40 protein-coding genes and 2 pseudogenes (2 of these 42 only partly in view) are annotated in these 57,671 nt (G+C 59.0%); 13 read left to right on the top strand and 29 right to left on the bottom strand.

What is annotated here, in order from left to right:
• The 11 genes from AC0J5Z_RS07720 to AC0J5Z_RS07670 form a co-directional block, all read right to left on the bottom strand.
• A protein-coding gene (locus AC0J5Z_RS07720; RefSeq protein WP_475038552.1) for a S8 family serine peptidase crosses the window boundary here: on the bottom strand, nucleotides 1-868 show its 5' end (the start). 1,949 nt of this gene lie to the left of the window's left edge; only the first 868 of its 2,817 coding nucleotides appear in the window; its start codon is at nucleotides 866-868; its stop codon lies beyond the left edge, outside the window.
• A gap of 204 nt (nucleotides 869-1,072) precedes the next feature.
• Nucleotides 1,073-2,290: an MFS transporter gene (locus tag AC0J5Z_RS07715; RefSeq protein ID WP_475038551.1), complete on the bottom strand. Its 1,218-nt coding sequence runs from the start codon at nucleotides 2,288-2,290 to the stop codon at nucleotides 1,073-1,075.
• A 132-nt stretch (nucleotides 2,291-2,422) separates the two neighbouring features.
• Nucleotides 2,423-4,288 (bottom strand): cell wall anchor protein, encoded by a 1,866-nt coding sequence (locus tag AC0J5Z_RS07710; protein ID WP_475038550.1) that lies wholly within the window; start codon nucleotides 4,286-4,288, stop codon nucleotides 2,423-2,425.
• Nucleotides 4,289-4,386: 98 nt separating this feature from the next.
• Entirely contained in the window at nucleotides 4,387-5,544 is a 1,158-nt protein-coding gene (locus AC0J5Z_RS07705; RefSeq protein WP_475038549.1) for a hypothetical protein, read from the bottom strand.
• Between the two features lie 72 nt (nucleotides 5,545-5,616).
• Entirely contained in the window at nucleotides 5,617-6,489 is an 873-nt protein-coding gene (locus AC0J5Z_RS07700) for an MBL fold metallo-hydrolase (RefSeq protein ID WP_475038548.1), read from the bottom strand.
• 94 nt (nucleotides 6,490-6,583) lie between these two features.
• Nucleotides 6,584-7,246: a hypothetical protein gene (locus AC0J5Z_RS07695; RefSeq protein ID WP_475038547.1), complete on the bottom strand. Its 663-nt coding sequence runs from the start codon at nucleotides 7,244-7,246 to the stop codon at nucleotides 6,584-6,586.
• A gap of 42 nt (nucleotides 7,247-7,288) precedes the next feature.
• Nucleotides 7,289-8,845 (bottom strand): polysaccharide pyruvyl transferase family protein, encoded by a 1,557-nt coding sequence (locus AC0J5Z_RS07690; RefSeq protein WP_475038546.1) that lies wholly within the window; start codon nucleotides 8,843-8,845, stop codon nucleotides 7,289-7,291.
• A 382-nt stretch (nucleotides 8,846-9,227) separates the two neighbouring features.
• Nucleotides 9,228-11,285 (bottom strand): acyltransferase family protein, encoded by a 2,058-nt coding sequence (locus AC0J5Z_RS07685; protein WP_475038545.1) that lies wholly within the window; start codon nucleotides 11,283-11,285, stop codon nucleotides 9,228-9,230.
• A 276-nt stretch (nucleotides 11,286-11,561) separates the two neighbouring features.
• Complete coding sequence (locus AC0J5Z_RS07680) at nucleotides 11,562-11,972, bottom strand: GGDEF domain-containing protein (protein ID WP_475039620.1); 411 nt, start codon at nucleotides 11,970-11,972, stop codon at nucleotides 11,562-11,564.
• Complete coding sequence (locus AC0J5Z_RS07675) at nucleotides 11,942-12,316, bottom strand: hypothetical protein (RefSeq protein ID WP_475039860.1); 375 nt, start codon at nucleotides 12,314-12,316, stop codon at nucleotides 11,942-11,944. The genes AC0J5Z_RS07680 and AC0J5Z_RS07675 overlap by 31 nt, the downstream gene beginning before the upstream one ends.
• 8 nt (nucleotides 12,317-12,324) lie before the next feature.
• On the bottom strand, nucleotides 12,325-12,702 hold the full coding sequence (locus AC0J5Z_RS07670; RefSeq protein WP_475038544.1) for a hypothetical protein: 378 nt from the start codon (nucleotides 12,700-12,702) through the stop codon (nucleotides 12,325-12,327).
• 269 nt (nucleotides 12,703-12,971) lie between these two features.
• On the opposite strand from AC0J5Z_RS07670, the gene AC0J5Z_RS07665 reads away from it, so the two are divergent.
• Nucleotides 12,972-13,373, top strand: coding sequence for a DUF7793 family protein (locus AC0J5Z_RS07665; RefSeq protein WP_475038543.1), 402 nt, complete (start codon nucleotides 12,972-12,974; stop codon nucleotides 13,371-13,373).
• A 126-nt stretch (nucleotides 13,374-13,499) separates the two neighbouring features.
• Here AC0J5Z_RS07665 and AC0J5Z_RS07660 read toward each other — a convergent pair whose 3' ends face one another.
• The 4 genes from AC0J5Z_RS07660 to AC0J5Z_RS07645 form a co-directional block, all read right to left on the bottom strand.
• Nucleotides 13,500-13,700 carry a GDCCVxC domain-containing (seleno)protein gene (locus AC0J5Z_RS07660; RefSeq protein ID WP_475038542.1) on the bottom strand — a complete coding sequence of 67 codons (201 nt, stop codon included), beginning with the start codon at nucleotides 13,698-13,700 and terminating at the stop codon, nucleotides 13,500-13,502.
• A gap of 212 nt (nucleotides 13,701-13,912) precedes the next feature.
• Nucleotides 13,913-14,173 (bottom strand): DUF7793 family protein, encoded by a 261-nt coding sequence (locus AC0J5Z_RS07655; protein ID WP_475038541.1) that lies wholly within the window; start codon nucleotides 14,171-14,173, stop codon nucleotides 13,913-13,915.
• Nucleotides 14,174-14,597: 424 nt separating this feature from the next.
• Nucleotides 14,598-17,567 carry an Ig domain-containing protein gene (locus AC0J5Z_RS07650; RefSeq protein WP_475038540.1) on the bottom strand — a complete coding sequence of 990 codons (2,970 nt, stop codon included), beginning with the start codon at nucleotides 17,565-17,567 and terminating at the stop codon, nucleotides 14,598-14,600.
• 173 nt (nucleotides 17,568-17,740) lie between these two features.
• Nucleotides 17,741-19,399 (bottom strand): polymerase, encoded by a 1,659-nt coding sequence (locus tag AC0J5Z_RS07645; RefSeq protein ID WP_475038539.1) that lies wholly within the window; start codon nucleotides 19,397-19,399, stop codon nucleotides 17,741-17,743.
• Between the two features lie 447 nt (nucleotides 19,400-19,846).
• On the opposite strand from AC0J5Z_RS07645, the gene AC0J5Z_RS07640 reads away from it, so the two are divergent.
• Nucleotides 19,847-22,234: an S-layer homology domain-containing protein gene (locus tag AC0J5Z_RS07640; RefSeq protein ID WP_475039618.1), complete on the top strand. Its 2,388-nt coding sequence runs from the start codon at nucleotides 19,847-19,849 to the stop codon at nucleotides 22,232-22,234.
• 124 nt (nucleotides 22,235-22,358) lie between these two features.
• On the top strand, nucleotides 22,359-24,950 hold the full coding sequence (locus AC0J5Z_RS07635) for an S-layer homology domain-containing protein (protein ID WP_475039616.1): 2,592 nt from the start codon (nucleotides 22,359-22,361) through the stop codon (nucleotides 24,948-24,950).
• Nucleotides 24,951-25,440: 490 nt separating this feature from the next.
• Here the strand turns inward: AC0J5Z_RS07635 and AC0J5Z_RS07630 are convergent, their stop codons facing one another.
• Genes AC0J5Z_RS07630 through pdhA form a run of 3 tightly spaced genes read right to left on the bottom strand, consistent with a single transcriptional unit; the run spans nucleotide 25,441 to nucleotide 29,242 of the window.
• Entirely contained in the window at nucleotides 25,441-26,916 is a 1,476-nt protein-coding gene (locus AC0J5Z_RS07630) for a dihydrolipoamide acetyltransferase family protein (RefSeq protein WP_475038538.1), read from the bottom strand.
• Nucleotides 26,917-26,918: 2 nt separating this feature from the next.
• Nucleotides 26,919-28,019 (bottom strand): alpha-ketoacid dehydrogenase subunit beta, encoded by a 1,101-nt coding sequence (locus AC0J5Z_RS07625; RefSeq protein WP_475038537.1) that lies wholly within the window; start codon nucleotides 28,017-28,019, stop codon nucleotides 26,919-26,921.
• Nucleotides 28,016-29,242, bottom strand: coding sequence for a pyruvate dehydrogenase (acetyl-transferring) E1 component subunit alpha (gene pdhA / locus AC0J5Z_RS07620; protein ID WP_475038536.1), 1,227 nt, complete (start codon nucleotides 29,240-29,242; stop codon nucleotides 28,016-28,018). Before pdhA ends, AC0J5Z_RS07625 begins: the two co-directional genes overlap by 4 nt.
• 171 nt (nucleotides 29,243-29,413) lie before the next feature.
• Here pdhA and AC0J5Z_RS07615 point away from each other — a divergent pair, with 171 nt between their 5' ends.
• The 7 genes from AC0J5Z_RS07615 to AC0J5Z_RS07585 all read left to right on the top strand — a co-directional run bounded on the left by AC0J5Z_RS07615 (nucleotide 29,414) and on the right by AC0J5Z_RS07585 (nucleotide 39,085).
• On the top strand, nucleotides 29,414-29,878 hold the full coding sequence (locus AC0J5Z_RS07615) for an Lrp/AsnC family transcriptional regulator (protein ID WP_475038535.1): 465 nt from the start codon (nucleotides 29,414-29,416) through the stop codon (nucleotides 29,876-29,878).
• Between the two features lie 60 nt (nucleotides 29,879-29,938).
• On the top strand, nucleotides 29,939-30,520 hold the full coding sequence (locus AC0J5Z_RS07610) for a YdcF family protein (RefSeq protein ID WP_475038534.1): 582 nt from the start codon (nucleotides 29,939-29,941) through the stop codon (nucleotides 30,518-30,520).
• Between the two features lie 210 nt (nucleotides 30,521-30,730).
• Entirely contained in the window at nucleotides 30,731-32,377 is a 1,647-nt protein-coding gene (locus AC0J5Z_RS07605) for a hypothetical protein (RefSeq protein ID WP_475038533.1), read from the top strand.
• Between the two features lie 220 nt (nucleotides 32,378-32,597).
• A complete protein-coding gene (locus AC0J5Z_RS07600; protein ID WP_475038532.1) occupies nucleotides 32,598-32,864 on the top strand; it encodes a hypothetical protein in 267 nt (88 codons plus the stop codon).
• A gap of 89 nt (nucleotides 32,865-32,953) precedes the next feature.
• The gene (gene wecB, locus AC0J5Z_RS07595) at nucleotides 32,954-34,114 is read left to right on the top strand and encodes a non-hydrolyzing UDP-N-acetylglucosamine 2-epimerase (protein WP_475038531.1); all 1,161 of its coding nucleotides are present in this window, start codon (nucleotides 32,954-32,956) and stop codon (nucleotides 34,112-34,114) included.
• A gap of 75 nt (nucleotides 34,115-34,189) precedes the next feature.
• A complete protein-coding gene (locus AC0J5Z_RS07590; protein WP_475038530.1) occupies nucleotides 34,190-37,108 on the top strand; it encodes a CgeB family protein in 2,919 nt (972 codons plus the stop codon).
• Nucleotides 37,109-37,150: 42 nt separating this feature from the next.
• On the top strand, nucleotides 37,151-39,085 hold the full coding sequence (locus AC0J5Z_RS07585; RefSeq protein ID WP_475038529.1) for a glycosyltransferase: 1,935 nt from the start codon (nucleotides 37,151-37,153) through the stop codon (nucleotides 39,083-39,085).
• Between the two features lie 44 nt (nucleotides 39,086-39,129).
• Here AC0J5Z_RS07585 and AC0J5Z_RS07580 read toward each other — a convergent pair whose 3' ends face one another.
• The gene (locus AC0J5Z_RS07580; RefSeq protein ID WP_475038528.1) at nucleotides 39,130-40,419 is read right to left on the bottom strand and encodes an ISL3 family transposase; all 1,290 of its coding nucleotides are present in this window, start codon (nucleotides 40,417-40,419) and stop codon (nucleotides 39,130-39,132) included.
• 113 nt (nucleotides 40,420-40,532) lie between these two features.
• Here AC0J5Z_RS07580 and AC0J5Z_RS07575 point away from each other — a divergent pair.
• A pseudogene (locus tag AC0J5Z_RS07575) lies at nucleotides 40,533-41,213 on the top strand (ISL3 family transposase); the annotation flags it as partial.
• A 40-nt stretch (nucleotides 41,214-41,253) separates the two neighbouring features.
• Here the strand turns inward: AC0J5Z_RS07575 and AC0J5Z_RS07570 are convergent.
• The 10 genes and pseudogenes from AC0J5Z_RS07570 to AC0J5Z_RS07525 all read right to left on the bottom strand — a co-directional run.
• Nucleotides 41,254-41,874 (bottom strand): annotated as a pseudogene (locus AC0J5Z_RS07570) (transposase family protein); the annotation flags it as partial.
• A gap of 517 nt (nucleotides 41,875-42,391) precedes the next feature.
• Complete coding sequence (locus AC0J5Z_RS07565) at nucleotides 42,392-43,681, bottom strand: hypothetical protein (RefSeq protein WP_475038527.1); 1,290 nt, start codon at nucleotides 43,679-43,681, stop codon at nucleotides 42,392-42,394.
• Nucleotides 43,682-43,735: 54 nt separating this feature from the next.
• Nucleotides 43,736-44,638 carry an FkbM family methyltransferase gene (locus tag AC0J5Z_RS07560; protein WP_475038526.1) on the bottom strand — a complete coding sequence of 301 codons (903 nt, stop codon included), beginning with the start codon at nucleotides 44,636-44,638 and terminating at the stop codon, nucleotides 43,736-43,738.
• A 104-nt stretch (nucleotides 44,639-44,742) separates the two neighbouring features.
• On the bottom strand, nucleotides 44,743-46,302 hold the full coding sequence (locus AC0J5Z_RS07555) for a heparinase II/III domain-containing protein (RefSeq protein WP_475038525.1): 1,560 nt from the start codon (nucleotides 46,300-46,302) through the stop codon (nucleotides 44,743-44,745).
• 159 nt (nucleotides 46,303-46,461) lie between these two features.
• Entirely contained in the window at nucleotides 46,462-47,751 is a 1,290-nt protein-coding gene (wecC, locus tag AC0J5Z_RS07550; protein WP_475038524.1) for a UDP-N-acetyl-D-mannosamine dehydrogenase, read from the bottom strand.
• A gap of 10 nt (nucleotides 47,752-47,761) precedes the next feature.
• A complete protein-coding gene (locus tag AC0J5Z_RS07545; RefSeq protein WP_475038523.1) occupies nucleotides 47,762-49,666 on the bottom strand; it encodes a glycosyltransferase family protein in 1,905 nt (634 codons plus the stop codon).
• A gap of 1 nt (nucleotide 49,667) precedes the next feature.
• Complete coding sequence (locus tag AC0J5Z_RS07540; RefSeq protein ID WP_475038522.1) at nucleotides 49,668-50,561, bottom strand: ABC transporter ATP-binding protein; 894 nt, start codon at nucleotides 50,559-50,561, stop codon at nucleotides 49,668-49,670.
• The gene (locus AC0J5Z_RS07535) at nucleotides 50,548-51,435 is read right to left on the bottom strand and encodes an ABC transporter permease (RefSeq protein WP_475038521.1); all 888 of its coding nucleotides are present in this window, start codon (nucleotides 51,433-51,435) and stop codon (nucleotides 50,548-50,550) included. Before AC0J5Z_RS07535 ends, AC0J5Z_RS07540 begins: the two co-directional genes overlap by 14 nt.
• Nucleotides 51,435-53,141 carry a glycosyltransferase family 4 protein gene (locus AC0J5Z_RS07530; RefSeq protein WP_475038520.1) on the bottom strand — a complete coding sequence of 569 codons (1,707 nt, stop codon included), beginning with the start codon at nucleotides 53,139-53,141 and terminating at the stop codon, nucleotides 51,435-51,437. The genes AC0J5Z_RS07535 and AC0J5Z_RS07530 overlap by 1 nt, the downstream gene beginning before the upstream one ends.
• A 38-nt stretch (nucleotides 53,142-53,179) precedes the next feature.
• Nucleotides 53,180-54,394: a glycosyltransferase family 4 protein gene (locus AC0J5Z_RS07525; protein WP_475039613.1), complete on the bottom strand. Its 1,215-nt coding sequence runs from the start codon at nucleotides 54,392-54,394 to the stop codon at nucleotides 53,180-53,182.
• A gap of 1,070 nt (nucleotides 54,395-55,464) precedes the next feature.
• On the opposite strand from AC0J5Z_RS07525, the gene AC0J5Z_RS07520 reads away from it, so the two are divergent.
• Complete coding sequence (locus tag AC0J5Z_RS07520; RefSeq protein ID WP_475038519.1) at nucleotides 55,465-57,129, top strand: hypothetical protein; 1,665 nt, start codon at nucleotides 55,465-55,467, stop codon at nucleotides 57,127-57,129.
• Nucleotides 57,130-57,309: 180 nt separating this feature from the next.
• Nucleotides 57,310-57,671: the beginning of an LCP family protein gene (locus AC0J5Z_RS07515; RefSeq protein ID WP_475038518.1), read on the top strand. 631 nt of this gene lie beyond the right edge of the window; the window shows 362 of its 993 coding nt (coding positions 1-362); its start codon is at nucleotides 57,310-57,312; its stop codon lies off the right edge, out of view.

Raw genomic sequence — 57,671 nt, 5'->3', positions numbered from 1 at the left:
TGCCTTCAGCAATGTCGGAGAGGTATCCACCGCATGTGCCTATGGTGCGTACGGGCACCACTTTGGCTTTGGGAGCCACGCCGGCGACGCCTTTTCCATTTCCAGCTATGGCGGCAACGATGCCTGCAACGTGCGTTCCGTGCCAGGAAGACCGTTCGGCAGGCTCCCCGGCCACGCACTGTCCAGCTGTTGTAGCGTCGCCTTCATCTCGAGGGTTCGAGTCCCTGCCATTCCCGTCCCGGGAGACGGCGGGGTCGCTGATCATGTCATAACCCGGGAGGACGTTGGCGTTGAGGTCCGTATGGCTAAGAATTCCGCTGTCAATGACAGCAACCACGCTGCCCTGACCCTGGTTGATATCCCAGGCCGTTGGTGTGTGAATGCCCCCAGCGTAGGTCGTTCCCAAGTTCCACTGGATGCCAAAATATGTGTCGTTGGGCCTGACGTCCTGAACCCGCATGATGACGTCCGGCTCGACGTACTCCACGTTGGGGTCCGCAGCCAGGGCTGCAACCAGCTCGCCGGCCTCGTCAGCGCCCAGCTTTCTTTTCGTCTTTACCACTTCACCAGAAGCTGTGGCGCGCACGCCCTCCACTGCTACGCCTACAGAGCTTGCCACCCGGTCGAGCGAGGACTGTCGATCAGCGGACTGGATGCCGGCACGATCCTTGAACTTAACAATGAACTGGTCCGTCGGAACCACAGCGGCTGCCGGGGCAAGTGTAGGCCCGGCTGCTGCGCTGGGCATTGGCGGCGTGGGAACGTCAACTGCCGCGGCGGGAAGGGCTGGCAAGCCGGCTCCGACCATCGCGATAACGCCCACAAGGAATACTTGAGAGCGCACGCTGGCTCTCCGTCGGTTCTGCATAGACAGCGCCCTCTGCTCGTACGCCCCCAAGAGCGCGAAAAAAATGGCCGCGATAGTGCGGCCAGCATGAGTTTAGCCACAGTTTTTAGTTTCCTGCGAATTTCCTGGGAATTTCTCAGAAGCTGGATTGCAGCTCAACCTATTCGGGTTTCAGACCCGCGATTACTGTCGCGAGATTGGGGCCTGGAAGGGCGCCCTAAACGGCTAGTAGTTACGACGGTGCTTCAGTCGAGGAATTGCGACGGCGAACACCGCTGCCGCTGCAAAGCCCAGTACACCTGTGGCCCAGACGCCCGCCGACAACGAGATTGCAGCCGTCAGCCCGGACAACAGCACAGGTCCCCCGGTGCCGCCCGAATCGGCCATGAATCGCCAAATACCCAGGAAATGGCTCCGCCCGTTGTCCGGCGAGAAGTCAGCGCCAAGCGTCATGACGAGCCCTGAGCTAATGCCATTGCCGAACCCGATCAGCAAGGCGACCAAGAGGAGCGGGACGAACCCGGCAGTGAAGGGAACCAAGATCAACGCAGTTCCCATGATCAACGTCGACGGGATGGCCACCCATTGCCGCCCCTTCCTGTCCATGAGTTTCCCGGCAGGGTAGAACACCAGCATGTCGATCGCTCCGGACAAGCCGAAGATCAAGGACGCATGTGTGGCATCGAGTCCCAGATGGTCCGCCCACAGCGGGATCACCACCTGTCGTGATGCCCGCAAGGCACTCAACAGGAGGATGCCGAACCCCACCGTCAGGAACACCCCGGCATGGGAAACCGCTACGCTCCGCAAGCTGGACGCCGGAGGTCGAGGACCGCCGTCGGCCGCTTTCGGGGCGACCAGATCCGGGATGGTGAGCGACAACGCAGCGGCAGCCATCATGCCACCGAAGCCCACCCAGTACGCGCCGCTGATCCCGGCGAACTGCATCACGCCAGCGCCCACGAATGGCCCGATGAAGAGGCCGATCCTGGTGACGCCGCCCAAGGTCGAGAGGGCTCGGGCGCGGAACATGACAGGGACAGCCTCGGTGAGAAACTTTTGCCGCGCGAGGTTGAAGACGCTGGCCGACATGCCCACCAAGGTCATGGAGGCGGCCAACAGCCAGAGTCCATGTTCCATTTGCGGGGCGAACGCTGCCGCGCCGAGGGCAATCGCACCCACTGCGCCGGCTCCGACGATCGACCACCGTTCGCCGAACTTCTCGGTGATGATCGACGCCGGAATATTGAAGAACCAGGAGCCCAACCCGATCAGCGTCACGATCAATGCCGATACCGCCACCGACGCGCCGAGGTCGCGCGCCGAGAGCGCAATAACTGGTAGGACAGCCCCCTCACCGAGACAGAACAGCACAGCTGGCCCGAAGGCCGGTAGCGCGACGCTGCGAAGGCTGAAGTTTTTGTCTGCTTGGGTGGTGGTCATCCCTTTCATCCTAGAACTGCTGCGGGTTCACCCATGCCAGTGCGTGCCTGTTACCGCGCGGCGCGCGGTTGTTGCGGCTCCGGGAAGTCGGAGCCGCAACAACTACATGCGAAGTGAGATTACTTCCCTTGCCTAGCGGCGGTTAGCTACTGCCTTCCGGCGACCTGCTGCTGCGAGCACAAACCCCGTCAGGAGCATGGCGCCTGCCCAGAGAACCCAGGTTCCGTTCAGTCCCGTCATAGCCAAAGTGTTGGCGCTTCCGACGGCGGTGGAGAGTGCCGCGGTCAATGCACCCTGGGTGCTACCAGCGGTTGCAACGGTGCCGGCTTGGGTGCCGCCCGCTGTGCCGGCTCGGGTGCCGACAACTGTGCTTGCTTGGGCGCCGACGCCCGTGCTGGTTGAGCCTGTCACCGGAACGTTGGTGTTGGTTTCGCCACCGGCGTTAAGGCCACCACCGGCAGGCGGGTTGATTGTCGGCGGGTTGATAACGGGCGGGTTCACGACCGGAGGAGTGACAACCGGCGGGTTCACGACCGGAGGAGCAATAACCGGCGGGTTCACGACCGGAGGAGCAATAACCGGCGGGTTCACGACCGGAGGAGTGACAACCGGCGGGTTCACGACGGGCGGCGTCACGGTACCGACGGAGCCGCCACCAATGCCTACCGAAGTGGAGCCAACCGTCACGGGGGCCGTAACCGGGATAATCAGCTGAGTGCCGGAGAGAAGTCCGTGGTTACCCGAAGTGGTGCTGCCAGGCGTGGTTCCCGTCGGAGCAGTTCCGCCGGAGGTGCCAGTGTTCGTGGCGGAAGAGTCACCCAGCAAACCAGCCGACGTCGAACCCAGGTTCACCGGAGCGGTGATCGGAGCAACCACCTGAGTTCCCGAACCAACACCATCCGAACCCGAAGTGGTGCTGCCAGGCGTGGTTCCCGTCGGAGCAGTTCCCCCGGAGGTGCCAGTGTTCGTGGCGGAAGAGTCACCCAGCAAACCAGCCGACGTCGAACCAACGGTTATGGGAGCGGTGATCGGAGCAACTACCTGAGTTCCCGAACCAACACCATCGGAACCCGAAGTGGAAGCACCCGACGTAGTCGGAGCAGTTCCGCCGGAGGTGCCAGTGTCCGTGGCGGAAGAGTCACCCAGCAATCCAGCGGAGGTCGAACCCAGGTTCACCGGAGCGGTGATCGGAGCAACTACCTGAGTTCCCGAACCAACACCATCGGAACCCGAAGTGGTGCTGCCAGGCGTGGTTCCCGTCGGAGCAGTTCCGCCGGAGGTGCCAGTGTTCGTGGCGGCAGACTCCCCGCCAAGACCCACAGCAGTGGCTCCGACGTTAACAGGGACCGCAATCGGAGCCACTACCTGAGCGCCGGACGCGATACTCTCTCCCCCCGACGTTGTTGCCTGAGCCGGCGTTTGGGCCGGAGCAGGAGCTGTTGCTGCTGATGAAGCAGTTGAGTCACCAAGCACACCGGCCGACGTCGAACCCACCGTGATGGGCACCGTCACCGGTGCCACCACTTGGGTTCCCGAGGCGATACCGTCAGAGCCGCTGGTGCTGGATGCCGGCGTCGAACTTGTTGCCGCTGCTGGAGCGGCAGGTGTGGCTGAGCTCGTCGCAGTGGAGCCCCCCAGCAGACCCACTGACGACGAGCCCAGGTTTATGGGCACCGTAACCGGGGCGACAACCTGTGTCCCGGAGCCGATGCTGTTTGAGCCGTTGGTGCTGGCAGCCGGTGCTGTGCCCGAACCAGCTGCACCCGAACCTGCAGCAGCTCCCGGCGCGGACGTCGTAGCTGCTGAATCCCCCAACAGTCCAAGTGATGTTCCGCCGACGCTGATCGGCGCTGATGCAGGCGCTGCCACCTGTGTTCCGGAAAGGAGTCCATCCTTCCCGCTGGTGGTGTCCGCGGCGTTTGCCGCAGTCGCGCTGAGGACAATCATGCCCCCGGCAAAGCATGTGCCGATGAGGCACTTGCGTAGGGTTGTATTCATTGTGATTCTCTCCTGAAGGCCTTGTTCCCAAGGACGTCCGAGTGACGGATCGCCCGAATGACCGTTTGCCGCGAATAGCTGCGCGGCCGGCTTGGGAACTAGTCAGGAGAGGAGCCGGGGTCGAAGCACACCGGCTTTGGATGTTGTTCAGCATCGGCCGATTCCTGGCCGGGAAGAGCGTCTACGGGAATGATCAGTGCACCATGCAGGAAGGCTGCCGCAGGGCTTGGCGGACCGTTTTGGGAGTTCCCGGAACCAGCTCCCGTGAGGCCGGCGGGTACTGCTGGAGGGCCGGAAGGCAGCTCCGAGGGCGAGGCGGGATCGGCGGCTGAGGAGGCGCCGCCGAGAACCGCAGTAATCCCTGTCGGACCGAAGTTTCGGTTGGGTACCATGAACGCTGAAGCGCCAGCGGCCACCCCAGGTGGGGTCGCACGGAAGTTCAAGGTGCTGGGCTCAGGAACCGTTGCGTCCGTGGAATCTACGACGCCGGTAGTCACCAAGGCGTCGGCGTCCGCCATAGCCGGGACAACAATTGCGTCAGAGCTCGGCACGGTCGGAACCTCGGTAACGGGCGTGGTGGCCGGCGGTATGGTGACCGGAGGCGCGATGGCCGGCGGCATCGTAACTGGCGGGGCGGCCACAGGCGGGATAGCCACTGGCGGAACAACCACAGGCGGGACGATGGCTTCGACGGGCGGCAGGACGGTGTCCGCCACGCCGACAATCGGATCCACAATCGGGGTTACCGCGTCCGTAACAGGTTCCAGTCGAACGGGTTCCGCTGCTTGATTGACCGGCGGAACAACAACGTTGACCGTGTGGTCCACAGCGTCAGTGGCCGGAACCACCACGGTGTTCACCACAGTCCCGGTGGTGTTCGGAGGAACCACTTGGTTGACCACCGGCACGGCTGAAACCACGTGATCCACGGTGCCGCCGACGCGCTGCACTATGGGTGTCACCGCCGGCACATGCACGTTGATCTGCTCCGCCGGTACTATTCCTTTGACGACGGCCGGCAGCGGTACGTTCGGCACCGGAATGCTGACGGACGTGGAGGACGTGACACTGCCCAGAAGGGTTTTGTCGGAGGTTCCAGTGTCTGCACTCGCGGCTGAAGCGGAGAGCGCCATCCAGATTGCAGTGCCAGCGCCAGCGACCATGACAGAGCGGAGAATGCTGGTAGCACGCGGGAAAACGCGTGAACCCTTCATCTCGACACCCCCAGGTAGTCGCGAACCGATGATCGCCTTCATCCTAGGACGGGACTAAGCGGTTAGTCCATGGCTGGGAGTAAACAAGATGATTAATTTATAAGTAACCTTCTTTTATGACGGATAAAAGCCGGTCTTTTCCGGTCCAAAGTCCGGAGTGCCCAGAGATGAACGTCCGTGGGCGTTGGTTTCCTGAAGCCTCTTGATGAACCAGCGCGATTGTTCCGGGCCGTACGGCAGCACAGGAATAGCCTTGGTGGCGTCGGACGGCATGTCGCGAATGGACTGGGTTGCCTGCCGGACCGCCGTGCTCATGGTGTCAGCCATGGTTTTGACGAACTCATCACTGACGGGCTTGCCGTGGCCCGGGACCAGGAATTCGTAACGGTGACGCAGGGCCGAGATATGCCGCAGCGCATCCGCCCATTCCTCCGGGTAGGAGTCTTCGAACGACGGATGCGCGCCCTGTTCAATCAAGTCGCCCACATACAGCGTGGAGCTGGTGCCAACAAGGAGGTCGCCGTCGGTGTGTGCACGGCCCAAGTAAAAGAGGGTAGCGGTGATGCCGCCAAGGTCAACCAGGACAGGCTGATCGTGGACGAGGGCGTTGGGGACAACGATGTCGACGGCGTCGCCCTCCCCTGCTGCCATCTCAGGCTCGTTGGTGGCCACGAAGCGTCGCTGGTTGTCGGCGTCGCGTTCTATAGCCGCCGCACAATTGGCGTGCGCCCAAAACTCCGTGACGCCGTCGTCGGCAAATACTGCGTTGCCGAAGAAGTGGTCGTAGTGTGCGTGGGTGTTCACCACAACAAGCGGAAGCTGGGTCTTTTCGCGAACGGCAGTGAGGATCTCCCGGCCTTGGCGCGGGCCGCAGCCGGTGTCGATGACCATGGCGAGCTCTGAGCCCACCACTAGCCCGGTGTTGAGTAACGATCCCTCGGTTTCCAAGACGTAGTTGTCCGGTCCGAGTTCTAGCCAAGCTGACAATTCGTGCTCCGTATCCACTGCAATCCGGCGATGTTCAGGCCTCTACTCTACCCACGTACCCCGTACGAACGCTGGAGCTGGCGGTTTCGGGCCCTTAATCCGGGTTGGTATTGCCCGGCATCCTAACTGCCGTGGATTCCAGAAAACGTCCCGTCTGAACGAACTCGCGAATCGTGTAAGCCGCCCCTACTGCGCCAATGATCACAACAATCGCGAATATCAACGCCAACACCACCGTGTCTTCCCTTAATGAGAAGTTGATGCACTGTGGCAAAAGGATCAGCGTGTTTACAGGTGACAGCAAGACCAGGAAAGCCAGATTCTTGCGCAGCTGCACCGCTGCGCCACGTGCTACAACGAGGTGCTCATCATTCAGGGGAACCCTGCCGGAGATCTGCCGCCGAATATACTTCTGTTCACTGTTTTCCAACGAAATCAGCACGCCCAGGGTCCCGGCCTCAATCCGTGGGGAAATCCTCTTGGCGTTGTAAACGAAAGCACCAATGAAGGCACCCAGGCAGGCCAACAGGCTGCCGAACAGGACGTACTGGACCCAGCTTCGTACTGAATCACCGAATGCCCAGCGCGCGACTACAGTCCCCACCGCTGTCAGAAGAATGAAGCCAGCAGGAAAGTAGCGCGTGTAGTACACCTTCAGGGCATCGCCAACTCCGTGGTCCGCCAGACCTTGTGCTCGTTTGCGTGCCTTAGCCCAGCGATCGTTCGACGCCGAAATGAGATCGTCAATGCCGCTCATGAAATGCCCCCCATGAGCTCCATCATGAACCATCCAGGGGGTCTACCGCCGGAGCAGCTTGAGCTTTCGGCCAGCACGCACCACCAAGGAGGACTTCAGCGACTGAAGCTCGTCCTGGAGGTGGTCGCGTTCAGACTCCCTTGCAGCGAGCGCTTCCGTGCGTTCACTCAGTTCGCCCAGCAGCCGGTCCCGCTCCTCTTCCACAGCGCCGAGGCTTCCACGGGTGTCTTCCAGGACGTGGGTCAGTCCAAAGAGCTCTACCGACTGGTGCCCGATGTGCAGCTCATTGTTGGCTGTCAGCTTGGCCACGGACGGATGCTCACCGGATGCGAGTTCGAGGAACGCCGGTTCCGGGCTGACAAGGACTGGTGCCTCTGGCCTGGCGTCCTTCAAAGTCTCGACGACGGCGTCCCACCAGGCGCGCTGGAAGTCACCATGCGTCGGGCTGAGTTGCTTTAGGTAGGCACTGATGTCGTCGCGGCGGGACCACAACTGATCTACGTACGCGTCGAATTCCGGAGTGGCCAGGTGCCGCAGGGAACGCATGGTGTGGCCGAGGCCCCAGTTGGCCAGCGCGCCGCCGATCCGGACCTCGCCGTAGTAATCCACGGCGATGCCCAGACACGGAACGCCCGCTGACAGTGCGAAGACAATCGGGTGGTACCGGCTCGCCACCACAATCTCGGCCTGCATTGTCAGCGACGCGGATTCCTCCGCGGACAGCTGACCGCAGACCACCACGTTCTCCGTGTGCATCCTCCGCCGGATGTCCTGGTGGGTTTCGACGTCAATGTCCGCCTGGACCGGGTGGGACATGTGGGGGATCATTACAACGTCCAGGTTCCCGGCGTCGGCGATTCTGTCCAGCACCTCAGCAATGCGCTGGTTGAAAGCGTCCTTGTCCAGGGCGCCGGTACCAGGCGCGAAAGTGGCTACCAGGAATGGTCGGCCCCGTTGGGGCTTGTAGGTGGTTTGGTCCGATTCGCTGCCCGTTGCAGGGGCGTCGTCGACCTCAAGGAAGCTCGCGTCGTCGAGCGTCAAGCCCACGGGCACGCCCGCGTCCCGCATCAGGTCCCAGGACGTCTGCTCGCGGACGCTGGTGAGCGTCGCTGAGCGGAAAAGCTCGACCACTGTGTCGTAGTCGGGTCCCGTGAGGACAGGCCCTACGGTCTGTCCGGAAATGACCAGCGGCTTACCCAAAGCATTGGCAATGGCTCCAACAGCCGCCCGCTCGTAGAGCAGCCAGCCGTAGGGCGAAGTCATGTTCCCGCCGCCGGCGATCACCACGCCGTCGCAAGTCTTCATGGTCTCGATGAGCGCATGGACCTGATCCTCAGCGGGGAGGGCAGTCATGTCGCCCGCGAGGATGGCTCGGATTTCACGGAGGTATGTCTCGCGCCTGTGCGGAGGCCACGGGAATTCGAGTGTCTTCACCGAGGAAGTGCCGAAAATTCGGGTGCTCTGCTCCGGATCCCGGGACAGCAGGACAATGTCAGAAACTCCCCTGGCGCGTAGTTCGTCCACCACGGCGTGCGTCATGGCTTCGTCACCTACGTGATAAACGGGCTGACCAATGTCTCCAAGAACTACAACTCGCACGATGCTCCGGTGTTAGGACGAAACGGGCAGCTTTCAGCGTACCGGGTCTTTGGAAGTCGCCCGATTCACCATTCGTTCATTGCAGCGAGCCGATGCCCCACCCAGAAGTAGCCGATGGTGGCTTGTGGGGTTGGGGAGCGAACGGGCATAACAACGAATTGATGGTTCCAGGCGCGTTGGGTGATGGAACGGCTACTAACCGGCTCTCCGCGATTCGTCTCCAGAGGCTTGAAATCAGGACTGTAGTGGTCCCGCGTCGGAGGCATCTGCGACGGCCACAACACCGGAGAGGCCATATATCTCAGGCAGCCCTTCGACTCCCCTGGCACCATAAGACACCGAGTGGGAAGAATTCGAGCAACACGGCATGTCCGTCCGGGGGTCACGGGCGCGGAGCGGTGTCCCACCTTTGGGCCAACATGTCGGTCATGGTCCGGACGTATGTTTTGGTGAGGTGGTTGTCGTCGAGGTAGACGTAGACGTTGCCGACGATTCCCGGGCATGTTTGCCCGTCGCAGATCAGGTCTGTCATGTCCAGGATCGTCAATCCTGTGAAGATCCCATCCAGTTGTTTGAGCGGGTTGTTTTCGGCGAGTACCGAGGACTGGGCCGGGCGGCAGTCGGGGTTATCCGCGCTGGAGGCTATCGCGCATTCACTGGGGCTGAAGGAGAAACGGGGGTTGTCCCGCATGGCGATCACTTTCACGCCTTGGTCGGTCATTTCCCCGACCAGCTCGTCAGGGCCCCAGGTGAGATCTTCATCGGGGGAGTCAGGGAGGGCTTCGGTGCCTACCAGGAAGACGGTATCGGGTTTGTGAACGCGGATGTGTGCGCGGAGTTCTTTGTTGAAGGTGTTGCATTCGTCCCCGTACTCCGGGTTCTCCGTCATGAAGGGACATGCCCCGAATGTGAGGGCTTGGACACGCCAGTTGTTTTGTTGTGCCAGTGGCCCGATCGCTCCAAGCCACTGCTGGGCATGGGAATGTCCGACCACCAGTACAGTCTTCTCCGCAGTGTTCCCTATATCGTTCTGTTGGCAGTTCTCAAGGAGTAGCCGGTCTGCTGGTCGAAGCTCCCCGGTGCAGGGGCCACCAAGGGACGCCCAGTCCTCCGGCAATTGCTCCGGTCGTGGCAACGTCCGGGCGTTCTCCTCCACCTGGTTTTCGTACCCGGGAAGCAACGCCGCCGCTCCAGGATTGTCCTCCGGCCTCTGGGATTCGACGGCGTTCTTTTCCATCTGTTGCTGGTAGGCGAACACCACCATCGGGGACGATCCGACCGCGAGGCAGAGAGCGACGGCGAGGACCAAGCGGCGTTGGTTGACTTCCGGCCACCGCCAGGAGCGCAGCGGCCGTTCGACGAGACGGGTGGTTAGATATGCCAGAAGCAGCGACAGACCAATAATCACGGCCCCGGTGATGCCGTCAGCGTGGTCCTGGCCGAGCCAGATGAGAGTAAGCACCAGCAGCGGCCAGTGCCACAGATAGAGAGCATAGGAATTTGCGCCCAACCCCACCAACAACTTTGATGCCAGGAACCGGTCAACGCCGAAACGGCTCCCCGACTGCCCCGCGGCGATGACGGCGACCGCGGCAAGGGTTGGCCACAGCGCCACGAAACCCGGAAAAGCCGTCTTGACCTGCAGGACCATGCCGCAGCTGAGCATGGCCGCAACACCCACCCAGCCAAGAATGATTCGGGCATTCACTCCGGGTTTCAGGTACGGCAGTACCAACGCCACCAAGGTGCCCAGGGCAAATTCCCACAGACGGGCGACGGTATCGAAATACGCTAGTTCCTGATGAACTGCGGTGAAATAGACCGAGTACGCCAGCGAGGCAAGGAAAATGACACCGAAAACCCCCAGCAGCACGGCCCGGTAGCGCAGCCCGAAGCGCCGACACACTAAGGCGGCCGCGACAAATATCGCCGGCCAGAGGATGAAGACCTGGCCCTGGATGGACAGTGACCAGAAGTGCTGGAAAGGACTCGCCAGGCTATGGTCCGCGGCGTAGTAATTAACCACCTGTCGCTGGAGCAGCCAGTTTTCGTAATAGAAGAGCGAAGCCCATCCCTGGCTGACGACCTCGAACCAGCGCGTGCGAGGAACGATGATGAAGGTTGCCGCCAAGGTGCCGGACAGAACGACAACCACGGCGGGCAGCAGCCGCCAGAACAGATGCAGCCAGTGCCGGACCAACGGCACTGAACGGCCGTGCTCGTAACGGCCCACGAACTGCAGGGTCATCAGGAACGCCGAGATCAGCAAGAAAACATCCACGCCACCAGAGACCCTGCCGAACCAGACGTGGTATGAAACCACCATCAGCACTGCCAAGGAACGCAGACCCTGGATCTCCGGCCGAAAGCCTGGTCGCCCCTCCTCGCCAAGTAGGCGCTTGGGGCTCTCAGGCGAGACAAGGTCCTTGGTGATCGTCATCAACGCTCTCCCTGCCTTCTAATCAGCGTCCATGAACGCGCCGGACCGGCCAACCGGCGGGATGGCTTCTTCCCAAATTTACTCAGAATTTCTCAAGATCAGATCAATTCTTTGAAGATGTCCCAGGCCGTGACGTAACAGGGAGGTGGCTACCACTCAAGACTGGGCCTAATGGACTCCCATCGAGCTGACAACGACTTGACTGGTCGCTCCCATGGCAGCTGAAGGCAGGGTTGCCGTGGAATCCAGGAACTCCCATCCGCCCATCAGGCCCACTCAGTTGTCGTGGGCTGCCCGGTTCCGACCGGCGGTTTTAGCCCGGTAGAGGGCCGAATCCGCAGATGCGATCATCTCTCCCAGGTCGGCGGCGCCGGCCTTATTGGAGGCGATTCCATAGCTGACGGTCGGGTATCGGATGTTCCTTGCGGTGCTACGACTTGCGAAGTGGTGGCTTATTTCCTCCGTGAGCGACTCGGCATGGACCGGGTCGGCGCCGGGCAGGAAGATGACGAATTCTTCTCCCCCGTATCTACCTACAAGGTCAGGGGACCGGATTCTGTCGGTACAGGCGGCCGCGAAACCTTGGAGTACCTCGTCTCCGGTCGGGTGTCCATAGCTGTCGTTCACGTCTTTGAAGTTATCAAGATCGGCAAGGATCAGCGTGGCCGTGGCGGGTCTGAGGCGCAGACGGGCCAGGTCTTCGGCGGCGAGGTGCAGGAACGTGGTGCGGTTAAGGACCCCGGCAGGCCATCCCGGTTGGCCCGGTCGCTGAGGTCTTTGGTGAGTTGTTCGTGGCTGAGCGCAGTCATGCTGAAGGAAACGAGGACGAGCAGGGCCATGGTGAGAAGCGTGGTGGGGGCAGAACCGAAGTAGGTGAGGAACACCGGTCCGCTGGGGCCTTCGGTCAGGAAAGCAAGCCACCGGCCGAAGTAGTAGGCAGAGAGCACTCCGGATGAGACCGCCAAAGGGTGGTAGAGGCGGGAATCGCCGGGCCAGTGCTGCCACAGTTCCCGGGAGGCCAGGCCAATCATTAGCGACATCATGGCGAGAAAGACCGGGCCGCCGGACCAGTCTTGGTGGCAGGGTGATCGAGCGCAGAGGCTATGAGGGTTGCGGCAGGAGCCAGGGGTGGCTTCCCCCATGGCGTTCGGCGGGTCCTCAGCGACCGTGATGCGGACCAGACACTGGCGGCACCGGCGACCAGCAGTGTGTTTCCCAGCGGGTTCGCCCATATCTGGTGGACGGTGCCGTCCAAGAGATAAGCAGTGGACCCGCCCAGGAACAGGGACAATGCTGCGCACCACCAAATGCTGTACGTCGAACGGGTCGAGCGGAACGTTACTGCGAAGAAAAGAATAAGCAGCATAAGCGCGACGACACCGAACGCCACCCGCAGGGTGGTGGTATCAAGCATCATTGGGCCCGGCTCCTTCACCTCGGTCCAGCGGTACCTCGTCGAGTCAGTATCGCACCGGTTTGCTGTTAGGCGCACCGCACCCCGGATCCTTCTGCCCCAGACATGATCGGATGCTTCGTCAACTACACCTTGGGGCACAGGGCGGCCGCGCGCTGACAGTGGCAGTAGTTCCCCGTAGCCTTGCTATGGACTGACCACCGGCCCGCCCGATGACGTAATCTTTCAAGGCATGACCGGCCGACCACCTTGCGCCGGCATTGGAGGTAAAGATGGATCAGATAGTTCTCGACGACGGTGTAGTCCGTCTTGAAGACGGCTCTCTCCTGCATCTGGTATGGAACCACGGAGCCCATATTGAGGCCTCAAACGCGCGCGCGGCCATGGAAGCGGTCAATAAGATCGCGGCGGGAAGGAAATACCCGATGCTGGTTGACATGGCGGCAACAAACTATGTCGATCATCAGGCCAGGGACGTCTTTGCCGAGCCATGTGCTGCCACAAGGGTCGCTTTGGTGGGCGCTGATCCTGTTGATCGTGCCCTTGTCGCCTATCAGCTCAGTGCTGGCTCAGTCCCTTGCCCTACCCGGTTCTTCACCTCCAAAAGCGAAGCCATGGAGTGGCTTCACGAAACAGATTCTTGGAATGGTGACCAAGCCCCGGCCGCGTCCTGACGGCCGCGCCTTTCCACATCCTACGGTCTTCCCGCAGCAGTGTGGCGGCTTCCCGTGGAGCCCGTGGTGCTTGGCGGCCAGGGCATCGGAATAGACAAAAGTGGGTGCGCCAGGTGTACCCGGCCGTTAGGCCGGTGATTGTTTCGGTGGGCAGGGGACGCTGCCGTAGGAGCAGAAGACGCAGCAGTCCCCGGGCAGGGGTTTGATGGTGACGCCGCACGCGGTGCATCGGTGGAGGTAAACGCACGCGTCGGCCGGCATGTCCTGTGTTTCCTGGGTCCCGCAGGCCGGACACGTCAGAATGCTGGAGAACTGGAGATCACTCATGAGTCAATTGTCGTTGCCCCGGCCAGGCCACGGATCAGCGCGACCAGCGGAACAGGTATGTGAGGGCAACAACGCCCAGAACTGGCGGTCATCGCTTCGACCAGTTTGTGCCCTCACCTTCTCGGACCAGAGGGTGTGCCGGCCCTCCGCCTCTTCGCGGCCGCTGTGAGGCATTGGGCTCCCGAGAATGGTTCAGTAGTTGCTTGGTCGGTTTATATGGGGCGAGGATCGCGGAGCCAAGCCAAGGCTTCGGTCTTGGATGTGAAGAACCGGGTAGGGCAACTGCCTGTTTGGGCGCTCAGCTCGTACTGGACGAGTATGCGGTCAACGGGGTTTGCGCCAAGCAACGCGATTCTGCTGGCGGCGCTCGGTTCGGTGAAGCTATCGACGGCTTGCCGGCTGCGGCAGTGCGCCGTAGCCATGTCAACCAATAACGGACACTTTCTGCCCGCTGCGATTCTGATAGCGCCCATGGCATCGTGTGCTTTTCCGGTCCGGCGTCATTTCCTCGACCACCCTTCCTCGCTGCCACGGGCGGACAAGGATTCTCTTTGAGCCAGAACTGCCGGGCGCGGATTTAGGTCCCCGGCAGCAGGCCCGCATACCGGGAGACTCTGCCCCATGACAGGAGACCGGGGTTCTTCCAGAATACGTCTCCGTATCTTTTCTTGACCCCGGGCGGGTACTCATCTAAATGCATGAGTAGCATCAACGTCCGCGCCCATCAGGAAACCAACTCGCACCCACTGTGCGTAGCCCAACTTTGGCCGGAGTGCCCCCGCGTACGGATCCATTTGCAAAGGCCCGTGGGAACTCAAAGTTCAACGAAGGCAAAGCCCGTAACAGCACAAAACGGCCGGCCTTGGTAATGACAAGGCCGGCCGCTTTGCAGATGAATCAGGGTGTTTTGGACAGGAAGTGCTGGATGTTTTGGATGATCGGCGTTCTAGCGTCGAGCTCGAGGTAATTGATGTCCATCAAGACAACTACGCGTCCTCGTCCGGTCTTCATATCCCCTTCAGCCCAGACGCCTCCGATGGCCACGCTCTCACTTCGAGCGAAGACGTTCCGGGCGTCCACACCACCCATTCCGCTGATGGCTCCGGGTGCATCGGGGTCAAAAGTGGTGAGCACGTTGGGCACTTTGGTGATTTCGTTGCTTGCAGCAGGATTGAACGAGAAGGTTCCCTGCACATCGCCCGTCTGGCCCACCACAACGTTCTGATCGGTAAGTACATGGCGGAGGACGTTCTGAACGCTGGCATTCAGAGCCTCGCAACATGGACGTTCCCCAGTGAGGTAGGCCGCTCCGCCGTCGGCTACGTAGCTGGCAACGCGGCGCTCGTCTGCATCGCTCCATCCGTAACGTGACGGGTTCCAAATTGACTTGTAGCCGCTCAGGTCAGCAGGGAGCGAGGTCGCTTCCACAACCTCTGCGCCGGCGTCGCGGAGAGTCTTGGCGACGTTCGTTATGCCGTACCCCTCGTCACCATCGGCATAGACGAGGACCTTGTCTCCGCGTGGCGGGGTGGGGTTCACAACCAATGTCAACGGAGCTAATGCCACAACGCCCAGTATGTCCTTGGCTGTAACGGTGATGTCGGCAGTTGCCACCGTAATTGGGACACCCGAGACTATTCCGGTTCCGGAATTCAGAGCGAGACCCGAAGGAAGCGTCCCTTTCGAAATCGTCCAGGTGTAAGGCTGAGTCCCGCCCTTGGCCGCAAGGCCTATTTTGTATGCCTTCCCAACAGTCGCGCTGGGCAATGAAGTAGAAAGCACTTTCAGAGGTGCAACCGTCGGGGGCACTTCTGCGTCCGGAGCCCCAGGGGCTGGGGGCTTCGTGGACCAGGAGGCGATGGTCTTTTCATAGATCGTGCCGGAGTAGATGGTCACGTTGGGGCCGCCGTCGAAGAAGCAGATAAGGCAGGCGCCAAGTTCGAAACCAACCTGGCCTTTGAGCTCCGCCATGGGGTCTTCGGTTGGGTGGTACGCGGCAGATACGGACGCATTAATCTGGCCCGTAATTCCGACAATTTCCACCCAGGTGACACGTGTATCGATTGCGCCCGTGAGGGTCGCTTCGATGCCCGAATCGCTGGAAAGGCCCAGCGGCTCGTGCTCGGTGCCACACGTAGCGGCCCGGCTTTCCTGGCCGTCCCTCCACTGGTAAGACGTGCCACATTTGAGGGTCACGGAGGTACTGAGGTCCAGCTTGCCGTTGACTTCAAACGTCAGGGAAGGCTGGGCCACCATGACGATGGCACCTGCGCCTGAGGGGACGGTCACCTTGACCTCGGGACCCGCCACTGTGCAGACACCTTCCCCGGAAACAGCTGCTCCCAGGTTGACGGTAATGGAGCCTTCGATGTTCGCCTGGAGCTGGTGAAGACCCCCGAAGAAGGGCTTCCAATCGGCGTACAGCGAAGGTTTCATGTTCGGCGTAACAGACAGGCCCTTGAGGTCCGCGGTCGCTCCGCCTTCACACTGTATTTTCTTCGGTGCCGGGACTGGTTCCTTTGTAGCGAAGGGCGTGGAGAGCGCTTCAGATTCTACGAGGGAAGTCGTTACTGCTGCTTCATCGGTGAAGTGAACCGTGCCCTCGGAGTAGGCCGCGGAAAGGTTGGCTGTGGAGACCGATACCAGTAGCGTCCTGTCAGCAGTCATCTGGACGTCGTCGACGTTGAGGATTGCTCCGGATTCGAGATTGGCCCACGGGTCGAGAGTCAGCACCTGTCCCACGGTTACATCGACGGCCGTGAGCTCCACGGAGACAATGTCGTTCGATTCAGGGTCCCTGTTGATGGCGACGATGTTGTCCCCGGGGACGTGGACCGTGTTTTCCAGGGGCACCAGGATCTCGCACGGCTTGCCCACGCATTCCTCGGGTGCGGCTTCCGGGACGTTGAGGCTCAGGGTCCGCGATAGCGTCATTCCGGAATCATCAGTGGCTGTGACAGTGACCGGGTAGTCGCCTGTGGCCGCTGGAGAACCAGACAGAACACCGGTTGGTGAAAGAGTGACACCTTGGGGAAGGCCGGTTGCATTCCACACCAGAGAGCCGAATCCGCCGGCCCCTGTGAGCTGCTCGAGGTATCTGACTCCGGCGATGCCATCCATCAAGTGGTCGCTCGCAATGGTCAGTGGGCTTGTGTTCAGGTGAAAGCGGTACATGAACGCTGCCATGGCATCACGGTTTACGGCCTGCAGCGCCCGGTACGTCTTCGAGCCATTGGCTTCGGTCCAACCGGTGCTGATGCCTGTGGAGGCAAGCCATGCCATTTCCTTGTAGAACTGTTGGGAGGTGGCGACGTCGGCGAACGGCGAGACTGCCGGCGGTGTGTATTCCGGGCTGCCTGCCAAACGGAACAAGAACGCTGCCATGGCGTCGCGGTTTACCGGCTGTAGTGCCCTGTAGGTTTTGGTGTAACCGTCTGCTTCGGTCCAGCCGGTGCTGATGCCTTTGGACGCCAGCCATGCCATCTCTTTGTAGAACTGCTGGGACGTGGACACATCAGCGAAAGGTGACTCAGCCGGAGGAACGAATCCTGGACTGCCGGAGAGCCGATACATGAAGGCCGCCATCGCGTCCCTGTTAACCGCCTGCAAGGCCCTGTAGGTCTTCGACCCATTGGCCCCGGACCATCCAGTACTGACGCCCGCGCTGGCCAACCACGCCATCTCCGCATAGAACTGCTGGGACGTGGAGACGTCGGCAAAAGGAGACGTGGCCGGAGCCGGGAACGACGGGCCACTATCCTGTGCCGTAATGACGGTCGGCTGGGTTTGTGTCGCGGCTTCCGAGACAACCACTGGCTCTACGGGAGTTACCGGAGCTGCATTGGCCGGAATCATTCCGATCATCATGAAGGCGGATAAGGCAAGGCTAAGCCCTGAAGTTACGAGTCTTCGTCTGTATTTATGGCGCACTTATGGCTACTTTCCGCACTTTTTGGCGGAAACCCGCCCCCATTTTTCATCTACCGAATAATAGATATTCAAAAAGATAGCGTTACTATCCGGTTACTCCAATTTCGGGTCTAACGAGCCCGGGCCAGCCGTTCCTCCACTTCAGCGGCTTTGTCGGGCCGGCCCGACACGATGTATAGCTCCGAGAGAATGTTCAGCGCTCGCTCCGGTTTTGGTGTCAGCGCAGCAGCACGTTCTATATCTGCAATGGCACCCTCCAAATCCTGGCCGCTGGCTTTGGCGAGTCCCCGTAGAAGGTGGGGCTCCGATGTCCACGGCGAACGGTCGATCTGCGTGTCCAGCGTCTTCCGCGCGGCTTGAACGTCGCCGGTCCCCAGTTGCCCGATGGCAAGTGCAGTAAGCGCCTCCATGGAGGACGGGTTATGTTCGACGGCGGCCCTCGCCCAGGTGGTAGCGGCTTCTGCCGCTGTTGTATCGCCTGTGACAGCGCGGACGGCAAATGATTGTGCGGCAAGAAGATCGATGTCTTGGTCCCAGGGCCGTAGGACCTTCGCCTGTTCGAACTCCTTAGTCGCTTTCGGGATATCACCTACGGCAGCCAAGTCACTGCCCGCCTTCAAGGGTATTTCCGCGGTTGTCGCTACACCGGTGACGATAGCGCCCACGAGCGCCAGCCCAACTGCTGATAGGCGAGCTACGTCAGAAGCCTTTTTGCGGGGACTGTCGATCGCCTCTTTCTGCACGGGAGCATTTCCAAGAATGGCACCGGCCAGGGCACAAACCAACGCGGTGGTTCCCGGTGAGGTGAAGTGGGTCATGAGTGCGAATCCGTAGCTGCATATGGCCACCAGCGCACCGATCAGGAACAGTTTGTGCTCGTTCAATGGTGCGGTGCGGATACGCCTGAAGCCGATCACGATGACCATGCACACAGCCGCAGCTACCGAGAGAAGGAAGAACAATCCTCCTGCGCTGACCAGCTGGAGAACGACCATGTGCGGGCTGTCCGCCGGGAACTCAGTACCCACGTTCTTGGCGAATTCATCGGATAGGTGAGAAGGCAATGCGTCCACGAATTGCCCTGCTCCAAGTCCCAGGAACGCGTTGCCGGATAGGGCCTGAAGAGATGCCTCCCAAAGGTAAACGCGACCCGTAACGGTTTCCAGGCTGAACAGGCGTTCCGCAACTGATGGGATGGACCATGACAAAACTGCTGCCACGCCTACGAATCCTGCGAAGGCAGCGATCGCATGAACGGGCCTTCCCGATTTGAACAGCTGGAATGCCTTGAATCCGAAGAGCAGAATTCCGCAAATAACCACAATGAGGATGCAAGCACGGGAACCCGAAGTGATGGTGACTACCCCTGCCGCCGCCGCTCCTATTTGCGCCAATTTATTCTTTGACCATAACGCCTTGGGCAGAAGCAGCAGGCAAGCGACCAATCCCGCCAAGCCCAGATCTGTGGCATTACCCAACGTCGCCCCGGGCCGTATGTCGTCGGCACCACCAAGGGGTCGAAGACCAACCGCCTCGGCAACTGCGATCGGCGCCAGAATGAGCATGCTGAAGCACAGCCCATGAACCAGATACTGCCTGTTTTTTGAAGCGGAAGAACCACCCAATACGCGCGCTCCCACCACCAACAAGCCCACGTATATGAGCAGGACAGGCAGGCCTTCGTACCGTGGCCACCGTCCAACAAAGGCAGCTGACAGATCCCCGGAACTCAATGCCGCGATGACATATGTCCCAACTATGGCTGCCATAATCAGCACCGTAGGGCGCCCAAGTCTTGACGTTGCCGGGGCAAGGAGACCCAGGCACAACGCGAGCAACAAAATGGCAAGTTTCGGCAAAACGAACCTGTAGAGGCCACCCGGCAGCATGATCAAGGGTGTCGCGACCAATAAAGTCACACTGAGAAGCGCCATTCGGTGACTACCGAAAGTCGGCTCCCAAATGCGGCGTAATGATTGCACTTTTTTCCCCCATGATCGACAGGCCCGCCGTATAAGAAATAGCATGTGGCTGACGCAACAACTTGACTTGACCCGGCGTCGAGAATCAAATATATGGGGGCACTCTTGAAACGACCGAAACTTTTGCGGCAAATACTTGTGCCCGTGGCCGGATTATCACTCCTCGCAGCATCCTTCTCCGGTGCGCCGGCCGCCGTCGCTGCGGGAACGGCAAGCATCAGCGGAAGCGTGCAGATGCAGGCTGGTCTCAATGCCAGCATGATCATCATCGACGCCTACAAAGACGGCCTCTACGTCGATGAAACCCGAATCTGGAGTGGGTCCGGGACCTACACTCTGGATGGGCTAGAGCCTGGCACCTACAAGGTTAAGTTCAGCGCCTACGGGGAAGGTGGCGGCACTCCGGTCAACGTCTCGGAATGGTATGACGACAAGGAACTGGCGTCCTCAGCCCAAACCATCTCGCTGACCACAGGGCAGGCACAAGCCAACGTCTCTGCCGTTCTGAACACTGGCGCGACCGTCAGCGGGAAGGCGACGGTTCCGGTCGGCGTCGATGCCACGAAGATCACTGTGGACGCGACACGGGATGGTGAATACAGCTCCTACAGGGCTTCCCTGAAAGCGGACGGTACGTACTCGCTCACCAACATGATTGCGGGCCAGTACAAGCTCAACTTCTATTGGGGCGACGAGGCAACTCCGAGCCCGATCATTCCGAGCTTCCTCGGGGGAAAGCAGTGGTCCTCGGCCACGCTTATCAACGTGCCCAAACAGGGCAACGTCACGGGCCAGAACATTACCTTGGCCGCGGCCGGCATCGTCACGGGAAAAATCACCGTACCCAGCGGAGTTGACGCTACCAAGGTCAGTGTCAGTCTCTCGAGCGTGCCCTCCGGCAAGTACGGTTACGGCTACGTAAAAGCCAACGGTGACTTCAGCGTCGGAGGCCTCGAACCCGGTACCTACAAGGCACATATCTACTGGAATGGAGGAGATGGCTTCCGCCCAATTGTTGATGCCTACTACGGGCCTCCAGGAGCGACCTTCGACAACGCCACCCCCATTCAAGTGCCGCCTCTCACGCCGGTAACAGGTATCAACCAGACACTGGTTACTGGAGCCCAAATAAAGGGCAAGGTGATCGTGCCCGCAGGTTTCTCGAGCACTGGCGTCCGTGTATCGGCAACAAATTCGGTGGCCAATGCCTATGGAGGCAGCGCCGTGCCGGACAGCTCCGGAGCGTTCACCATCAGCGGCCTGGCTGCCGGCTCTTACAAGCTGGACTTCTACTCCCAGGACCAAAATCTGGTCCACCAATGGCTTGGACAGAAGCTGGATTCCGGCTCATCCGCAGCTGTGAGTGTTACCACCGGGCAAATCGTGCCCGTCGCAAATGAAACCCTCCTTGCCGGTGCGGTGGTCTCGGGCACGCTCGCAATCCCTGCAGGCTCCCAGAGCCAAATGAAGTACGCGACGGCGACCGGACCAGGCGGCGTTGGCGGGACGACGGTAGCGGACAACGGAACATTCTCGTTCACCAAGCTGCCCGCTGGCACGTACACCATCGAATTCAACCGCGCGAGCGGCATCACCACTGACTTGGAAGCGTCCTTCTACAAGGACAAGGCCGAGTCATTGGGTGCTGCTTCGGCAACTCAGGTCACAGTCACTACAGGTGAAGCCAAGACAGGGCTGACGACCACGGCGAAGACGGGTGGCACGCTCACGGGCAAGATTGTGGGCACGGATGGCCAGCCGTTGAACAATGTTCCTGTCCGCGTTTACACGAAGGACGGTTCGCTGGTCACCCGCGGCGCAAACACCATCGCCGATGGCACGTTCAAGGTGACAGGGCTCAGCACTGGAAGCTACCTGGTTTCGGCCAATATGATCCCCACCCGGCCTTCGGGTTCCCTCGGGACCATCTTCTCCGGCAACGTGAAGACGGAAGGAGCTGCCGCGAATGTAGCCACCACAGTGGGTACCAACACTGACATCGGCACGCTCAGCTTCGCCACAGCAGGCAACGCTGGAACCGGATTCGCTGATGTTCCCGCGGGCGGGCAATTCAGCACGGAGATCAGCTGGATGGCCACGGCCGGCATCAGCACTGGCTGGACGGAAGCGGACGGTTCCAAGACGTTCCGGCCGCTTTCCCCCGTCAACCGTGACGCGATGGCAGCCTTCATGTACCGGTTGGCAGGCAAACCGGCATTTACGCCTCCGGCTACCTCGCCCTTCGCGGATGTGCCCACCAGCAGCCAGTTCTACAAGGAAATCACGTGGCTAGCGGACAAGGGTGTTTCCACCGGTTGGACTGAAGCCAACGGAAGCAAAACCTACCGTCCCCTTCAGGCCGTCAACCGTGACGCAATGGCAGCCTTCATGTATCGGCTGGCAGGGAAACCGGCGTTCACTCCCCCGGGTACTTCGCCGTTCACCGATGTGCCCACAAGCAGCCAGTTCTACAAGGAAATCACCTGGCTGGCGGCCCAAGGCATCAGCACAGGCTGGACAGAAGCGGACAGCAGTAAGACCTTCCGCCCCCTGAACGCCGTCAACCGCGATGCGATGGCTGCGTTCATGTACCGCTACAACGCGAAGTTCAACGCAGGCTAGTCCCTATCAAGCGAACGGCTGGCACCACGAAGCAGGTGCCGGCCGTTTCGTACCACTAGGTGTCGCCGTCCATGGCAGCTCCTTCCTTTTGTCCTGATTACTGTCGAATTGTGTGGGGGTTGCGGTGTTTCGTCGTGGTGTGGCGTGGTTGGTTGCTGTGGTGTTGGTGGTGGTGGCGCCGGGGTTGTTGGTGTTGCCGTCGGCGGTGGCTGCGGATCCGGTGGTGGAGAACGTGGTGACGTTCTCGGATGTGCCGGCTGAGTCTCAGTTTGCTACGGAGATTTCGTGGTTGGCCGCGTCGGGTATTTCCACGGGTTGGGATGCCGGTGGCGGGGTGCGGCAGTACCGGCCGTTGGAGTCCATTGCCCGGGATGCGATGGCGGCGTTCCTGTACCGTCATGCCGGTTCTCCTGCGTTCACGGCCCCTGCGGTGTCACCGTTCACGGATGTTTCGGCCGGGGCTGCGTTCTATAAGGAGATCACCTGGCTTGCGTCCGAGGGCATTTCCACTGGGTGGGATGTTGGTGGCGGGAAGCGTGAGTACCGGCCGTTGTCTCCGATCGCGCGTGATGCGATGGCCGCGTTCTTGTACCGGTATGCGAACAAGCCAGCGTTCACGGCCCCGGTGGTGTCTCCGTTCGCGGATGTGCCGGCTGGTGGCGGGTTCTACACGGAGATCACTTGGCTTGCCGCGTCTGGGATTTCCACGGGCTGGGATGTTGGTGGCGGGGTGCGGGAGTACAGGCCGTTGAACGGGATCGCCCGTGATGCGATGGCTGCGTTCCTGTACCGGTATGCGGGGCAGAAGGCACCGGCTGACCCGGCCAACCCTGCAGCGGGAACGGTCACCGTGGCCCCCGACGTGGAAGTCCTGGAACCATCCCAACTTGAGACCGCGCAGGTGAGTGCGGACACGGTGGTCCTTCCTTCGGATCAGGCGGTGGAGATCAAACCCAACGATGTGCTGGTCTCCGGTGTCACAACCGGTACCCCGGACGGGTTGCTGGTCCGTGTGGTCCAAGTGGTCAGGGACCCGGGTGGAAACACTCTGGTCAAAACCAAGCCAGCAACCCTCCCTGAAGCCGTGGTCTCCACGGGAGGGTTGCTCGAAGTGAGCGGCACCCCGGTGAGGTCAGAATTCATCCCCGAACCCGACGTCGTGGTTGAACCCGACGCGGCCCCCAGCGCAACAAAGCCCGACCCCGCACAGTCACCGGACATGGCCCAACCGTTCGCGGAAGCCTCGGCGGATGTGTTTAACAAGTCCATGACGTTCAAGAAGACCGTCAAGGGTGAGTTCGGCAAACCCGATGTACCGCTGACCGGTAATGGCTCGGTGACTTTGAAGTCGTCGGTGACGGCGAAGGCCACGGCGAAGATGACGTTGGACGTCGGCTTCCTGCAGTTGAAGGAAGCCTCGGTTGTGGTAACGCCGTCGGTGAAGGCCGAGCATTCCGTCACGGCCGAGGGGTCCTTGAAGGGTCAGGTGACCTCAAAGCTTGGTGAGCTCAATGCCTGGTTCACGTTCTGGGTTGGGCCCGTTCCCGTGGCAGTGACCGCCGATGCAGAGATGAATGCGAACTTCGCCCTGGACGGAGACGCGCAGGTGGTTTTCTCCTCGTCCCAGACTGTTTCCAGCGGTCACGGTTTCAAATACAAAAACGGCTCGTTCAATCTGGTCAATGACAAGCCCTCCACTGCCGGGATCCAGAATCAATACAAAGCCTCGGCGTCTCTTGCCGTGAGGGCGTCACTGGATTTTGATGCCACGATCAAGCTTTACGGCGTCGCTGGGATTACGTTCGGAATGGGACCCTACGCGACCACCACCATCACAGTTACCACGGCAAGCGGGCAACAACTCAGCTGGACCTGCCCCTTGGAACTCGGCGTCGAAGGCCGGCTCGGCGTGACGGCAGGCATCGAGATCATGGGCTTCGATCTTGGCGAGTGGGAAGCCACAGTAACCAAGTCATGGCCGCTGTTCACAGCAAACCCCTGCCAGGGCACCACCGTCATCCAACCACCACCAACAAACCCAACCCCGACGCCGACCAACACATCGACGCCGACTAACCCGCCCGGTCCGGGCATATCGCTTCCGCAGGTGCCGGTTCGCGTCGGACAGAGCGGCCAAGCAGTTTTGGTTGAGGACGGCGGCGATGTCGCCTCGGTCCAATGGATCTCAAGCCCGCTGCCCAACACAGTACTAACTGCCGGCCAGCCCACAATTCCGGCGACTCTGACGTGGTCACCGAAAACCGTCGAGACTGTCCAGTTCTCCATTCGGGTGACCTACAACGACGGAAGTACAAAGGACGTGTCGGGGTCCATGCGCGCTTACGCGGTGCCGGCTCCGTCTCTTGCTGTGGGAAATCTGCAGTCCACGTACGTAGCCATAACGGACCGCGGAAACCCATACTCCGTAGTTACCTTCGAGGTCACCAAAACTACGGCGTCCAACACAACGCCTTTGAAGACCCTTACGGACAAAGAAGATCCGGCGAGCGACTACTACGAGTACACAGGCGGCGACGCGAACGCCAACAACGTTCTGGATATCGGTGAGAAGTGGCAGTATCGAGCCTTCTACCTGGATTGGCGGGGCTCGGAGCCGGGCAATAGCCGGACGCGTACCCTTCTGGTCCGCGCCAACGACACCACCGGCGCGGGCTCATGGATTGACGCCGAAGCCCTTTACACGATGACGCGCTAGTTCACCTGATGACAACGACTTAAGGCAACGACGCCGGAGGTCAGGTTGAAATCCGACCTGACCTCCGGCGTCGTTTCTTGTCATGCCAAGAAACGGCTACCGCCGCTTATCCGTTCATGTACTTTCATCGGAACGTCAACGAAAACCTGAGATTCCACGAACACGGGTTTCCCGGCAAAACGGTCCATGAAGGGTTGCGCTTCACCGGTTGTACCGGCCGGAATGTCTTAGATCCGTATCGCGCTGAGTTTCGTCGTTATAGCGTCCGGCGGGCAGCTGAAGTTGATCCTGCTCGGATTCGGGGTGGGCATCGGCGGGCTGGTGATGTCTGTGTACGCGTTCCGGCTCGCGATGAAACGACGGCGCTGGTTGCGGGAGCAGAGTGCCCAAGGCACACAGGCGCAGACGCACAACTAACCAGGACCAAGCGATACAGCAGAGACCACGGCCCCAAGGATCGTGGTCTCTGCTGTAGGCCAGTTAGTTGGCGCTACATGTCCGCGAGCGCCCCACCCGGGTTCTCGATTGCGTCGGCCACGTACCGGAGGAAGCCGGCCGCGGTTTCGCCGTCGCACACCCGGTGGTCGAAAGCGAGGGTCAGCTCGGTGACCTTGCGGACGGCCAGCTCACCGTTGACCACCCAGGGCTTGTCGATGATGCGACCAACACCAAGCATCGCAACCTCGGGGTAATTGATGATCGCGGCCGAGCCGTCTACACCGAACACGCCGTAGTTGTTCAGTGTAAAGGTGCCAGAGCCGAGCTCATTGGGCGTGGCCTTGCCGTCACGCGCCACAGTGGTCAGGCGCCGGATCTCGGCGTCCAATTCACGTGCGCTCAACTCATGTGCGTTGCGGACTGAGGGGACCACGAGACCGCGGTCCGTTTGAGCCGCGAAGCCGAGGTTGATTCCGTCGAAACCGACGATCTCCTGTGAGCCATCAGCCGCAGCCTCGAAACGCGTGTTCAGGGCCGGGTATTTTTTTAACCCAGCCGTGACAAAACGAGCGATAAAAGCCAAGAGACCGGGAGTGTCGTGCGGGGCTCGCTTCTTCAGCTCAGCCCGCATCTCCAGCAGTGCAGTGGCATCCACGTCCACCCATACCGTAGCTTCGGGGATCTCTGAGCGACTCCGGGTCATGTTCGCGGCCACCGCCTTACGGACCCCACGAACAGGCGTCCGCGCCGAGACGGCCAGACCTGTTCGACCGTCGAGGTTGCCCTCGGCGGCAGCCGCGGTAGCCGCAGCAGGGGCTGGAGCTGACGCAGAAGCAGTACGAACTGCAGGCACAGAAATAGCAGCCTCCACATCCCTACGCATGATCAGCCCGCTGGCACCTGAGCCCTCAATCGCGTCGAGAGAAACTCCGTGGTCGCGCGCCATTTTCCGCACCAGCGGCGAGATGACAGCACTGAGCTTGCCGGGAATGCGGGTCCCCGCAACGGCCGGTTCCATCACCGGCTCAGCAACAGGAGCAGAAGCAAGAACAGGAGAATCGACGACGCCGACACTCGCCTTCCGCGGCCGGGTCCGGCCACTGGTCGCTCCCCCAGGCGTGCCGTATCCAATCAGCACGTTGCCCGAGCCGGCCTTCTCCTCGGTCCGGTACGTCTCGGCAGCAGCTTCGACGGCCGGCGAAACGTCAAGACCCGAGGACACCGGCGAAGGATCCACAGAACCAGGAGGAGCCGCGGCAGCGGGAGAACCTGTGGAGGCACCAGCACGAGCGATCGAGATCAGCGGCTTGCCGACGTCGAGCGTTTCACCGGCCTGGCCGTGCAGCTCGGCAACGGTGCCTGCGTAAGGCGAGGGAACCTCAACCATGGACTTGGCGGTCTCAACCTCGGCGATGGGCTGGTCAACCACAATCTCGTCGCCCACGGCAACGAGCCAGTTCACCAGTTCGGCCTCGGTGAGGCCCTCCCCCAGGTCGGGCAGTTTGAATACCTGCATATCTGAGCTCATGGTCAGTCCTCCCACTGAAGGTCGTCGACGGCGTCGAGGATGCGGTCGACGCTTGGCAGGTAGTAGTGCTCCAGCTTGGGAGACGGGAACGGGACGTCGAAGCCGGTCACGCGGAGAATCGGCGCGGCGAGGTAGTGGAAGGCGCGTTCCTGGACGCGGGCCACGATCTCGGAGGACACAGATGCGAATCCGTGGGCTTCGGCGATCACGACGGCGCGTCCCGTCTTGCGTACGGACGCGCACACGGTTTCATCGTCGAAGGGGACAAGGGTGCGGACGTCGATGACTTCCAGCGAGCGGCCCTCTTCGGCGGCTGCTGCTGCTGCGGCGAGCGCGGTGGGGACCGACGGGCCGTAGGCGATGAGCGTCGCGTCCGTGCCGGGACGGGCAACAGCGGCGCAGCCCTCGGTGGAGGTGCCGGCGTCGTGCTCCGCTCGCAGGGCACCCAGCTCCACCTGGTCCTTGGACCAGTAGAGCTTCTTGGGTTCCATGAACATGACGGGGTCATCGGAGTCGATGGCTTCGCGGAGCATGCGGTAGCCGTCGGCCACGGTGGCCGGTGTGTAGACCTTCAGGCCGGCTGTGTGGGCGTAGTAGGACTCGGAGGAGTCGCAGTGGTGCTCCACTCCCCCGATGCCGCCTGCGTAGGGAACACGGATGACCATGGGCATTTTGAGCTTGCCCTTGGTGCGGTTGTGCATTTTGGCTACGTGGCTGACGATCTGTTCGAAGGCCGGGTAGGCGAAGGCGTCGAACTGCATTTCGATGACGGGTCGCATGCCGTTGATGGCCATGCCCACAGCCATTCCGACGATGCCGGATTCTGCCAGCGGGGTGTCGAAGCAGCGCTGTTCCCCGAATTCGGCCATAAGGCCGTCGGTGATGCGGAAGACGCCGCCCAGCATGCCGACGTCCTCGCCGAACACCAGGACGGAGGAGTCTGCGCGCATGGCGTCGGCCATGGCGGTATTGAGCGCCTTGGCCATGGTGAGGCTCTGCGGACCGGTGGCCTCGGCAGTGGCAGCAGCGGAAGCGGCGGCGCTGGCGGTGGCTGCGCTGACGTTGGCTGTGGTGGTGCCGTTGGCAGTAGTGGTGACGGTCATTTCGCGCTCTCCGTTCCGGAGTGGTCGGTGCTGCCGGCGCTTTCAGCGCGGGCGAGTTCGCTGGCGAGCAGTTCGGACTGCTCCTTCAGCTGCGGGGTGGGCTTGGCGAAAACGTACTTGAAGAGGTCCAGTGGCTGCACCGGGACGTCCTCGCCCAGGCCCTCGCGGAGCTGGGTGGCTACGGCTTCTGCGTGCTCGGCGATGCGGTCGTTCGCCGAATCGTCCAGCAGTCCCTTGTCCGTGAGGTACGCCTTCATGCGCGCCAGCGGATCCTTGGCCTGCCATTCGGCCACCTCGCTGTCCGGACGGTAACGGGTGGCGTCGTCGGCGTTGGTGTGAGCCTGCATGCGGTACGTGTGGGCCTCGATCAGCAACGGTCCGGATCCCTCGCGGGCCAGCTTCACGGCCCGGTCCATCACGGCGAGCAGCGCGACGAGGTCGTTGCCATCAACCCGCTCCCCGGCCATGCCGTAGCCAACAGCCTTGTGGGCCAGCGACGGTGCCACGGACTGGTGGCTGAGCGGTACAGAGATGGCGTACTTGTTGTTCTGCACGAAGAAGATGACGGGCAGGTGGAAGACGGCGGCGAAGTTCAGTGCCTCATGGAAATCGCCCTCGCTGGTGGCGCCGTCGCCGCACATGGCCATCACTACGGTGTCTTCACCGCGCAGCTTGGCGGCATGGGCGACGCCGACGGCGTGCAACAGCTGGGTGGTCAGCGGGGTGCACTGAATGCCTACGTTGTGTTCTTTGGGGTCGTACCCACCGTGCCAATCTCCGCGGAAGATGGTCATCACCTCAACGGGGTCTACCCCGCGGGTCATGACGGCGACGGCGTCGCGGTAGGTGGGGAACAGCCAGTCACCTTCCCTAAGGCACATGGCAGCTGCAACCTGGCAGGCCTCCTGGCCGTGGCTTGAGGGGTAGACGGCCATGCGGCCCTGCCGGACGAGCGCCGAGTTCTGGTCGTTGACGCGACGTCCGACGACGAGCTGCTCGTAAGCGGCCATCAGTTCAGCGTCGCTGGGCGTGGGGTACTCGTGGCCGGGTTCGGTGCCTTGCTCGTCATGGGAGCGGAGGGTGCCGTCCGGGTTCACCATTTGGATCTGGTGCCGGGCGGGGAGCATATAGTCCTCAACGCTGATGCCGAATTTTGTCCGAACGTCAGCAGCTTGGTCCTCTACAGCCGTTTCCGGCGCAGAGTGGTCTGCGTGGATCGTCATTGGTCCGTCCTTCTCTAGCCACTATGTGCTTCCAGTATGTTCCTGGGCGCTGTTTCGTATCCAGCTTTCTGCCGAATCATGGAAACCCTTGCCTAAACTGAGTATTCTGAAAGACGAATTGTAATTGTGAGCTGGGTAACGTGCCCGTGCCGTAGACGAATTGGAGAGCCAGTGAGCGAGGCCGAGGCGGAGCAGACCGCCGTACCGCTGGACAGTGTGGACCGGGACATCATCAGCGAGCTGACCACCGACGGGCGCATGTCCATCACGCAGGTGGCGGAAAACGTCCACATCAGTCGCGCCCACGCGTACTCCCGGATTGCCCGGCTCACTGGCGAAGGTGTACTGACCAAGTTCACGGCGCTGGTGGATCCCATCAAAGCGGGCTTGCGGTCATCGGCGTACGTGACGTTGAAAGTTCAGCAGCACTCTTGGCGCGAACTGAAGGAACAGCTGCGGGCCATCCCCGAGATCCACCACATCGCCTTGGTAGGCGGGGACTTCGACGTCATCCTCTTGGTCCGCGCAACCGATAATGTTCACCTCCGCCGTGTGATCTTCGACCAACTGCAGTCCATGGAAGGCGTGCTGGATACCCAGACTTTCCTTGTTTTTGAGGACGTTGATACGAGGTAGGTTGTTCCGGGCTATCCCAAGCTGGGAGGACCGCCCATTTGCGGACCTTAGACTGTCCCCGTGCCCCTCAAAACTGCCTCCGCCGCGCGCGCCTTTGGCGTAGTTGGAGGGGCGTGCTTGCTTCTTGCGTTGCTCTGGCTTGTGGCGGCGTTTCAGTTCTTCCATAACCCGCCCCAGGCGAAGCCTCACCGTACCGATGCGATCGTGGTTTTGGGCGGCATGAGCAGGGAACGTTTGCCCGTGGCTCAGGAACTGCAGCGGGAATTGGATATTCCTGTCCTTGTTGTCTCCACGACTGGTTTAGCCGGCAACGTGGAGGCAGATGCCCTGTGTCACGAGGATGCGGGCGAAGGAGGTCCTGACCTTGTGTGCTTCAGGCCTGCACCCTTGAACACAAGGGGTGAAGCCAGCGCATTGCGGGAGTTGATTGCAGAGCGGGGCTGGAAGTCCGTATCTGTTGTCACGTCCGAATACCACCTCGTCCGCGCAGGTACCCTGATTGACCAATGCACCTCCGCTGAAGTGCTGATGATTGGGTCTCAACCGGACCTCTCAGCGGGAGCCTGGCTGGACAGGTTTGTGGTAGAAACGGGCGGGTTGATCGACGCTTGGATGCGGCCGGAGTGCTCTTCCGGTAGATAGACGGCCACCTGCTAACGTTCTCGTCCTGATATGACAAGGCCGGTAAAGGCGTGTGATTTAACTCAGCGAAGCTGTCAAAGCGCCGCAAGCATTTTGCAGTCTTTCTTGGTCACGTGAAGGTTCTGGTCAAGCTATTGAGTTTCGGGGATGCGACAGGCCATCCTTTTGCCATAGGTCCAAGGTCTCACCCTACGAGCCCAAGGATCCATCGTGGAAAAATTCAGGTCTGAGTCCTCCACCCTTAACGCCCCTCATGCAAGGCACGTCGTAGCCAGCCTGTTCGCCGCCTTCGTCCTGGTAATTGGTTTCGTTCACGGACCCATTGCTCAAGCGGCGCCCGCGCCGGTGTATCCAATTAGCGGATATTTCATTTTCGGGAGCACCAGCGACACCGCCAACACGTCGAAATTGACCGACATCAAGTCGGTTGGGGGAGACACCGTCATTACGTTCGGCTCCCAGATCAAGCCGGCAACGTCAGCGGCCATACCAGCGGGCTGTTCAATCTCGGGCGTCAACTGTGTGGCAGCTGCCACCACTGGTATCAATGTCAACCGATACTTCACCTACACCGACGGCAACTCATGGGGGGCGCCGACCCTTACGTGTCCAAGGGACAAGACCGCGACCAGCGGAAGCACCGTCTACACCATCATGGTCATCCCGACGCAAGGTACTGGCTGCAGCTCGTCGAATAACTCATACGACGTTGTGATTATAACCAGTGGAACCGCCTCGACCTCGGTGTCCGTCGCCAAGGCGGCCACAGCACTCGGAATGAAGTTCTATGCGGGAATGCCTGCTCCTGTGAAGAGAACGGACATAACTTATCTCGCTGACCTCTCCTATCAGTCCACACTGACAGTTTTTACGAACCGATTCCTTCAGTTTCAAGGAAAAGTGAACAACGTCGCTGGTTTGGCCGGCTACTACCACCATACGGAAATGCCCGTAGCAGCAGGTGCAATCTGGGATTCGATTCTTAGTATCTACCGCCTACAGAATGCAGCGATCGCCAAACTCCAGCCGACCCGTTCCGCGCTAATAAGCCCCTATCTTGACACTCGTATGTCGAACGCGGGCCGCGTCACTGTAGACAACGCTCGAGAGGGGATTAGGAAGATGGCAGGGACGGCAAACGGCGTGCGGCTCGCAATAGCAGTACAGGACGGCATGGGTACGGGCAAGACCGGATCCTACTTCGGCCACGAAAGCGGGTATAACGTCGATCAATTTGCCGCATCTGTGGTGGGTAGTGGGACCTGGGGCAGTAAGTATGCGGCACCGAATCGCGACTACTTCCTGGCGATGTCTGAAGGTATTCAAGGAACAGGCGCCGAGTTGTGGGCAAACATGGAAGGCATGGCGCCGGGTACAAGCCAAAACCCATGTGACAACCAATACCGAGGCCAGAGCACAAAGGCGCGCCACGACAGACAACTTCAGCAGATAGGAAATTACCCGGTGAAGGTGATTTCGTATATGTGGGATCCGTTCTACACCTGTCAGGGCACTTGGGCCCCCGTGCTTCACCAGATGAGGGCTGGCAGCATGACACCCGTGATCACCGACTCGATCTTCTGGGGAAGCGGCGATGTGCTGGTTACGGGCCAGAACCTCAGTGGTGGCACGATCCAAGTCAAGTGGACTGACCGGTATGGACGAACCTTTGACAGGACTGTCGCCGCCACGAGCTACAACCCAAACTATGGCAAGCAGCAGGGCATGAACCCTCGTCTGGAATCAGTAACCGCCCGACTCGGCAGCACGAGTCTAGGCTCCGGCAAGTACGTCTACATCAATGTTACAAACGGGTCCGGCGTGAAGAACGACGCGCCTTACTCCGACCGCGGCTAGCCACAGACAGAGAGGGTGGTTCGCATCTTGGTGCGAACCACCCTCTCTGTTGTGCTGCCCAGGGGCGCAATGGCGAAAAATATGGCGACAACCCCTCAGATGCAAGAATTGAGCGGGGCAATGCTTCATCTGGACGCGTCTAAGGAGTGAAAAAGTGACGGATACTGTCGGACAACCGGTAGTTTCGCCCTCCCCACGGCACATGCGCAAGAGGCGAATCTTGGGTGACGTGCCGCCGGCGCGGTTGCCCGCGCGCAATTCTCATGTACGGCCCGTAGCCATCGTGCCCATTGCCGAGGACACCCAGAAACCACCACGTACGTCTGCGTCGAAGGCGGACACCGCTAAGCCGTCGCCGGCAAGGGAACCAGGCCAGAGTTCCAAAAAAGCAACACTGCGCCAAAAACGTCTTATCGCGCTGGTCGCCGTGATCCTTGTCTCTATCAGTATCCCGTTGTTGGTGCTGACCTTGATGTTTGCTGGTTGATTCGCTTTTCATGTCCTACACAATTAATCACCTCGATTGACTGTGCGATAGCATCGGCTGGTCAGCCACTGCCTTTCTCGGGGGAAACTATGCCCAGCGTCATGCCTATTTTCGGTACCCGCCCGGAAGCCATCAAAATGGCTCCGATCGTTACCGCCCTTCAGCTGTCCACCGATTTCGACTGCGTAGTGACTGTCACAGGTCAACACCGGGAGATGCTGGACCAAGTCAACGAACTCTTCGGCATCGTTCCCGATCACGATCTCAACATCCTGCAGCAGCGGCAGTCTCTGTCCGCGATCATGACCAGGACCATTGACGGTCTGGACAAGCTGTTCACAGATAACAAGCCAGACGCGGTTGTCGTCCAGGGCGACACCACGACATCGACGGCGGGGGCCATTGCAGCCTTCTATCACGGGATCCCTGTTGTACACGTGGAGGCCGGTTTGAGGAGCGGCAACCTGCTTTCCCCGTTCCCGGAAGAAGCAAACCGCAAGATCACTAGCCAGATTGCCAGCCTTCATCTCGCTCCGACGAGTACGAGTAAGGCCAACCTCCTCGCTGAAGGCATCGCCGAGAGCGATATCGTTGTTACGGGCAACACGGTTATCGACGCGCTGCTCACGACGGTAAACAAAAACGTCCCGTTCTCCGACCCCCAGCTCGAAGATTTGGCTCTTAGCGGTCGCAGAATCCTTCTGGTTACCACGCACCGCCGCGAGAACCAAGGTGACGCCATGCGTGGCGTCGGTCGCGCCCTGGCCCGGATCGCCGATGCGGAACCAGACCTCGTCATCGTGCTCCCGGCGCACAAGAATCCGGTGGTACGCGAAGCTGTGCTGCCAGCGATCGACGGCAAACCGAACGTGATCGTCACTGAGCCGTTGGCCTACGGAGAATTCACGCGAATGCTCTCCTTGGCACACATTGTGCTCACTGACTCTGGTGGAGTGCAGGAGGAGGCCCCTAGCTTGGGGAAGCCTGTTCTTGTTATGCGAGAAAACACTGAGCGCCCTGAGGCTGTGCACGCCGGCACAGTGACCTTGATTGGAACTGACGAGGAAAAGATTGTCAAGGAAGTCGACCGCCTCCTCAATCAGCAGGATGCCTTCGATGCGATGGCCAACGCTGTGAATCCCTACGGTGACGGCAAAGCCGCCGAGCGCACCGTAGCCGCTGTCGCTGAATTGCTGGGCGTGGGAAGTCGAGTGCCCGAATTCATAAGCGAGATCCCCCAACACGCTTAGGCGCAAGCACCAGTTCCCGGACACTGTGCGTCCCCAGTAAGGTCACTCCCCTAACTCAGAAGATGGAGTCCCGCGTTGCTACGCAAACTTTTTGATCGTCAGGCCGCCCCTCAGCCCATCTGGACAGCCCAGGATCCTGCGCAGCCACGAGCCTCGATCCTGATCGACCCGGGCAAAACCCGCGCCGATCATCTCATGCTGCGCAAGAAGGCCTACGAAGTTCGCTTGCAGGTAGTCCCAGGCTCGGAAATTAAGGCGACACTCAGAACCATCTCCGATCCCAGCCAGCACGGCACCAAAGCTGGCATCATCTGGGTAAAGTTCCTCGACATGCACGGTAACGAGGTGGCCAGCAGGGGCCGCATCAGCAAGGGCCCACAGGGTTACTACGTGTATATCGTTCCTGACGCCCTTAGCGTGGCCGAGGCAAGACTGCTTATTCCCACAGATTGCACCGAAGTACAGATGGGTTTCGCACTTTGGAAGGGTTATCCGGGTAGCCTCTCACTTGGAAACAATATTCCAGTCGAACACAGCGTTCTACCGCTCTTTCCGGGGCCCGTGTCGCAGAATCCCGGTGAGTTGCGCGAGCATCGCATCTGCATTTCTTCGGGCCACGAACCTGCTTCCGCGATTGCCCTCCAAAATGAGCCTCTTTGGCTCACTATGTCGGTGCTGGACGCTAAACACTTCAAGGTGCAGGCTCAGTTCGAGGGTGGCCAGACCTACGGATTGCGGGACGGGGTGTTGCTGTTTGCATTTGTGGACAAGAACGGTAACGAGGTCGGAAGCCTTACGGACATTCCCCGAGGCCCCGCAGGTGAGTATGTCTACATTCAGCCGGACGGTGAAGGCGCCTTCTCATTTGAGGTGCATGCACCAGCTGACTGCGTCAGCGTTCGCATGGGATTCGCGGCATGGCGGGCCGAACCTGGGAGCCTCAAGCTGATCAACTCCATTCAGTTAACTGAACTGCCGGCCGAGTCTGCAGTCGACCTACGACCGGGCTTTGGACCGCCCCAGACCGCAACCCAAGCGGTTCAGTTCGACCGGTTGCACGACCTTGGTTCTCGCGTGCCCGTCACCAAAAGGGCTCGCTGGGTTCGCGTACCGATCACGCACATCAAGGGCCCTCAGCTCAGGATCAGATTCGAAGTGGAACCGCGAATAGCTGGCCTGTCTCCGAAAAGTGCCTTGACCCTTGTGGAGTTTGCGGACATCGATGGCGGGAAGCTTCCTGTCCCCGAGCTTTCCACGTCAAAGAATCACGGGGCATACAAGTACATAGACGGCAGGGAACGGCACGCCGTTTCTCTCACGCTGAGCATCCCCCGGAACGCCACCGAGATTCGGGTAGGCACTCTGCTCTGGGCCGCGGCACCAGATCAGTTGCTGACAAGCAACCAAATATGGGTTGAGTCGGTCGAAGACCCGAAAAACAACCCTGCCAAACCGGCTTCCCTGGCCCAGGCTACGCCACTCGCTTCTCGGGCCGCCGTTTCAGTGTCGCCGGAGCGTCCCCGCCGGGCAAAGGACCTAAAGGTTGCACTGATAGCCGACGAGTTCACCTACAACTGCTTCAAGTATGAATTCACACCGATCATCTTTGGCCCACAGGATTGGAAGAAGCGTTTCGAAGAAAACCGCCCTGACCTCTTCCTGTGCGAGTCAGCCTGGTCTGGAGTCGACAGCGTCACGCGTCCATGGAAGGGACGCATTTACGCAAGTTCAAATTTCCCTCGTGAAAACCGTACTGAGCTACTCGAAATACTTGAATGGTGCAATCGGGAAGGTGTCCCGACAGTCTTTTGGAACAAAGAAGATCCAACGCACTTTGACGACAAAATCCACAACTTCATCGACACGGCGATACAGTTCGACCACATCTTTACCACCGATCTGACGTGTGTTCCCAGGTACGAAGAAGAGTACGACCATCCCAGCGTTCATTGCCTTCCGTTCGCTGCCCAGCCCAGACTCTTCAACCCTGTGGAGAACGCACCTAGAGCAGATGGGGTGTCATTTGCTGGTAGTTGGTACGCCAACCACACAGGACGTTCGGAAGAGATGGCGGTTATTTTTGACCAGATCCTTGAAGCGGACATGGAGCTGCGCATCTTTGATCGCTTCTGGGGCACCGATGACGAACTTCATCTTTTCCCGAAGCGGTATCGCCACCTCACGGAACCGGCAATCCCGCACTCAAAGATTGCGGATGCCTACAAATCAACGACGCTAGGGCTGAACATAAACACCGTGACGTCGTCGCCTACAATGTTCGCCCGCCGCATCTTCGAACTCATGGCCTGCAATACACTCGTTGTCTCAAACTACTCACCTGGCGTCGCAGACTTCTTCCAGGAGCGGATCCTCTTCGCTGGCCGAGACCACTCCGACATTCTTGAGTTGGACCCGGTCGCCGCGGAGTCTAAACGACATGCAGCACTTCACGACGTGCTTGCTAACCACACTTACCAGCGAAGATTTGAACAAATACTGGATTCCATAGGATTCGAGTATGCGAAAACGAGCCGGCTTGTGACCCTTGTTTGTCCGGTTGAAAACGAACATGAACTGAAGCAGGCGATTGCTCGGCAAGCAGAGTTTGTAGACGTAGCTGACCGTCTGGTTATCGTACTTGGCCAGGAATTTCAGAAGAGCGACGCGTCCTATTTCCAAGCAAAATACGGAAGATTCGGCGTGATCGTTCTGGCGTGGGCGTGGGCTGTGGACGAAAAACTAGAGGCGTCTTCTTATATCAAGGGTGATGCATTTGCCCTGATTTCAACCGAATCACGCGTCAGTGCCACGATGATCTACGAGGCCAGCCTCCATCTTTCGTACGCTGACGGACCCATTGCCATAGGGGCTGAGAAGCCATACCGCTTCAGCACTGAACACGCCGTTGAAGATATTGTCGCTGGACCCGCCTTCTTCCAAAAAGCCGTCAAGCATTACGGTCAGACTATTTCCGACAACTTCTACCTTGTCTAGGGGTTGAACCAGCCATTGCGAGCCTTCGAGGATTCTCCGGTTATGAAACTCAGTATCGTCATCCCGTGTTACAATGCAGAAACCAAAATTGGCCTATGCCTGGAGTCGCTGGAACGCATCAATCTGCCCGAACACAGCTTTGAAGTTCTCTTTGTCGACGATTTCTCGACCGACGGTACTGTTGCCCTCTTGGAACAGAGAATCATCTCTCACCCCAACTGGCGAGTTGTTGCGCTAGGCGCGAATAGCGGTTCGCCGTCACGGCCACGTAACGTCGGAACTTCCAAGGCAGTCGGTGAGTATGTCTTCTTCTTGGACTGCGACGACGAGATACTTCCAGAGGCTCTTCGTTTGCAATTGGAACTTGCGGACAGGGAAAATTCAGATATTGTTCGCGCTTCCCTTTACACTGTCGAGCGTGGCAAGAAACCCCAATTGATGAACCGAGTCACTGACTTTGGCTTCCCTGACTCCCGAACCGAGAAGATCGCAAAGATCGTTCGAGATCAGAGCACAACCAACTCATCGTTGATCCGACGTAGCCTGCTTATCGACAATGGAATTATCTGGCCGGAACATCTGCACATGGGTGAAGATACCGTCTTCCTCAACAACGTCTTGGCCGCCTCTCAGAATATTTCCTACTTGGACGAGCCTGCAATTGTTTACCACAAGTCGATTGGATTTATCCGATCTACGACGCAGCAGTATGGCGCCCGAGAATTGGCGTCGCATCTGGAAGTCTGGGAAAGTGCGGAGGCAACGCTTGCAAATGTCGGTTTAAGCTACATGGAGATCCGCGGCCACGTATCCCTGCGGGTTGCACTTGAGTCAATATACCGATTCAATCGCGGTGATATTGATGCTGGCCTGTTCTCAAAGCTATCTCGCCTTGTGCACAATAATTGGAATTCCATTAGTGAACGCCCCTTTAGGCCGCGAATTCGTGAAACCCTCGAAGTAATCAATTCTGGCAATTATGAGGAGTTTCAACAGAACATCAAGCAGCGCCTTCTGATCGCTGGCATGGATCTGAAGTTCATATCGCCTGCAGTACCGTCGCTGCGCGAACACTACGACGTCAAATTGGATGAATGGACCGGCCACGATTCGCACAACGCGGAACAGAGTCAGGCACTGCTCGAGTGGGCGGACGTTGTCTTTTGCGAATGGTTACTGGGTAACGCCGTTTGGTACGCGAAACACAAGCGCGCCCATCAGCGCCTCGTGGTACGACTCCATAGATTCGAACTAAACGCCAGGTTCGGTCATGAAGTAGACCAGTCCAAGGTTGATTGCTTTATCTCTGTGTCTCTTCACACGAGCGAAGACATGATCCGCACATTTGGGATGGACCGGACCAAGGTACGCATAATTCCCAATTATCTCGATGTGAAGGCTTATGACTGCAGCGATGACCCCGCCAAGACGACGAGGCTTGCGATGGTCGGCATTCTCCCAAAGCTCAAGGGGTACCACCGTGCACTCGAACTCCTGAATTACCTCAATGCTCACGGAGAATACACACTCACGGTCTTCGGCAAAGGTCCCCTCGACCTCCCCTGGGTCTACAAGAACCCAGTTGAACGGTCGTACTATGAGTCGTGCGACCAATACATCAATGATCACAACTTGTCCGAGAAGGTCACCTTCTCGGGCTGGGTAGACACGAAGACGGCACTGGCCAATTTTGGTTTTGTGCTTTCCCTCAGTGATCTGGAGAGCTTTCACGTGGCACCCGCTGAGGGGTTCGCGTCCGGCAACCAAGGTGTGTTCCTTCCGTGGCACGGTGTTGACTACATCTACCCAGCCGACTACGTCTTTGAAGACATCTTCGCCATTCGCGACTACATCCTTGAGAACAAGGAACTCGAGCAGTTCAACAAGAGCGCAGAGCAAGGCCGACGATTCGTTAGCGAACGTTATTCCCTCGAGTCATTTATTTCATTGGTCCAGGAAGCGCTTGAAGAGGTTTAGTGGCTCTTCACGGTTCGTGGTGAATGTTCTGCCGTGGTGAATGTTCATGCCGCTGTTCTGGCGGCACTGCGCAACAGGATACGCGTTTTGTAGTTGCGTGCGTTGGTGAATCCCCGGCCCGTCCGTTTGATGTGCTTGATCGCGGTGTTGTTGGCTTCCACTTTCGCCGTTGTCGCACCGGTGACAATGAGGACTTCGATCTCTTTCCACCACCGGCAGATCGTGCGCCAGAGCCGGTTGCTTTCCGGCTGGGCAGCTTGTTCTACCAGACCTTGCAGTCGGTCTTTCGCGGCGGCTGCGTCGGCGAGGGATCCGGTGGCGAGTAGCGTCCGGAGCTGCTCTTTGACCAGCCAGGCTGCCTGCAATTTTCCGGTGGCATCGTCGGTGGCGAACACGGTGCTGAGCCTGTCCCGTCCACGGTCAGAGAGTGAGTCCCCGGCCCGCAGGAGCAGGCGCCGGTTGGCCCAGACCGGGTCGATGGAGCGTCCCCGCCGGCCATGCACCTGTTGGGTGAGCCGTTGCCGGACTTCGGTGAGCATGTCGTTGCCGAGCTTGACCAGGTGGAACGCGTCGACCGAGACCGCGGTGCGTGGCAGCCACATTCTCAGGGCCTTTCGGAACGCCGCTGATGGGTCGATCGCGACGACCTGAACGCCCAGGCGCCACTGGAGCGGCCGGGCGAACAGCCAGTCTCCGACGCCTTCGCTGTCGCGGCCGTCAACGATCCCGAGGACCTGTCCGGTGTCCAGATCGACGATGGTGGTCATCCAGGGTTCGTAGCGTTTCCAGGCCTTGGTGGCTGGGTCGCGGAAGAACCGCACGGACCGGTAGCGGTGTTCGTCGATGCCGAGCATCCGCGGTGCCAGGGCGTCAACGTCCGGCAGGGTCAGGGCCGCGGAGTCCAGCGCCCGCTGGACCAGCCACCAGGAGACACCGAATGAAGAGGCTGCTTCCGCGGCGGCCCTTCCGGATCCGATCACGGCGGCCACGAGAGCGTCGCGGAGCCGGCGGGTGGACCGGGCGCGGCGCGGGACCTGGGCAGTTTCCTCGGCGAATGTCCGCCGCGGGCACAGGTACTCATCGCAGAAGAATCTCCGCTTGGCCCAGATCACTTCGACCGGACCGGCGACAGGGATGTCGCGCAGACGTTGTGGCCGGCGGGAATGCACGCGGGTGCTGATCACGCCACAGGCGGGGCAGCCAGCCTCGGCAGTAGCTTCGACGCTGACCCGTCGCTGCCCGAAAGTGAGGATCTCAGTGTCTGTGACACGGTAGTCGGGCAGGTTGAAAATGGCGGTGGCAGCATCGGGGCGCGGGGAAGTAGGCTCGATCAAGGCTCGTAGCTCCTGACTCTTGATGAATGCGTAGAGAACATCCATCACAGCAGGGCTACGAGCCCTTCAGCTTTCAAGACACGGAATCCGTTTCACCACGAACCACGGAGAGCCTCGTTGACGGCCGCGACAGCGAAGGCGTCGGAGACTGGCTGTTCGCCCGGCCGCTCCAGTGGCGCCTGGGCGTTCAGGTCGTCGCGATCGACCCATCAGCGGCGTTCCGAAAGGCCCTGAGAATGTGGCTGCCACGCACCGCGGTCTCGGTCGACGCGTTCCACCTGGTCAAGCTCGGCAACGACATGCTCACCGAAGTCCGGCAACGGCTCACCCAACAGGTGCATGGCCGGCGGGGACGCTCCATCGACCCGGTCTGGGCCAACCGGCGCCTGCTCCTGCGGGCCGGGGACTCACTCTCTGACCGTGGACGGGACAGGCTCAGCACCGTGTTCGCCACCGACGATGCCACCGGAAAATTGCAGGCAGCCTGGCTGGTCAAAGAGCAGCTCCGGACGCTACTCGCCACCGGATCCCTCGCCGACGCAGCCGCCGCGAAAGACCGACTGCAAGGTCTGGTAGAACAAGCTGCCCAGCCGGAAAGCAACCGGCTCTGGCGCACGATCTGCCGGTGGTGGAAAGAGATCGAAGTCCTCATTGTCACCGGTGCGACAACGGCGAAAGTGGAAGCCAACAACACCGCGATCAAGCACATCAAACGGACGGGCCGGGGATTCACCAACGCACGCAACTACAAAACGCGTATCCTGTTGCGCAGTGCCGCCAGAACAGCGGCATGAACATTCACCACGGCAGAACATTCACCACGAACCGTGAAGAGCCGTCAACGATCCCGAGGACCTGTCCGGTGTCCAGATCGACGATGGTGGTCATCCAGGGTTCGTAGCGTTTCCAGGCCTTGGTGGCTGGGTCGCGGAAGAACCGCACGGACCGGTAGCGGTGTTCGTCGATGCCGAGCATCCGCGGTGCCAGGGCGTCAACGTCCGGCAGGGTCAGGGCCGCGGAGTCCAGCGCCCGCTGGACCAGCCACCAGGAGACACCGAATGAAGAGGCTGCTTCCGCGGCGGCCCTTCCGGATCCGATCACGGCGGCCACGAGAGCGTCGCGGAGCCGGCGGGTGGACCGGGCGCGGCGCGGGACCTGGGCAGTTTCCTCGGCGAATGTCCGCCGCGGGCACAGGTACTCATCGCAGAAGAATCTCCGCTTGGCCCAGATCACTTCGACCGGACCGGCGACAGGGATGTCGCGCAGACGTTGTGGCCGGCGGGAATGCACGCGGGTGCTGATCACGCCACAGGCGGGGCAGCCAGCCTCGGCAGTAGCTTCGACGCTGACCCGTCGCTGCCCGAAAGTGAGGATCTCAGTGTCTGTGACACGGTAGTCGGGCAGGTTGAAAATGGCGGTGGCAGCATCGGGGCGCGGGGAAGTAGGCTCGATCAAGGCTCGTAGCTCCTGACTCTTGATGAATGCGTAGAGAACATCCATCACAGCAGGGCTACGAGCCCTTCAGCTTTCAAGACACGGAATCCGTTTCACCACGAACCACGGAGAGCCGGTTTAGTTCCTAGGTGCTCTTGTAACTGGCACATCGTTTTGCTGGTTCGGCCGCTCGACAGCATCGGAGATGCGCCGGGGGAAGGTGGCCCTCGGGGAGCTCTCCCGTCAACCAGCTGACGAGTAGGGGTGTCTCTGTCTACCCCTGCTCAAGCGAAGAAAGGCGCTGAGGCTGCTCCCCCACATTCCGGTGGCCACAAATGCAGGGCATATTGGCCGGTCATGAGTCCCGCTTACTGGCGGTTCCACTATAGTGCCGGCTCCGGCCTTATGACTCTCGTGCCAGCGAGAGTACCCACGGAGCAACGGAGTCCGCGACGTCAATTGTCAGCGGGTTTCCACTGAAAGGAGAAACTCCTCGACCGGCTACGCAACGCCTTGCTTGAAGCCACCCAGAGGGGTCCTAGACCGCAATAGATTTACTCGCCGAAACTGGAGTGCGGAGAACCAGTATCTCTTTCAAGAAGCCGTCCTTCACGACAACTCCGACCTCATCCCAGGCGTCCTCAGCTCCTTCGAACTCAAAACTCGGTCGTGATTGTGCCGGGTTAAGATGGGTAGAGCCTCCTGTGCGGTGGAAGAACGAATACGTAGTTCCTCCGTATCCTTCAGGCATCAGGCCGAGGTCCACTCGTGCCGTCCAAATCTTATCGGATTCAGACACCTCAAGCTTCAATTCTTCCGTGATCCGCGGAGCTATGGGTTCCAAGTCTCGTGGCAACGTCGCGAGAGGCCTGGCACTGACAGGAAGGGCCGCATCGACCATGCGAAGGACGGCATAGGCATCATTTTCAAGAGACTTGAATGACCCCATGGCAGCCAAGACAGCCGCACTAGGAAGTGGAGCGTGATCCACACCGAAATCGCGCAGTACGGCTAACTTTAGTGCATCCTTTTCATGTACGCCGCGACCCCTGTGCCTGAATCCTGACAGTGTAATGAATGGCGCAAAGTGATGACCAACGTGCCAATCAGACGCGTTTTGGAGGATCAGCATTCGCCGCGGCGGAGCTCCGGACTTAGCCAAACCCATCAAGTCATAGGTGATTTGGAAATCAGTCAAGAATGCCTTGGTGGGTTCCTCCCACCGAGGCGCCTGAAGAGCCGAAACTATCTGAGGCCCGAATGCCAATTCGAAATAGGCCTTGGATGCTGAAGGGCTGTACTTGAAGATGTCCGTCTGAGGGTTCCACGCCAGCACCGAACACTTCTCTCCCAGCTGGTACCCAAAGTAGAGCGCGGCAAACCCGCCCCCAGATCCGCCTATTAGGAGGAGTTCCCTGCTGTAGCAGTCAGCGATCTTAACCAAGAGGCTAGTTATCTTCGTTTGTACGTCCTGAGCCTTGCTGCCTGCATACCAGGCGAGGCCCAAGGACCTATCGATATTTAGGGACGGGTCGGAAACGGCCACAAACCCACAACCAGCTATGTCTGCTAGTGAACGTCCAGAAAAGAACGGCCCCTTCTTTTCAGAGCGTTTGTCGACGGCGCCTGTGAAGAACACTGGGAGAGCAGTATCGTCCGATTCTGCTTGGACTCCTTGGATCAGTACTTCTATCGGAAGATCGGAGGTATCAGCAATGACGTGCAGCCCGTCGACTAGGTCACTTGCCGCCAAGAATTCACTAATGTCGTCCCAGTGAACGACTCTCGACTCCCACCGCTGATAGTCCGAAGGTGCCAAATCAGTCATCAGAAGCCCCTGCCCCGTTACAGTGACAACGCTCATCCGGGATCAGATACATCTTCATTCGCCTAACCGCTCCGTGAGCTTTCCTACAAGTGCCTCAAGTTGCTCTACACGCTCAGTCAATTCGGCGACGTGCCTATCGTTTTCTGTACGTTGCGCCTTCAGATCGTTGTTGACCAACGCGATGCGATAATACAAGTCTCTTGTTGCCAAGTTGGTGCGAGTTCGAAGGACGGCGTTTCGACGCTCCATCGCGGCACGTTCCCGAGGGTTCCGGGCTGGAGCCATGATGTAGGTAGGGGTCGCGTTGAACTGTGCCACGAACGAATACCCAACCTCAGAAGCAAATTGTTCTAGAGAGGTTTGTTCAGAAGATGTGGCCGCTTCACAAACAAGAATAGGACGATCCCTAGCGATGAGCTCGGCCGCGCCCCGCAGCACAGAAACATCCATACCCTCCGCATCAACCTTGATCATTGATACTCTTCGCTCAATGTTCTCAAGGTCGAGCGCGCTAACCCTGTAGTCACCTTCTGGCGACAGGGCAAAAGCGCTTGCACCCACATTCTCCGGATTGAAGCGTGAGAGTTTTGCGCGAGCACTGAATTGACCTAGTGCTTTCCTTCTAATCTCAACACGATCGTCGAGGAAGTTCTGCTCTACATTCAACTGTAGGACGTCAGCGGCCACAGCGAGAGGTTCAAAGGAGAGGACCGCTGCTTCACATATCGCAGCAAAGTATAGGGTGTGGTTCCCGATATTTGCCCCAACATCAATGACGTAATCACCAGGCTGAAGGTATTCACCGAGAGCCCCAAGGAGTTGCCATTCATAGAAATTCTTCGAATTAGCTATTGTCGATGCAATGTAATCGCCCTCAAGACCGCTTATCCACACCCGCTTGCCATGTAATTCGACGGAGGTGCAAGATCTGGCCATGGTGTCTTCGGTGTTTCTCATAGTGCCCTCGCTATGGAGCTGGCCCTTGCTGCGGGTGGAGCTCAATTTACGGCTTAGTCTAAGTCATGCATCTGTCGGCACCAACTCGGCCAACTCGCCACTGCCTAGGACCAATAAGAACGCGCTTCTACGGGCAAAGCGATGTCGTCGTCTGCAGCTCCGAAGGCAACCGCGGTCCTAATCGAGGAACGGCCAGCAGGAACCGAGATCTCCACCGACCAGCAGGGTTCCGACTCGTAGAACTTGACCGCCCGCCAAGCTTTGGGCATATCACCGCTAGATCCCGAATAGAAGCGGATTGTGCTGGTCGACTCCGTCCACAGAACGAGCTTAGCGTCATCCACCAAGATCTCCAGGGCATCATTCCTTTGGACTATCGCCGCATTTCGGGGAAATAAGAACCTTTGAATAGCTTGTTCTCCATCGGGAGCCGAGAAGGAATCAGTTATGAAGATTGTGCAATCGTTCAGGAAGGTATAAAGGCGCTGGGCCTGATACTGGCCATCGACAACATAACCACAGGCGATCTCTTCGTGTCCTGAGAGATCCACCCGCCTATCTATCCAACTGTATTGGCGGGGCGGCTTTATCAGGAACGCATCGATGGGCCTCAGATGGTCAAAGCGCGGGAAGAACAAACCAGAATGCCCCCGCTGGGACACTATGGCCACACCGATCTTGTCCGCCGCATCGTAGGTAAGTAGACCAGCGTCGATAACTAGATCAGCGCCGTTGTGTTGTAGACGAAAAGAGGTATCATCCAGGTGCTTGTGAACAACACCTCGATATCCTGAAATGATCGAAAGGTAGGATGATTCGGTTTTTCGAACAAACAATCCGTTGGCCGGCGAGTACAACTCTCCAAGAGCGGATGGATAGGGAGACACACCTCCCGCGTCGTCCCCTATGGGCGGCACTCGTCCATCAGAGAAGAGTTGCAGGGCAAGCGAGTCTTTGGCCCTCGAAATGAGCGACTCCCAGATCTGGACATACTCTGGCTGCAACCCTGTCTTGCGCAGGAAAGTGATCATCGTGTCTATGACGCGCATATAGAGGATCTGATAAGCCGGAGTGTTCTCGTTGACGATGCCGTTGTCGTCGAATGCCGCTTGGATTATTCTGTCGAACTCTTCGACTCCAAAGCGCTCACACTCAGCGGCAGTATCGCTGGCGCCATGGAACACAAACGCAACATGAGCTAAGGCACGAGTTAACATCATGCCGTGATTGTTGAACTTCACCATGCCTGCCGACACTGCCGAACGGCCGATGACTTCCACGAACCGGAGAAGCACTTCCTGCCTTTCCGGGTAAAGTTCGCCTCGGGCAACAAGAGAAGCGTAAAGGCCGGACACAGCAAGCAACTGAGCGGCATGAGCGTGGTCGAGGCTGTTCATTGGCGAATAGTCAGGCCTCGACTGTTCTTGAGTGAAGTACGACGCGTAGCTGCCAAAGATGGCGGCGGTGGTATCCCAGTCGCCATGATCCCAGTACAGGTAGGGCGCGTAAGTGAGGCTCTGGAGCCATAGCCTCGACGTTACAAGGTCGGTGGGAAACTCGAAGCCCCAGTCCAGGTCAGTTGCAACTACTGCAGCTTTGGCCCCGTTTGGAAAGGTCACTTCGTATCCGTCGCCATCCGGTCTGATCGACCAAATATCGGACAACGGGCCAGTGTAGCTCGCAGCGTAGTCCTCCAAGGACATACCTACCCTGGTCAGTTCCATTTGGTTCCGTTCATAACAATTGATCGGTGTTCACCGACAGCCCAATCGAGCCACTCCCAGTACGGGAGGCTCTCCTCTCACAACAGCTGTTCTTGGAAGTCAGCCCAGAAGTGCGGGCTTCTGACTTTGCGTGACTGAATCACGCCAGATTCCTCGCGTGTCGATGATCGCTTTATCAACAAGGGCTTCCGGAGCTACCGCCTTGAACTCGTCGTGGTCTACCAAGACAACGACAATGTCGGCTTCTTCAATGGCTTCTTCGGTGTTCGCTAGCAGCACGTTAGGACGATTGTCGAGGGACTTCGGCAGCGTAGTGACATGCGGTTCAGCCACCACAAGCCTGGCGCCAGGCAACTGCTCCGCCAGAGAAACCGCAATCCCGATGGCAGGAGACTCGCGAAGGTCGTCGATGTTTGCCTTGAATGCCAAACCAAGAATCGCGATGACTGCCCCCTTGTCTACCGCCTCTACTGCTTGCTGGACCTGGCGAACAACCCATTCCGGCTTCGCATCATTCACTTTTCGTGCGGTATGGATAAGACGCGATTCGTCCGGTGCCGCTGCGACAATGAACCACGGGTCAACGGCAATGCAATGCCCGCCAACTCCCGGCCCAGGCTGAAGGATATTGACACGAGGATGATGGTTGGCCAGCCGAATCAGTTCCCACACATCAATGCCCAACTTGTCGCTGATCACTGATAGTTCGTTGGCGAAAGCAATGTTCACGTCACGGTACGAATTTTCCACGAGTTTGGCCATCTCGGCTGTGACGTCATCCGTCACCAAGATTTCACCCTGGCAGAATACTGCGTACAGTTCCTTAGCCAGTTGGGCTGCCTCAGAAGTTACGCCTCCGACGATTCTGTCGTTGGTTACCAGTTCAATCATGACCCGGCCGGGGAGGACGCGCTCAGGGCAGTGCGCGAAGTGGATGACTGGAGCTCCTCCGGCTCCGTCCAAGGAAAGGTCGGGACGGAGTTGCAGAATGTAATCAGCGAGGTGACGCGTGGCACGAGGAGGCGAAGTCGACTCAAGAATTACGAGTTCACCTCCGGTCAGTCGTGGGGCGATGCCGCGCGCAGCGGCCTCAATGTAGCTCAGGTCCGCAGAACGATCCTCTCGGAAGGGCGTTGGAACGGCCACGATATATGCCTGAGCCGCAGGCGTCTCCATTGAAGCCTCCAGCTTCCCTTGGCTCACCGCCCCTGCCACGTGCACGCCGAGGTCCGGCTCCACAAAGGGAACTTCCCCGCGATTTACAGCATCCACAGTGTTTTGGTTGACGTCCACGCCAATTACCTGCATGCCGTTGGTGGCCAAGATGGCTGCAGTCGGCAGCCCGATATAACCCAACCCAATCACTGCAACAGTGTTTATGCTTGTCATTTTGTCCCCTTTAAACGGTGATGTGTTCTTTGGGATCTCCAAAGAACTTGATTTCGCCTGATGCCGCCAGTTCTTCGTCTGAGGCATCCCACGTGTGGCCATCGGACTGACGCATCTGACAGAAGTTAAATCGATCAGCCGCGTAGATGGAGCCACCTGAACTAACTACGGCCTTTAGGAACGCGGTGTCCTCACCCTTGTTGAGCGCTTGAAAAGGGTGATTCTCGAAGACCTCCCGACGGGCTGTGATGGTCGGTCCCATCACAAAGCGGCCGTACTGGTGTTCCTTGTGCGGCATGCGAAGCACCGTGGCTCTGCTTGTTGCAAAGTACATGTGATGTGCGTGCTTTCCCACGACATCCGCTTTGGAATAGTCAAGGGCATGCAATAGGTCTGCCAAGTAATTCGGACCGTAGTAGTCGTCATCGTCCATCTTGGTCAGAACGGAGCCAGAAGCAGCCTCTACACAGTGGTTCAGGCACTCACCCAGGGAAACACCCCTCGGTTGGGTCAGCATCTGGAACCGCTGAACGCCGTGCTTCTCCGCTAACGTCCGGGCTTGACCCTCCGATATTTCAAAGCCGTGAGTCAACAAGACGAGTTCGACGTCCACTCCGTGCTGACTGCCTACAGAAGCAAAAATATTGTCCAGCTGGTGCGGCCGGATGGTGGGCACCAGAGCGCTCACGGATGGAAGCTGCACGTTCCTTACCCTGTCGGGCAAGACTGAAGACACAATGGTCTCGGCCCTATGTGCGTATGTATTCTCGGACCAAATGCGGCGCTGTCCTCTGTGGACCACACGATCATTCAGTTCCGGGCTTCGAGCCAACATTCGTATTTGATGCTCTGCTTGGTCTCGGGACTCTGCCACAAACACTTCATCCGGTCTGAAGAAGTGTCCAATGGCCGCACTAATGGTGGACACAACCGGCGTACCTGACGCAGTGATCTCAAAAATTCTCCGTGCACACATACTGGGCGAGTCCACGACGGAATTTACGTTAAGGAATACTTTGTAGGCCCGATAGGCCGTCAACATCTGGGCATAGTCCAAACTGCCGACGACGTTCTCGTTGAACGGCACCGGGAATTGATAGTTGGAGTCACCTCCCAGCTGCCGCGAAAAAATTTCCAGTTTAGGGCCAGACTTCGCCGATGCATCTCGAGCAGCTGACAGTAGTAAGTCCATCTGCTGGCGGCGCTCCGGATACTTATGCGCAAAGTACATGCCCGCAAAGGCCACGCCGCGGGAGTGTCGTGCCTGACCAATCCGAATTGGGTTATGGATCGCGGGCTGCGCCGCAAACGGGAGCGCAGCGACACGCTCATGGCCCAGATCTTCACGATAATGCGGAATCCTGTCCGAATCACTCGTAAAGACGACGTCGAACTGGCGTGCAGCTGGAAGGAAGTCGTCGTAGTGCGGTGGATCTTCCTTATTCCAAAAGACAGTCGGGATGGAATGAGTTCGGCACCACTCTAGGAGATCCAGGAACTCTTGCTTTGGCCCGGAAGCGCCCACTAGTTGGTACTTCCAAGAACCTTGATTGCCACTCCAAGCGGACTCTACGAACAAGAAGTCTATGTCGTTATCCTCGACTTGACGTCTCCACTCATTTTTGCGGAGATGGAGAAGGTTCCATTCGAAAGCAAACGCTGCTGCCGAGAAATCATCGAGTATGACGCCAACGTTCAGATCTGTTCGGCGTGCTTCACGGTCCGGAACCCGGTGTGGTCCGAAGCTCGGTGGCAGGTCGGATCCCGTAGACGTACCCGAGAGCACGTTGCCAGTTCTCTGAAGCGAGGTGACCCTTCTTTCCACCCTGCGACGGTCGAACCAGTTCCTCAACTGCGTCATGCCACCCTCACGATAATGCCAAGCAGCTTTGCGAGCGTCTGCGAAAAATGTCATGTCAGCGCCCTTCCGTCCGTCGACCGGTTGCTCGCTCCAGTATTTGAGTCGCCACAAGATTTGCTCGGGCTTGGTCCTTTATCTTTCCGGCGCTGATATTGTTGCCCTTCGAAAGATGCGAAGAAAAATCTTGGTACAGCTGAGTAGTCTCCTCAGGATCTCCGTCCATGATCAACTCGCCTTTGTCCAACCAAATCACGCGGCTGCACATGGTGCGTATCGTGTCCAAGCTGTGGCTCACGATGAAAACGCATCCAGCTTTTGCCCTCAATTCATCCATACGAGCCTTGCTTCGACTGGCAAACTGAGCGTCACCGGTGTTTAGCGCCTCGTCCACAAGGAGGATCTCAGGGTTAACTGCAGCCGCGATAGCGAAGCGAAGTCGTGAGGCCATGCCCGATGAATAGCCCTTCATGGGCAAGTAGATTGCTGAATCCAGGCCTGAAACCTCAACAATGCTGTCAAATCGTTCGTCGATTTGCTCCATGTCCATTCCCATTGCCAGACACCCCAAGACCACGTTCTGGTCACCTGACAATTCAGGCACCAGCGCAGCGTGAACCCCGAGAAGAACCGGGGTGCTCGACGCGAAGACCGCACCGTGAGTCGGTGCGACCTGGCCACTTATCAACTTCATCATGGTGCTCTTGCCGGATCCATTCCGGCCGATGATCCCCACAGATTCTCCCCGTTCAACGACCAGAGAGATCTCCTTAAGCGCGCTGACGGTTACGAGATTTGATTGACGAAGAACCTTCTTGAGGGCCCCTTTGATCCCCTTCCTGCTGGCAGTGGTTCTGCCATCTGAGGACGGCACCTTATAGGTCATCCGGACCTTATCGACTACTACACACGGTGGACCATCAAGGAACACGGTTTGATCAATCTCTGCCATAGCTCTCTTCCCCTCGCCAGAAGAAGACAAATCCAACCACCAATGCCGATAACGCAACCACTGCGAGACTGGCCCAGGACTCCCATGAAGGAACCGTATCGTACAGGACGCAGCTGCGGACTATGTCGATGACATTAAACAGGGGATTGTATTGCAGAATAGCGAGCAATGCAGGTTCGTGAATAAAGCGCTCATAGGAATAAAAGACCGCCGAAGCATACATCCAGGCGCGAATGGCAAACGGGAGCAAATGCGTAACGTCATGGACCATGGAGATAATCCGGGCAAGTATCATTCCAATACCGAGGTTGAAGATCCCTTGCAGAACTACTGCCGGAATGATCAGTAACCATAGCCATGTGATCTTTTCAGCGGGTGGTATCAAAACGATCAACAGCAACATACCCAACATAAGAGGCACGGAAGACAATATCTCCCTAATATTGGCGCCTATAGGCAACGCTGCACGAGGGAAGTTGAATGCCTGAACCACCGATTTTCCATTGCGAATGGACCGGGCGCCTTCGGTGATAGCGCCTGCGCTGAACTGGAACATGAAAATACCAACAATGAGGTAACCAATGAAGTTGTCGATACCACCGCTGGTGTTTAGAAGCAGACCAAAGATCAAGTAATAGGTGAGCCCGTTGAAGACGGGGTTAAGCAAGAGCCATGCGCTGCCAAGTCTATCCTTGCGCGTCCCGGTCTGAACTCTGGCGCGTGCGTCGTAGAAGATGAACTGCCGGTATTCCCACAACTGGACCAAGTAGTCCAGGAAGCCTGGCCGCGACCCGACCCTCGAGAGCTTTCGCATATCAACCGACAGAGGTTGTATGGCAGCCGGTGGCGGCAGCTTTGCCTTTTTGGCCGACATTAACTCACCCTCCTCGTATAGTTAGACGCCAAAGTTTCATAAGCCTTCCCGTACGCACGAGCGTTGGCCTGCCACGTCCTTGTGGTAAGTACAAATTCCCTGCCAGCAACGCCAAGACGCCGACGCAAACCTTCATCCTCCAGCAGCTCGTGCAGTACGTCAGCTAGACGCCCCGGGTCCTCGGCATTGGTCACTCTGCCGTTGACCCCGTCGTGCACTATCTCACGCAAGGCGTCCAAGTCGCTGGCCACAACAGGTCGTGCAGAGGCCAAGGCCTCCACAGGCTTCAGCGGGGTAACCGCTCGGGTTACTGCTGAGTCCTTGCGGGGCACAACGAAAACATTCAATGCCAGGTGATAAAGGCGGGCCTGTTCAGGACGGACCCGCCCTGTGAGGATCACCCGATTTGAAAGTCCTAAGCGCCGGACTTGCTCACGTAGGGCGGGAGCGGCCGAACCGTCCCCGACCACGATCAGCTTCAACTTTGGCAGCCTCGGCGCCAGCAGCGCAAATGCTGTGACGAGGTCGTCAAGGCCCTCGTAGCCAACAAGGCTGCTTACTGTACCTATATAGAGTTCATCTGAATCAAGGCCCAAAGCCTGACGCGCCTCACGATGCTGCAGTGGAGCCTTGAGATAGTCACCGCCGACGGCATTCGGACTGATCAGGATCTTGTGGTCAGGCACGCCCATCGCTGTTATATTCCGTTTCATGGACTCTCCAAGAGTGACCACAAGGTCAGCCGAGCGCATGACATCTGCTTCTCGTGCTGTGAATAGCTTGTAACGTTCGCTGCTGCCTGCCGCTTCATCACGGCTTGATGCCCAGGTGTCTGCCAACTGCCCACGGACTTCGTAGACCCACGGAACACCCAGGGCATTGGCCACTTCACGCGCTACGAGACCATTCACGAAATGCGTGGTGGTGTGGATGATTTCGGGCTTGTATGTCTGAGCTATGGTGAGCAATTCGGACGTTTGCTGCTGCAAGCGCCCGTGCATAGTAGCCGGCATACGGCCCGGCAGCATCCGCTCGTATCGGACCCCGTCAACGACATCCTGCTTTTTGGCGTTCAGCGTCCCAACCTGAACCGGATATCCCAGACGGGTCACGGCCAAAGGCTCCCAGCCGGCATCCCACTGCGCAGACAAGATGGAGTGACTACGCCGCGCATAACCGCTGCCTGTGTGCGGTACAGAGTTTGTCAGCAGGTGAAGTACGCGGCGCGGTTCCGGTACTACGGGCGTTGATTTCACTGCTGGCTGCCAGCCTGTGAAGACTGTGAGTTCGGATTCCAGGCGCACCCGCTGCTTGTCCAGGCCTGGCATTCCCTGCAGAACAGCGATAGCGCCGCTCATATCGCCGTCGTACCACTTGCGCCTTGCTATGGTGGCCGATACCCGGGAAGAGTTCCCTGCAAGTTGCAGAAGAAGGTCCGCCCACTGGGGCTTCCCAGCAGCCACGGCAACTTCAGCAGCCTTCCGTGCGGGTTCTCCCTCGATTCCGGCCGCTAGCACCCTTTCAAAGCGACGAACAAGGACGGATTCCTGTCCCGATGCCAAGGCGGCCAACAGGAAAACTGCCCGCCCGGACGTTGGCGCAAGGGACGAGACAAGACGAGCAAGGGGACGGACGATTTCGGCTGGCAATTTCCGCAGGACCTGAAGTACCAGGACAAACGGAGCTTCGGTTAGATGTTCAGACACTGTTCCAGCAGTGAGGCGAACATTGCGGAGAAATTGAATCACGAAGTGTGCTCCCAGTTGGCCGCGTGTTCCGGGTGCACGAGGGCTGAAATTGTCTGCATATATTTAACTGCTAACTGCGCGTAGTCGGCATTGTCTCGCACCCAGGCACGTGCGCTCTCCCCAGACGCAAGCCTGCCGCGGTCAGCTGCCAGCTCCCGCCATAGCTGAGCGACGGCCTCGGGGTTTGCTGGCACAACGTCCCCGCCTCCCGCATCCCGGATGATGCGTTCAGCTTCGCCCCGCACAATGGCGGTGACGTGCCTTCCAATCGCCAGGACCTCGTATGTCTTTGAAGGCACCGTGGTCTCAAATGACTTCCAGTCGTCACGCAACGAAACTATGCAGGTATCGGCTTCGCGATATTTGGCGACGACTTCCGGGCCCTGCAGGGAAGGGAAAAAAGTGACTGGCGCGTTCAGCTCACGAGCCAACTTCACCAGCTGCGGGCGACTGGTGCCATGTCCGACAAGAGTCAGATGGAAGTCGTCCCCCAAGAGCGCACTCGCCCGTATAAGAATGTCTAAGCGCTGGCTCTTGCCATGGTTGCCCAGATACAAGGCACTGAAGACATCACGTTTCAGGTCGGGTGGATCAAGAAAAGGGATTGAGTTCAGGTCGAGCCCGTTACTCACAGTGGCCACATTTTTCAGGCCGCGCTCCCTCAGTGTGTCCGCGAAGCCTTCGGTCACGGTTACTACTAGGTCGGCGCGCTGTTGTACGAACTCAACCACACGTTCCACCAAGCTCTTTACGCTGCCCTGAACAATCCGAGCATCCCGGGCAAGGTCTGGCCAGGCATCTCGCATCTCAACGATGAAGGGTACCCTGCGAAGCTTGGATAAAACGTATCCGGTGGCCAGCGTTGGGAGGCTGGGGGCAGTAGCCAGAATTGCGTCCGGCTTCCTGCCGCCCAAACCCACGGGTACAGACAACACCGCCGAATAGAGTTGGTCCACGAAGCGCGCTAAAGACGAAGTTCCCATATGCCGCAGGTAAGGAACCCGCCTAATTGTCTCTCCGTGAGGACCTCTTTGATGTGAAAAAGCGAATCCGGCCTCGCGGCGGGGCAGGTTACGTCGACCGTTTGGATAATGCGCTACTGGAGCCACGACGTCGACTTCCCACCCAGCGCGGCGAAATTCACGGGTCAGGGACAGCCACCTACGCTGTGGGGGACTGTGCTCTGGCCAGTATGAGTGAGTGAGGAGCATCAGGCGCATTGGCAATACAGGATTTTCCGCAGCTGTGTCCCCGGAGAGGGAATTACCCATCAGCCTACTTGCCGTTGAGGCGGGGGCCGGGGCCGCCCTTGGAACGCAGGGCCCGAAAGTATGCGACACCCAGCAGGATCAAGACGAGGACAGTAACGCCCTGGAGTATCGGGTTACTATCAGAAACCGGTGACAGAGCTGCTTTTAGGGGCCCGGCAATATCTGCACTAGCCACGGTAGCGGGTGCGGTCTTTGTGGCCACCGGGGTTGGTGTTGGTGACGGCGTGGGCTCTACCGTTGCAGACGCCTCTGGCCCTCCAGGAACAGCGGGTTCCAACAGCAGGTTGGGCTCGGCCGGGACTGCGGGGATTTGTTCAGTGGGCGGCAAGGGAATCGCTGGAGGGGCCGCTGGCACTATCGGCGCTACTTCCGGTGGTGCAACCGGGGTAACGGGCTGCTCCACTGGAGGCTGAACAGGACCTGGGACCGGCGCTGGGTCTACGGGGACAGGGGCAGGGTCCACAGGAATCACCGGCGGGTCTAAGGGCGTTACCGGGTTTCCCGGGAGAGGATCCACGGGCAGCGGATCGATTGGGTTGGGATCGGGACCTGGAGTCTCACCGGGCTGTTCCGGGGAAGGACCAGGGTTCGTTTCCGTTGCAAAGGCGGGCTGAGCTCCAAAGAACACAAGAATGGCCAGCATCAAGACTACAAGTGCGGCTTGAACACGTTTGATTCCAGTGCCCAATCTTTCCCCCCGTTGAATATATTTCAGAACGCTGTTCGCCCTGACGAACGCAATCGCCTCAGTCCTGGCGATCTTCGGACGTCTACCTTCGGAGAGCGATCCGCCTTAGTTTATCGTATGGATCAGAGTCGATCTTCGGCACTTCGCCTTTAGGGCGGATGTATCACGACTATCTCCAGCGTTCTGAGCGTTCGTCTACCTTGCTAGAGTCGTACCTGCCCACGCCGAAACCAAGGAAGACATGCCATTTCGGAAGTTGCCCCAGAGTGAAGCGCCTCCCAGATGGTCCTTTTATAACCGTCTCCCGGGATCCAAGCGTTCGATGGCATTTCTCCTGGTACTAACCGTCGCGGGGTTGGTAACTGCAGGACTCATTTACATCCAAGACCTTCCGACACAAGCTCAGCCGGTCGAAACCCGCTCAGAGGGCTCAACTACCCCAAGCTCACAAGCAACCAAGCCGCTTTACCCAATCAGCGGCTACTTCATTTCCGCAAGCTCCCGAGACGCCACAAATCTAGAGAAACTGGCCGATATCAAGAAGTCCGGCGGCGAAACTGTGATTACCTTCGGAACGTCGCTTCAGCCCGCGACTTTGGAGTCACTTCCCCGCGACTGCCAAATTGACGGCAAGAACTGCGCTCGGGTCGCCGCTGGCCCTCTCAGCGTCGATCGCTATTTCACCTTCCTGGACGGGAGCAACTGGGACAGTTCCGCCCTGAAGTGCCCTAACGACAAAAAGGTGACAAACAACGGTCAGTCCTACTCCGTGCTGGTTCTGCCGCAACTGGGACAGGGCTGCACTTCTACCAACGGCAAGTATGACGTTGTGGTGGCCGGAGGCAGCAGCGCCTCCGCGGGTGATCCGTCTCATTCTTTGGCAACCGCGGCGACCAAGCTGGGAATGAATCTTTACACTGGCATGCCCGCTCCCGTGAAGAGCGCTGAGATTGCCTACCTTCCAGATCTCTCCTATGTGAGAACGTTGGATCTATTCACTGAGCGCTTCCTTTCCTACCAGGCGGCTGTCAATGATGTCCCTGGGTTGGCGGGCTTCTACCACCACACAGAAATGCCACTAACGGACAGCGCTACATTCGATCCGGTCCTCGCCCTCTACACCAATCAGAACCGCGCCGTAAAACGGCTTCTTCCCGCACGTCAGGCAATCGTCAGCCCTTACATAGACTCCCGAACGGATGCCACAGGAGCGGGAATCAGTCTCGACAAGGCGCGCAGCGGGGCTCGCAGAATTGCTCAAACATCGAGTGGCCTTGTACTCAACATCGCAATCCAAGACGGCATGGGCACGGGCAAAGGTGGAGCGTTCAGCGGTAGCGAACTTAACTCCGCAGTTGACCCCTTCGCAGCCAGCATCGTGGGGAAGGGTACATGGGGCAAAAAGTACCTGGCGCCAAATAGACAGTACTTTTCCGCCGCCGCCGCCGGCATCTCAGGCACAGGGGCCGTGCTGTGGGCCAATTTGGAAGGGATGGCACCCGCAACGGCATGGAATTCCTGCGCTGACAGTCTGCGCGGACAAACAACGAAGGCCAGGCTGGACCGTCAACTGCAACAGGTGGCAACTGCCCGTAAGGTCATTTCCTTCATGTGGGATTCATACTTCACCTGCAAGGGAACGGGCATTCCTTTGAAGAATCAGATCGAGTCGGGACTCACAACTCCCATCATCACGGACACCAACTTCCGTCCGGAAATCGGCCAGGTTGACATAGTCGGGTTCAATCTTGAAGGAAGCACGGCCACGGTGAAGTGGATCAATCAAAAGGGACAAGCGCTTGAGAAGTCGATGAAGACCACTCAGATAAATGCAGCTTATGGCGTGCAAAATGGGATGAACCCCAAGTTGGAAATGATAAGAGTTGGTGTCGATGCCACGAGCGTCAAGGCTCCCGGGAACTTCACCGTTAGTGTCACGAACGGATGGGGCGCCAAATCGACAGAATTTAGGTCCCAGCTTCGCTAGACGAGCAGGAGAGCAGACTCATCTGAGCCTTCGCTCTGCCCGTCGTATTTATACCTTGATAGAATCATCACTGCTGATGCCAACACCAAGGAACACATGACGCTCCCGACAGATACCGACACTCCTTCTTCAGAGTCCCGTCCCCGACGTCAAGAAAACGGCAAGAAAACCGTCCGGAACGTGCTCCTTGGCTTCGCGGCCGCTGTGCTCGTAGCTGGCCTTGTCGGCGGCGCGTACGTTGTCAATCTCGCCCAGACTTTCAACTCGAGCACCACCAAGATCGAGACTGCTTTCCCTGAGGAATCAACGCGCCCTCAGAAGACCGAGCCCATAAACGGAACTGCTGCCATGAACATACTGGTCATGGGCAGCGACACCCGAGGGTCTGCGGAAATTGACGTGGATACGCAAACAGCAACTGACCAGCGTGCTGACACGCTGATGCTCGTTCACATTCCGGCGGACCGTAAAAACGTCTACGCAGTGTCTCTGATGCGTGATCTTTGGGTCAACATCCCCGGTAAGGGAGAGTCGAAAATCAA

The organism is Paenarthrobacter sp. TRD_SC_7 (assembly GCF_056156245.1).
The sequence above is the reverse complement of the archived record's forward strand: the minus strand, read 5'-3'. Positions and strand labels throughout refer to the sequence as shown.

Bases quoted from the DNA above. Each gene is read 5' to 3' on its own strand.
- AC0J5Z_RS07715 (WP_475038551.1), bottom strand. From the start codon at position 2,290: ATGACCACCACCCAAGCAGACAAAAACTTCAGCCTTCGCAGCGTCGCG.
- AC0J5Z_RS07710 (WP_475038550.1), bottom strand. From the start codon at position 4,288: ATGAATACAACCCTACGCAAGTGCCTCATCGGCACATGCTTTGCCGGG.
- AC0J5Z_RS07705 (WP_475038549.1), bottom strand. From the start codon at position 5,544: ATGAAGGCGATCATCGGTTCGCGACTACCTGGGGGTGTCGAGATGAAG.
- AC0J5Z_RS07695 (WP_475038547.1), bottom strand. From the start codon at position 7,246: ATGAGCGGCATTGACGATCTCATTTCGGCGTCGAACGATCGCTGGGCT.
- AC0J5Z_RS07685 (WP_475038545.1), bottom strand. From the start codon at position 11,285: ATGACGATCACCAAGGACCTTGTCTCGCCTGAGAGCCCCAAGCGCCTA.
- AC0J5Z_RS07675 (WP_475039860.1), bottom strand. From the start codon at position 12,316: ATGATTGGCCTGGCCTCCCGGGAACTGTGGCAGCACTGGCCCGGCGAT.
- AC0J5Z_RS07670 (WP_475038544.1), bottom strand. From the start codon at position 12,702: ATGATGCTTGATACCACCACCCTGCGGGTGGCGTTCGGTGTCGTCGCG.
- AC0J5Z_RS07665 (WP_475038543.1), top strand. From the start codon at position 12,972: ATGGATCAGATAGTTCTCGACGACGGTGTAGTCCGTCTTGAAGACGGC.
- AC0J5Z_RS07660 (WP_475038542.1), bottom strand. From the start codon at position 13,700: ATGAGTGATCTCCAGTTCTCCAGCATTCTGACGTGTCCGGCCTGCGGG.
- AC0J5Z_RS07655 (WP_475038541.1), bottom strand. From the start codon at position 14,173: ATGGGCGCTATCAGAATCGCAGCGGGCAGAAAGTGTCCGTTATTGGTT.
- AC0J5Z_RS07650 (WP_475038540.1), bottom strand. From the start codon at position 17,567: ATGATGATCGGAATGATTCCGGCCAATGCAGCTCCGGTAACTCCCGTA.
- AC0J5Z_RS07645 (WP_475038539.1), bottom strand. From the start codon at position 19,399: ATGGCAGCCATAGTTGGGACATATGTCATCGCGGCATTGAGTTCCGGG.
- AC0J5Z_RS07640 (WP_475039618.1), top strand. From the start codon at position 19,847: ATGCAGGCTGGTCTCAATGCCAGCATGATCATCATCGACGCCTACAAA.
- AC0J5Z_RS07630 (WP_475038538.1), bottom strand. From the start codon at position 26,916: ATGAGCTCAGATATGCAGGTATTCAAACTGCCCGACCTGGGGGAGGGC.
- AC0J5Z_RS07625 (WP_475038537.1), bottom strand. From the start codon at position 28,019: ATGACCGTCACCACTACTGCCAACGGCACCACCACAGCCAACGTCAGC.
- pdhA (WP_475038536.1), bottom strand. From the start codon at position 29,242: ATGACGATCCACGCAGACCACTCTGCGCCGGAAACGGCTGTAGAGGAC.
- wecB (WP_475038531.1), top strand. From the start codon at position 32,954: ATGCCCAGCGTCATGCCTATTTTCGGTACCCGCCCGGAAGCCATCAAA.
- AC0J5Z_RS07585 (WP_475038529.1), top strand. From the start codon at position 37,151: ATGAAACTCAGTATCGTCATCCCGTGTTACAATGCAGAAACCAAAATT.
- AC0J5Z_RS07565 (WP_475038527.1), bottom strand. From the start codon at position 43,681: ATGACTGATTTGGCACCTTCGGACTATCAGCGGTGGGAGTCGAGAGTC.
- AC0J5Z_RS07560 (WP_475038526.1), bottom strand. From the start codon at position 44,638: ATGAGAAACACCGAAGACACCATGGCCAGATCTTGCACCTCCGTCGAA.
- wecC (WP_475038524.1), bottom strand. From the start codon at position 47,751: ATGACAAGCATAAACACTGTTGCAGTGATTGGGTTGGGTTATATCGGG.
- AC0J5Z_RS07545 (WP_475038523.1), bottom strand. From the start codon at position 49,666: ATGACATTTTTCGCAGACGCTCGCAAAGCTGCTTGGCATTATCGTGAG.
- AC0J5Z_RS07540 (WP_475038522.1), bottom strand. From the start codon at position 50,561: ATGGCAGAGATTGATCAAACCGTGTTCCTTGATGGTCCACCGTGTGTA.
- AC0J5Z_RS07535 (WP_475038521.1), bottom strand. From the start codon at position 51,435: ATGTCGGCCAAAAAGGCAAAGCTGCCGCCACCGGCTGCCATACAACCT.
- AC0J5Z_RS07525 (WP_475039613.1), bottom strand. From the start codon at position 54,394: ATGCTCCTCACTCACTCATACTGGCCAGAGCACAGTCCCCCACAGCGT.
- AC0J5Z_RS07520 (WP_475038519.1), top strand. From the start codon at position 55,465: ATGGCATTTCTCCTGGTACTAACCGTCGCGGGGTTGGTAACTGCAGGA.